This window comes from Micromonospora sp. NPDC005220, from assembly GCF_040607895.1.
GTDB lineage: Bacteria > Actinomycetota > Actinomycetes > Mycobacteriales > Micromonosporaceae > Micromonospora.
This window is the reverse complement of sequence record NZ_JBEXHP010000004.1, coordinates 1-55,213: the sequence shown is the minus strand read 5'-3', so window position 1 is coordinate 55,213 and position 55,213 is coordinate 1. Positions and strand designations below refer to the sequence as shown.

At 72.1% G+C, this 55,213-nt stretch carries 54 protein-coding genes and 2 tRNA genes (1 of these 56 cut by a window edge); 36 read left to right on the top strand and 20 right to left on the bottom strand.

The features are described from left to right. Positions 1 to 967, bottom strand: partial view of a helix-turn-helix transcriptional regulator gene (locus tag ABZU52_RS03085; protein WP_354969423.1) — the 5' portion only. It extends 14 nt beyond the left edge of the window; only the first 967 of its 981 coding nucleotides appear in the window; its start codon is at positions 965 to 967; its stop codon lies off the left edge, out of view. Between the two features lie 70 nt (positions 968 to 1,037). Between ABZU52_RS03085 and ABZU52_RS03080 the strand changes: the two genes are divergently transcribed. Then, positions 1,038 to 2,546, top strand: a complete 1,509-nt coding sequence (locus tag ABZU52_RS03080; RefSeq protein ID WP_354969422.1) for an MFS transporter — start codon at positions 1,038 to 1,040, stop codon at positions 2,544 to 2,546. On the opposite strand, the gene ABZU52_RS03075 is transcribed toward ABZU52_RS03080, so the two are convergent. Continuing rightward, entirely contained in the window at positions 2,536 to 2,778 is a 243-nt protein-coding gene (locus tag ABZU52_RS03075; protein WP_354969421.1) for a mycoredoxin, read from the bottom strand. The genes ABZU52_RS03080 and ABZU52_RS03075 overlap by 11 nt on opposite strands. Positions 2,779 to 2,870: 92 nt before the next feature. Between ABZU52_RS03075 and ABZU52_RS03070 the strand changes: the two genes are divergently transcribed. The 3 genes from ABZU52_RS03070 (at position 2,871) to ABZU52_RS03060 (ending at position 5,902) form a co-directional block, all read left to right on the top strand. Continuing rightward, the gene (locus tag ABZU52_RS03070; RefSeq protein ID WP_354969420.1) at positions 2,871 to 5,036 is read left to right on the top strand and encodes an ATP-dependent DNA helicase UvrD2; all 2,166 of its coding nucleotides are present in this window, start codon (positions 2,871 to 2,873) and stop codon (positions 5,034 to 5,036) included. 121 nt (positions 5,037 to 5,157) lie between these two features. After that, positions 5,158 to 5,406 carry a hypothetical protein gene (locus tag ABZU52_RS03065; RefSeq protein WP_354969419.1) on the top strand — a complete coding sequence of 83 codons (249 nt, stop codon included), beginning with the start codon at positions 5,158 to 5,160 and terminating at the stop codon, positions 5,404 to 5,406. A 130-nt stretch (positions 5,407 to 5,536) separates the two neighbouring features. Next, complete coding sequence (locus ABZU52_RS03060; RefSeq protein ID WP_030490434.1) at positions 5,537 to 5,902, top strand: WhiB family transcriptional regulator; 366 nt, start codon at positions 5,537 to 5,539, stop codon at positions 5,900 to 5,902. A gap of 334 nt (positions 5,903 to 6,236) precedes the next feature. Here ABZU52_RS03060 and ABZU52_RS03055 read toward each other — a convergent pair whose 3' ends face one another. From ABZU52_RS03055 to ABZU52_RS03045, 3 genes are all read right to left on the bottom strand, one after another. Further along, positions 6,237 to 7,583 carry an AarF/ABC1/UbiB kinase family protein gene (locus tag ABZU52_RS03055; protein WP_354969418.1) on the bottom strand — a complete coding sequence of 449 codons (1,347 nt, stop codon included), beginning with the start codon at positions 7,581 to 7,583 and terminating at the stop codon, positions 6,237 to 6,239. Then, positions 7,580 to 8,692, bottom strand: a complete 1,113-nt coding sequence (locus ABZU52_RS03050) for a hypothetical protein (protein ID WP_354969417.1) — start codon at positions 8,690 to 8,692, stop codon at positions 7,580 to 7,582. The genes ABZU52_RS03055 and ABZU52_RS03050 overlap by 4 nt, the downstream gene beginning before the upstream one ends. 224 nt (positions 8,693 to 8,916) lie before the next feature. Next, entirely contained in the window at positions 8,917 to 9,087 is a 171-nt protein-coding gene (locus tag ABZU52_RS03045) for a DUF5679 domain-containing protein (RefSeq protein ID WP_208869694.1), read from the bottom strand. A gap of 513 nt (positions 9,088 to 9,600) precedes the next feature. On the opposite strand from ABZU52_RS03045, the gene ABZU52_RS03040 reads away from it, so the two are divergent. After that, entirely contained in the window at positions 9,601 to 10,131 is a 531-nt protein-coding gene (locus ABZU52_RS03040; RefSeq protein ID WP_354969416.1) for a M48 family metallopeptidase, read from the top strand. A gap of 359 nt (positions 10,132 to 10,490) precedes the next feature. Beyond that, positions 10,491 to 11,099 (top strand): hypothetical protein, encoded by a 609-nt coding sequence (locus tag ABZU52_RS03035; RefSeq protein WP_354969415.1) that lies wholly within the window; start codon positions 10,491 to 10,493, stop codon positions 11,097 to 11,099. Between the two features lie 207 nt (positions 11,100 to 11,306). On the opposite strand, the gene ABZU52_RS03030 is transcribed toward ABZU52_RS03035, so the two are convergent. After that, positions 11,307 to 12,617, bottom strand: coding sequence for a zinc-dependent metalloprotease (locus ABZU52_RS03030; protein ID WP_354969414.1), 1,311 nt, complete (start codon positions 12,615 to 12,617; stop codon positions 11,307 to 11,309). Positions 12,618 to 12,732: 115 nt separating this feature from the next. Here ABZU52_RS03030 and ABZU52_RS03025 point away from each other — a divergent pair, with 115 nt between their 5' ends. The 7 genes from ABZU52_RS03025 to ABZU52_RS02995 all read left to right on the top strand — a co-directional run bounded on the left by ABZU52_RS03025 (position 12,733) and on the right by ABZU52_RS02995 (position 19,500). Beyond that, positions 12,733 to 13,746 carry a PDZ domain-containing protein gene (locus tag ABZU52_RS03025; protein WP_354969413.1) on the top strand — a complete coding sequence of 338 codons (1,014 nt, stop codon included), beginning with the start codon at positions 12,733 to 12,735 and terminating at the stop codon, positions 13,744 to 13,746. 96 nt (positions 13,747 to 13,842) lie between these two features. Further along, positions 13,843 to 16,821: a UPF0182 family protein gene (locus ABZU52_RS03020; protein ID WP_354969412.1), complete on the top strand. Its 2,979-nt coding sequence runs from the start codon at positions 13,843 to 13,845 to the stop codon at positions 16,819 to 16,821. A 186-nt stretch (positions 16,822 to 17,007) separates the two neighbouring features. Next, positions 17,008 to 17,517 carry a SigE family RNA polymerase sigma factor gene (locus ABZU52_RS03015; RefSeq protein ID WP_354969411.1) on the top strand — a complete coding sequence of 170 codons (510 nt, stop codon included), beginning with the start codon at positions 17,008 to 17,010 and terminating at the stop codon, positions 17,515 to 17,517. Continuing rightward, positions 17,507 to 18,436 carry a hypothetical protein gene (locus ABZU52_RS03010; protein ID WP_354969410.1) on the top strand — a complete coding sequence of 310 codons (930 nt, stop codon included), beginning with the start codon at positions 17,507 to 17,509 and terminating at the stop codon, positions 18,434 to 18,436. Before ABZU52_RS03015 ends, ABZU52_RS03010 begins: the two co-directional genes overlap by 11 nt. Before the next feature lie 105 nt (positions 18,437 to 18,541). Continuing rightward, positions 18,542 to 18,615: transfer RNA gene (locus tag ABZU52_RS03005), tRNA-Met, on the top strand. 124 nt (positions 18,616 to 18,739) lie between these two features. Next, positions 18,740 to 18,816: transfer RNA gene (locus tag ABZU52_RS03000), tRNA-Met, on the top strand. 435 nt (positions 18,817 to 19,251) lie between these two features. Next, entirely contained in the window at positions 19,252 to 19,500 is a 249-nt protein-coding gene (locus ABZU52_RS02995) for a hypothetical protein (RefSeq protein ID WP_354969409.1), read from the top strand. A 57-nt stretch (positions 19,501 to 19,557) separates the two neighbouring features. Here the strand turns inward: ABZU52_RS02995 and ABZU52_RS02990 are convergent, their stop codons facing one another. Then, the gene (locus tag ABZU52_RS02990; RefSeq protein WP_354969408.1) at positions 19,558 to 20,877 is read right to left on the bottom strand and encodes an extracellular solute-binding protein; all 1,320 of its coding nucleotides are present in this window, start codon (positions 20,875 to 20,877) and stop codon (positions 19,558 to 19,560) included. A gap of 137 nt (positions 20,878 to 21,014) precedes the next feature. On the opposite strand from ABZU52_RS02990, the gene ABZU52_RS02985 reads away from it, so the two are divergent. The 3 genes from ABZU52_RS02985 to ABZU52_RS02975 all read left to right on the top strand — a co-directional run bounded on the left by ABZU52_RS02985 (position 21,015) and on the right by ABZU52_RS02975 (position 22,916). Continuing rightward, the gene (locus ABZU52_RS02985; RefSeq protein ID WP_354969407.1) at positions 21,015 to 21,848 is read left to right on the top strand and encodes a phosphoribosylaminoimidazolesuccinocarboxamide synthase; all 834 of its coding nucleotides are present in this window, start codon (positions 21,015 to 21,017) and stop codon (positions 21,846 to 21,848) included. A gap of 94 nt (positions 21,849 to 21,942) precedes the next feature. Beyond that, the gene (locus ABZU52_RS02980; RefSeq protein WP_354969406.1) at positions 21,943 to 22,725 is read left to right on the top strand and encodes a helix-turn-helix transcriptional regulator; all 783 of its coding nucleotides are present in this window, start codon (positions 21,943 to 21,945) and stop codon (positions 22,723 to 22,725) included. A 26-nt stretch (positions 22,726 to 22,751) separates the two neighbouring features. Then, the gene (locus tag ABZU52_RS02975) at positions 22,752 to 22,916 is read left to right on the top strand and encodes a DUF397 domain-containing protein (RefSeq protein WP_347663237.1); all 165 of its coding nucleotides are present in this window, start codon (positions 22,752 to 22,754) and stop codon (positions 22,914 to 22,916) included. Between the two features lie 2 nt (positions 22,917 to 22,918). On the opposite strand, the gene glpK is transcribed toward ABZU52_RS02975, so the two are convergent. Continuing rightward, entirely contained in the window at positions 22,919 to 24,403 is a 1,485-nt protein-coding gene (glpK, locus tag ABZU52_RS02970; protein ID WP_354969405.1) for a glycerol kinase GlpK, read from the bottom strand. A 102-nt stretch (positions 24,404 to 24,505) separates the two neighbouring features. Between glpK and ABZU52_RS02965 the strand changes: the two genes are divergently transcribed. Then, positions 24,506 to 25,444, top strand: coding sequence for a ribose-phosphate pyrophosphokinase (locus ABZU52_RS02965; protein ID WP_354969404.1), 939 nt, complete (start codon positions 24,506 to 24,508; stop codon positions 25,442 to 25,444). Between the two features lie 418 nt (positions 25,445 to 25,862). Here ABZU52_RS02965 and ABZU52_RS02960 read toward each other — a convergent pair whose 3' ends face one another. Further along, positions 25,863 to 26,321 carry an ATP-binding protein gene (locus ABZU52_RS02960; RefSeq protein ID WP_354969403.1) on the bottom strand — a complete coding sequence of 153 codons (459 nt, stop codon included), beginning with the start codon at positions 26,319 to 26,321 and terminating at the stop codon, positions 25,863 to 25,865. A 120-nt stretch (positions 26,322 to 26,441) separates the two neighbouring features. Here ABZU52_RS02960 and ABZU52_RS02955 point away from each other — a divergent pair, with 120 nt between their 5' ends. Beyond that, positions 26,442 to 27,575: a DUF5931 domain-containing protein gene (locus tag ABZU52_RS02955; protein WP_354969402.1), complete on the top strand. Its 1,134-nt coding sequence runs from the start codon at positions 26,442 to 26,444 to the stop codon at positions 27,573 to 27,575. A 14-nt stretch (positions 27,576 to 27,589) separates the two neighbouring features. Next, the gene (locus ABZU52_RS02950) at positions 27,590 to 28,243 is read left to right on the top strand and encodes a response regulator transcription factor (protein ID WP_354969500.1); all 654 of its coding nucleotides are present in this window, start codon (positions 27,590 to 27,592) and stop codon (positions 28,241 to 28,243) included. Between the two features lie 55 nt (positions 28,244 to 28,298). On the opposite strand, the gene ABZU52_RS02945 is transcribed toward ABZU52_RS02950, so the two are convergent. The 3 genes from ABZU52_RS02945 to ABZU52_RS02935 form a co-directional block, all read right to left on the bottom strand. Further along, positions 28,299 to 28,871, bottom strand: a complete 573-nt coding sequence (locus tag ABZU52_RS02945; protein WP_354969401.1) for a DUF5709 domain-containing protein — start codon at positions 28,869 to 28,871, stop codon at positions 28,299 to 28,301. Positions 28,872 to 28,959: 88 nt separating this feature from the next. Continuing rightward, positions 28,960 to 29,751 (bottom strand): ATP-binding protein, encoded by a 792-nt coding sequence (locus tag ABZU52_RS02940; RefSeq protein WP_354969400.1) that lies wholly within the window; start codon positions 29,749 to 29,751, stop codon positions 28,960 to 28,962. Further along, positions 29,751 to 30,749: an SDR family oxidoreductase gene (locus ABZU52_RS02935; RefSeq protein WP_354969399.1), complete on the bottom strand. Its 999-nt coding sequence runs from the start codon at positions 30,747 to 30,749 to the stop codon at positions 29,751 to 29,753. The genes ABZU52_RS02940 and ABZU52_RS02935 overlap by 1 nt, the downstream gene beginning before the upstream one ends. A gap of 224 nt (positions 30,750 to 30,973) precedes the next feature. Between ABZU52_RS02935 and ABZU52_RS02930 the strand changes: the two genes are divergently transcribed. Further along, positions 30,974 to 32,173, top strand: coding sequence for a glycosyltransferase (locus ABZU52_RS02930; protein ID WP_354969398.1), 1,200 nt, complete (start codon positions 30,974 to 30,976; stop codon positions 32,171 to 32,173). A gap of 28 nt (positions 32,174 to 32,201) precedes the next feature. Here ABZU52_RS02930 and ABZU52_RS02925 read toward each other — a convergent pair whose 3' ends face one another. The 4 genes from ABZU52_RS02925 to aroA form a co-directional block, all read right to left on the bottom strand. Then, positions 32,202 to 33,056, bottom strand: coding sequence for a hypothetical protein (locus tag ABZU52_RS02925; protein WP_354969499.1), 855 nt, complete (start codon positions 33,054 to 33,056; stop codon positions 32,202 to 32,204). A gap of 59 nt (positions 33,057 to 33,115) precedes the next feature. Beyond that, positions 33,116 to 33,934, bottom strand: coding sequence for a histidinol-phosphatase (gene hisN, locus ABZU52_RS02920; RefSeq protein WP_354969397.1), 819 nt, complete (start codon positions 33,932 to 33,934; stop codon positions 33,116 to 33,118). A gap of 28 nt (positions 33,935 to 33,962) precedes the next feature. After that, entirely contained in the window at positions 33,963 to 34,958 is a 996-nt protein-coding gene (rsgA, locus tag ABZU52_RS02915; protein ID WP_238661996.1) for a ribosome small subunit-dependent GTPase A, read from the bottom strand. Positions 34,959 to 35,120: 162 nt separating this feature from the next. Next, the gene (gene aroA / locus ABZU52_RS02910; protein ID WP_354969396.1) at positions 35,121 to 36,419 is read right to left on the bottom strand and encodes a 3-phosphoshikimate 1-carboxyvinyltransferase; all 1,299 of its coding nucleotides are present in this window, start codon (positions 36,417 to 36,419) and stop codon (positions 35,121 to 35,123) included. 102 nt (positions 36,420 to 36,521) lie between these two features. On the opposite strand from aroA, the gene ABZU52_RS02905 reads away from it, so the two are divergent. The 8 genes from ABZU52_RS02905 (at position 36,522) to ABZU52_RS02870 (ending at position 41,000) form a co-directional block, all read left to right on the top strand. Next, a complete protein-coding gene (locus tag ABZU52_RS02905; protein WP_354969395.1) occupies positions 36,522 to 37,232 on the top strand; it encodes an SOS response-associated peptidase in 711 nt (236 codons plus the stop codon). A 196-nt stretch (positions 37,233 to 37,428) separates the two neighbouring features. Beyond that, the gene (locus ABZU52_RS02900) at positions 37,429 to 37,821 is read left to right on the top strand and encodes a WhiB family transcriptional regulator (protein WP_354969394.1); all 393 of its coding nucleotides are present in this window, start codon (positions 37,429 to 37,431) and stop codon (positions 37,819 to 37,821) included. Positions 37,822 to 37,872: 51 nt separating this feature from the next. Beyond that, on the top strand, positions 37,873 to 38,490 hold the full coding sequence (locus tag ABZU52_RS02895; protein ID WP_354969393.1) for an alpha/beta family hydrolase: 618 nt from the start codon (positions 37,873 to 37,875) through the stop codon (positions 38,488 to 38,490). A 236-nt stretch (positions 38,491 to 38,726) separates the two neighbouring features. Continuing rightward, the gene (locus ABZU52_RS02890; protein ID WP_354969392.1) at positions 38,727 to 39,554 is read left to right on the top strand and encodes a sigma-70 family RNA polymerase sigma factor; all 828 of its coding nucleotides are present in this window, start codon (positions 38,727 to 38,729) and stop codon (positions 39,552 to 39,554) included. A 1-nt stretch (position 39,555) separates the two neighbouring features. Continuing rightward, on the top strand, positions 39,556 to 39,843 hold the full coding sequence (gene rsrA / locus ABZU52_RS02885) for a mycothiol system anti-sigma-R factor (RefSeq protein ID WP_252419069.1): 288 nt from the start codon (positions 39,556 to 39,558) through the stop codon (positions 39,841 to 39,843). Positions 39,844 to 39,902: 59 nt separating this feature from the next. Continuing rightward, positions 39,903 to 40,067: a hypothetical protein gene (locus tag ABZU52_RS02880; protein ID WP_167493918.1), complete on the top strand. Its 165-nt coding sequence runs from the start codon at positions 39,903 to 39,905 to the stop codon at positions 40,065 to 40,067. A 205-nt stretch (positions 40,068 to 40,272) separates the two neighbouring features. After that, positions 40,273 to 40,494, top strand: a complete 222-nt coding sequence (locus ABZU52_RS02875) for a biotin/lipoyl-binding carrier protein (protein ID WP_030490397.1) — start codon at positions 40,273 to 40,275, stop codon at positions 40,492 to 40,494. Then, the gene (locus tag ABZU52_RS02870; protein ID WP_354969391.1) at positions 40,491 to 41,000 is read left to right on the top strand and encodes a GNAT family N-acetyltransferase; all 510 of its coding nucleotides are present in this window, start codon (positions 40,491 to 40,493) and stop codon (positions 40,998 to 41,000) included. Before ABZU52_RS02875 ends, ABZU52_RS02870 begins: the two co-directional genes overlap by 4 nt. A gap of 33 nt (positions 41,001 to 41,033) precedes the next feature. Here the strand turns inward: ABZU52_RS02870 and ABZU52_RS02865 are convergent, their stop codons facing one another. Further along, positions 41,034 to 41,609, bottom strand: a complete 576-nt coding sequence (locus ABZU52_RS02865; protein ID WP_354969390.1) for a helix-turn-helix domain-containing protein — start codon at positions 41,607 to 41,609, stop codon at positions 41,034 to 41,036. A gap of 112 nt (positions 41,610 to 41,721) precedes the next feature. On the opposite strand from ABZU52_RS02865, the gene ABZU52_RS02860 reads away from it, so the two are divergent. Then, positions 41,722 to 43,308, top strand: coding sequence for an MDR family MFS transporter (locus tag ABZU52_RS02860; RefSeq protein ID WP_354969389.1), 1,587 nt, complete (start codon positions 41,722 to 41,724; stop codon positions 43,306 to 43,308). A gap of 33 nt (positions 43,309 to 43,341) precedes the next feature. On the opposite strand, the gene ABZU52_RS02855 is transcribed toward ABZU52_RS02860, so the two are convergent. Further along, positions 43,342 to 45,183 (bottom strand): tetratricopeptide repeat protein, encoded by a 1,842-nt coding sequence (locus tag ABZU52_RS02855; RefSeq protein ID WP_354969388.1) that lies wholly within the window; start codon positions 45,181 to 45,183, stop codon positions 43,342 to 43,344. Positions 45,184 to 45,372: 189 nt separating this feature from the next. Here ABZU52_RS02855 and ABZU52_RS02850 point away from each other — a divergent pair, with 189 nt between their 5' ends. Both ABZU52_RS02850 and ABZU52_RS02845 read left to right on the top strand, forming a co-directional pair. Next, entirely contained in the window at positions 45,373 to 46,404 is a 1,032-nt protein-coding gene (locus ABZU52_RS02850; protein WP_354969498.1) for an SIS domain-containing protein, read from the top strand. A gap of 25 nt (positions 46,405 to 46,429) precedes the next feature. Then, on the top strand, positions 46,430 to 48,022 hold the full coding sequence (locus tag ABZU52_RS02845) for a histidine kinase N-terminal domain-containing protein (protein WP_354969387.1): 1,593 nt from the start codon (positions 46,430 to 46,432) through the stop codon (positions 48,020 to 48,022). Between the two features lie 155 nt (positions 48,023 to 48,177). Here ABZU52_RS02845 and ABZU52_RS02840 read toward each other — a convergent pair whose 3' ends face one another. After that, the gene (locus tag ABZU52_RS02840; RefSeq protein WP_354969386.1) at positions 48,178 to 49,677 is read right to left on the bottom strand and encodes a glycosyltransferase family 39 protein; all 1,500 of its coding nucleotides are present in this window, start codon (positions 49,675 to 49,677) and stop codon (positions 48,178 to 48,180) included. 45 nt (positions 49,678 to 49,722) lie between these two features. Then, positions 49,723 to 50,748, bottom strand: coding sequence for an aldo/keto reductase family protein (locus ABZU52_RS02835; protein ID WP_354969385.1), 1,026 nt, complete (start codon positions 50,746 to 50,748; stop codon positions 49,723 to 49,725). 62 nt (positions 50,749 to 50,810) lie between these two features. On the opposite strand from ABZU52_RS02835, the gene ABZU52_RS02830 reads away from it, so the two are divergent. From ABZU52_RS02830 to ABZU52_RS02810, 5 genes are all read left to right on the top strand, one after another. Next, positions 50,811 to 51,722: an ArsR family transcriptional regulator gene (locus tag ABZU52_RS02830; RefSeq protein WP_354969384.1), complete on the top strand. Its 912-nt coding sequence runs from the start codon at positions 50,811 to 50,813 to the stop codon at positions 51,720 to 51,722. 292 nt (positions 51,723 to 52,014) lie between these two features. Further along, complete coding sequence (locus tag ABZU52_RS02825; protein ID WP_354969383.1) at positions 52,015 to 53,727, top strand: nitrite/sulfite reductase; 1,713 nt, start codon at positions 52,015 to 52,017, stop codon at positions 53,725 to 53,727. Continuing rightward, positions 53,724 to 53,885, top strand: coding sequence for a hypothetical protein (locus ABZU52_RS02820; RefSeq protein WP_165435836.1), 162 nt, complete (start codon positions 53,724 to 53,726; stop codon positions 53,883 to 53,885). The genes ABZU52_RS02825 and ABZU52_RS02820 overlap by 4 nt, the downstream gene beginning before the upstream one ends. Continuing rightward, positions 53,882 to 54,643 (top strand): phosphoadenylyl-sulfate reductase, encoded by a 762-nt coding sequence (locus ABZU52_RS02815; protein WP_354969382.1) that lies wholly within the window; start codon positions 53,882 to 53,884, stop codon positions 54,641 to 54,643. The genes ABZU52_RS02820 and ABZU52_RS02815 overlap by 4 nt, the downstream gene beginning before the upstream one ends. Positions 54,644 to 54,660: 17 nt before the next feature. Continuing rightward, positions 54,661 to 55,213: CbiX/SirB N-terminal domain-containing protein (locus tag ABZU52_RS02810; RefSeq protein ID WP_354969497.1), on the top strand; the 553-nt coding region annotated here is incomplete at its 3' end.

Sequence of the window (55,213 nt, the reverse complement as noted above, 5' to 3'; positions counted from 1 at the left end):
GTCGCCCCGAATCCCGGCGGCGTTGGGTCGGCGCCGTTGCCGGCCCGAACGCCACTGTGGATGGGGGCGTCGCCTCGGTCAGCCGTCCCGTCGACTCGATCAGCCAGGAGAGGGTGTCCGAGGCGTCAAGTGCCGCCGTGCATAGCCACTCGAACACCACTTTATAGCGATTTAGCGTGATTGACTCGGTCGACATGACGTCGGTGAAGCCACCTTCGATGGCCAATGTCTCCGGATCGAGGGGATCGGCGAACCGATAGACCGAGAAAGCGGTCGGCGGAAGGTACCAATCGCCGATCTGGGTGTCCCGGAGAAGCACGTGCAGGGTCACGTTGGGCAGCAGGGCCAGCTCACAGAGTTGGAGCAGCTGCTCGTGCAGCACCTCCGGCGGCCCGGCACGGCGGCCGAGAGCCGCCTCCTCCAACACGGCGGTGTAGCGGGGCGCGTGCGGCTCCCGGGTGAGCAGCGACTGGCGGGCCAGCCGCGCCTGCACCTCGGTCTCCGGCTCGTCGCCGGGCTCCGGCTCACCCGCGCCCGCGTTCACCTGGCGGGCTGACACGATCCGGAGCTGGGCGTACCCGGGGGTCTGCAACAGACCCGGCACCAGCACCGGGTTGTACTCGGAGATCTCCGCGCAGCCCGCCTCCAACTCGGCCCAGCCGCGCTGTTGCTGCGTCATCACCGGGAAGTTCTTCAACCAGCCGCGCATGTCGCCGGCCTCGTTGGTGATGCCCAGCAGTTCGTCGTGCAGCGCCTGGTCGGCGCCGTAGAGGTCGAGCAGGTCGCTGACGTCCTGCGGGTCCGGTCGGCTGCGGCCATTCTCCAGGCGGGACAATTTGGACGCGGAGGCCCAACCGATACGCTCGATGACCTGATCGCCGGTGAGGCCCGCGGCCTCACGCAGGCGGCGCAGCTCGATGCCCAACCGGCGACGACGCAGGATCGGGCTGGGTGCGGCAGGAGGCACAGTGTCCTCTTTCCCGTCGACCGCCGCAGACGCGACGGTAACTGTATGAAATTCGCCCCCCACGGTCAGTATGGACGGCGCGACCGGTGTCGGAGGTTCCGGCGAGGGCGTGTCTTGCGAAAATCGGACCACGGAATGCCGGACGACGACGGACCCGCGGTCGCGGCCCGTCGACCTCGCCCACCTGGGCACGCCATCCCGCCGGAGGGACCCCATGCGCACGATCCTGCGCCGACCCGACTTCCGCCTGCTCTTCGGCGGTCTGCTGGCCAGCATGACCGCCGAGTCGATCCTGCTGCTCGCACTCGCCATCTGGGTCAAGGATCTGACTGGCTCGAACGGGTTGGCCGGTGCCACGATCTTCGCGGTCATCGCGCCGATGACGCTGGCACCGCTGGTCGGCTGGGTCGTCGACCGCTACCCGCGCCGGCCGTTCTTCGTGGCCGCGAACGTGATGACCGCGGCCCTGCTCACCCCGCTGTTCACCGTCCGCGACGCGGGTGACGTCTGGATCGTCTACCTGGTGGCCGCCCTGTACGGACTCTCGTCCATCACGCTCGGCGCGGCGCTCAGTGGGCTGATCCGCGAGATGGTGCCGGTCGAACTGCTGGCCGAGGCGAACGGCGTGCTGCAGACCGTACGTCAGGGGATCCGACTGGTCGGCCCGCTGGTGGGCGCGGCGCTCTACGCGGCGCTCGGCGGGTGGGCGCTGGCCGGGATCGGCATGGTCGGATTTCTGACCGCGGCGGCGGTGGTCACCGCGCTGCCCACTCCGCAGCAGGTGCCGCCGGCCGTGCGGCTGCGGTGGCCGGCCGAACTGGGCGCCGGCCTGCGGCACCTGGCCGGCGAGCCGGCCCTGCGACGGGCCCTGCTCGGCTACGGGCTCGGGTCACTGGTGATGGGCTTCAGCGAGTCGCTCATCTTCGCCTACGTCGACCAGGGGCTGAACCGGGACGCCGCGTTCGTGGGCGTGCTGGTCACCGTGCAGGGCGTCGGTGGGTTGCTCGGTGGGCTCTGCTCACCGATGCTGGTCCGCCGGCTCGGTGAGGTCGGCACGCTGGCCGCCGGGGTCGCCTTCTTCTCTCCGGCCGCGCTCGCGCTCGCGTACCCCGATCTGCGGCTCGGGTTCGCGGCGGTGCTGCTGGCCGGGGTCTCGCTCCCGCTGACGATGGTGGGGCTGCACACGCTGATCCAGCGGCGCACCCCGCCGTCGCTGGTCGGCCGGGTCGCCGCGGCCACCCAGGCGGTGGTCAGCGGACCGCAGGCGTTCTCCATCGGGGCGGGTGCCCTGCTGGTCGGGTTCCTGGACTACCGGTTGCTGTTCGCGCTGGTCGGGGTGGCCACCCTGGCCGCCGGCAGCTACCTGTGGCGGGGCCGGCACCTGAGCGCGCCGAGCGGCGCCCGCCCGCCGACGCCGCCCACCCGCCCGACGCTCCCGGCGCCCCGCCGGCCGGCCGAGGACACCGAACTCCCGGCACCACCGACCATCGCCACCGTGACCCGTTCTCCGAACACGACGAGCGGCCGCCCCGGGTGGGACGGCCGCTCGTCGGGATTAAACCGGCAGATCAGGCGTTGAGCGTCTCCAGGTGCTGCTTGACCTGGGTGATCGAGGGATTCGTCAGGGCACTGCCGTCGGCGAAGCGCAGCGTCGGCACCGTCTGGTTGCCGCCGTTGACGCTCATCACGAACTCCGCGGCCGTCGGGTCCTGCTCGATGTCGACCACCTCGTACCCGATGCCCTCCCGGTCGAGCTGCGACTTCAGCCGGTGGCAGTAGCCGCACCAGGGGGTGGAATACATCGTCAGCATCCTCAGATCCTCCAACTCCTCCGGCCGCGGCTTGCGGATCAAGCCGAGGCTGTTCGCTGCAACGCTGGGAGGAGCTGAGATGATTCCTGGTTGTGGTGGTTCACTCAGCGTCGGAACAGGTGCTCGCCGGGCTGGACCCTGAGCAACGCTCCGCGGTGACCGCACCCGCCGGCCCGGTCTGCATCCTGGCCGGTGCCGGCACCGGCAAGACCCGGGCGATCACCTCCCGAATCGCCCACCGGGCGCTCTCCGGGGAGATCTCCCCCCGGCACGTGCTCGCGGTCACCTTCACGGCCCGCGCGGCCGCCGAGATGCGGAGCCGGCTCACCCTCCTCGGGGTGGGAGGTGTCCAGGCGCGCACGTTTCACGCCGCCGCGCTGCGACAGGTGCGGTACTTCGCGCCCCGGCTGCTGGCCGGCCGGGCCATGCCCGAACTGCTGGACAGCAAGGTGCGACTGGTCACCCTCGCCGCCGCCCGGGTCGGCCTGCGCACCGACCGGGCCGCCGCCCGCGACCTGGCCGGCGAGATCGAGTGGGCGAAGTCGTCGCTGGTCGAGCCGACCGAGTACGTGGTGGCCGCGGCGCGGGCGCTGCGCGACACGCCGCACGAGCCGGCGAAGGTGGCCGACGTGTTCACCGCGTACGAGCAGCTCAAGCGCTCGAACGGTGTGATCGACTTCGAGGACATGCTGCGGGCCGCGGTGTGGGGCATTGAGGAGCACCCGGACGTCGGCGAGCAGGTCCGTGGCCAGTACCGGCACTTCGTGGTCGACGAGTACCAGGACGTCAACCCCCTCCAGCAGCGGCTGCTGGACGCCTGGCTGGGCGGCCGGGACGACCTGACAGTGGTCGGCGACGCGAGCCAGACGATCTACTCGTTCACCGGGGCTACCTCCGCGTACCTGGTCGACTTCCCCCGCCGACACCGCCGCGCCACGGTGATCCGGCTGGTCCGTGACTACCGCTCCACCCCGCAGGTGGTCGGGCTGGCCAACGCGGTGATCTCCCAGGCCCGGGGCACCGAGGCGCGCCTGCGGCTGGAGTTGAGCGGGCAGCGCCCGCCCGGCCCCGAGCCGGACCTGCGGATCTTCACCGACGAGCCGGCGGAGGCGAACGCGGTCGCCGCGCGCTGCCGGTCGCTGATCGACGCGGGCACACCGGCGAAGGAGATCGCCGTGCTGTTCCGCGTCAACGCGCAGTCCGAGGCGTACGAGAAGGCGCTCACCGAGGCCGCGGTGCCGTACGTCGTGCAGGGCGCGGAGCGGTTCTTCGAACGGGCCGAGGTGCGCCAGGCGATGGTCGCGCTGCGTGCCGCCACCCGCTCCATCCCCGGCGAGACACCGTTGCCGGCCGCCGTCGTCGAGGCGCTCACCGCCGTCGGCTGGGCCCCGGACGCGCCCCCGGCCGGTGGTGCGGCCCGCGAGCGGTGGGAGGCGCTGTCCGCGCTGGTCCAGCTCGCCGAGGAGTACGCGGCCACCCCCGAGGTCGTGCCGATCGGCGAGGCCGCCTCGGTGGAGCGCCCGGTCACCCTCACCGACTTCACCGAGGAGTTGGCACGCCGGGCCGCCCAGCAGCACGTACCGACGGTGGATGGGGTGACGCTGGCGTCCCTGCACTCGGCCAAGGGGTTGGAGTGGGACGCGGTCTTCCTGGTCGGCCTCGCCGAGGGCACCCTGCCCACCACGTACGCCAAGACCGTCGAGCAGGTCGAGGAGGAGCGCCGGCTGCTCTACGTCGGGATCACCCGCGCCCGGGAGTGGCTCTGGCTGTCGTACGCCGCCGCGCGCTCGCCGGGCGGACGGGCCCGGCGGCCGTCGCGGTTCCTGCCTCAACTGGACCGTTCCGGCGGCACCGAACGGGCGACCGGCGACACCGGCTCGACCCGGCGTCCCGAGCGGCGGCGAACCCAGATCGTCTCCTGCCGGATCTGCGGCGCCACCCTGCTCGCCGGCCCGGACCGCAAGCTCGGCCGCTGCCCCACCTGCCCGTCCGATATCGACGATGAGCTGCACGAACGGCTGCGCGAGTGGCGGCAGCGGGTGGCCGGTGCGCAGAAGGTCCCGGCGTACGTGGTCTTCACCGACGCGACGCTGATCGCGTTGGCCGAGCGGCGACCCGGTCGGCCGGAGGAGCTGATCGCCATCGCCGGTATCGGCCCACGCAAGCTGGGCCTCTACGGCGAGTCGGTGCTGGCCCTCGTGGCCGGTGCCGGGGTGGACGATGTCTGCCCAGAGAAAACTTTCGAAATCTCGTCGTAAATTCGTTTGCCCTCGCCCCGGCGCGAGGAATAGCCTCAGGACACACCACGCGAGCGGCGCCATTCTGGCTGCTCACGGGGTCGGTCCAGTCGATTCGAGGAACGTGAGGGAGGTGGCACCCGTGGAGATCTTCACCTATGAGCGTCTGGCGGCGATGCCGTCTGTCCACGCTCCGCTGTCGGCTGTCCGGGTGGCCCTTACGGCTGCACGACCGTCGGTTCCGCAGGTGCACCAGGTTCAGGCCGAGCTGATCCTGACCGTCGCGCCCGCTGGAGTCGAGGGGACCAGTGGCTTCACGGGCAATGGCATCCGGGTCGCCAAGAAGCGCATGGATGTCCGCGGCGTTCCACCTCGAGGTAAACCGGTCTGACCATCAGACTCCGGCTCACCTCGAGGCCGCGGAACCCGCATACCGGGATCCGCGGCCTCAGTTTTTTGCCCGCCGTAAGTACGTCGGAATGCGATCCACGAGATCGAAGTGAGAGAGAGGTGACCGGGAGATGAGTCTGGCGTTGGCCCCCCTCGACATGAGCGTCGAGATGGAGGCGAACCTGCCCTGCCGGAAGTTCGACCCCGACCTGTGGTTCTCCGACTCGCCCACCGAGCTCGAGCTGGCCAAGTCGCTCTGCGGGGACTGCCCGCTGCGCGTCGAGTGCCTGGCCGGAGCCGTTGAGCGAGCGGAGCCGTGGGGCGTCTGGGGCGGCGAGATCTTCGAGCGTGGCGCGGTTGTCCCGCGTAAGCGGCCCCGTGGCCGTCCGCGTAAGGAGGACGTCGCCCGTGACGCCGAGCTTCGGGTCGAGGCCGAGGCGCGCCTGGCGGCCAGTGGGCTGTCCGAGGTGCGTGGTGCGGTCCGGCTGGCAGCCTGACATGTTCCCGACCCGTTCCAACTACGCCGGTGCCACACCGGCAGTGAGTGAGAAAACGATGTTGAACGTTCCGAGTGGAGCCTTCGAGATGCAACTACTCCACGAAGCGTTGACCAGGGCTCGAATGCGCCGGCCTCAGGCCGGTCGTACCACCACGAGCACTGAGGCAACCCGATCCGCCCGTACCGTCGCCATGACCGGCCGCAACCAGGCGGCTCGCGACCTGGGCGTTCTCTAGTACCACTCCACACAGAAGGGCGGGTGCCGACCGGCACCCGCCCTTCGCCATGTCGTCAGGCGACCGGGCCTCGTCGTCAGGCGACCGGTTTCGTCATCAGGCGACCGGGGCGAAGCCGGGCAGCCAGCGCTCCAGGATGCTCCGGTACGGGGCCTTCGCCTCCAACTGGCAGAGCACCCCGATCGACCCGAGCGTCACCCGGTGGATCAGCAGGTACGACGGTGGCAGGTTGAGCTTCCTGCTCAGCTGGTACGTGGGGGAGCGAGGGCTGGCCAGTCGACCCGCCTCGGCCCGTAGCCAGGCCCGGGTGAACCGGAAGCCGTCCGCCGCGATGGGCTCCAGCATGGGGCGGATGAAGTCGAGCACCCCCTCGGCGTCGATCTCCTCGGCCGAGCTGATGAACCCTTCCGACCGCAGCCCCGCCACGACCCCGTCGGCATCGCCGCGCAGGGCCATCGCGGCGATCCGACCGATCGGCTCCGGGGTGCCCTCCGGCATCCGGGCCACCGCACCGAAGTCGATCACCCCGAGCCGGCCGTCGGGCAGCAGCCGGAAGTTTCCCGGGTGCGGGTCGGCGTGCAGCAGCCCAGCCCGCTGCGGCGCGGAGAGGTGCAGGGTGGCCATCAACCGGCCCGCCTCGTCCCGATCCTCCTCGGTGCCCTCACGAATGATGTCGGCCAGTGGGGTGCCGGTCACCCACTCGGTGACGAGCACCCGGGGCGAGGCGTTGATCACCTGCGGGATGTAGATCTCCGGGTCGTCGGCGTACGCGGCGGCGAAGGCGCGCTGCGACTCGGCCTCCAACTCGTAGTCCAACTCCTCGGTGATCCGTTCGCGCAGCTCGGCCAGGAGCGGCTTGACGTCGAGGCCGGGCTGGATGGCCCGGAACATCCCGCCCAGTCGGGAGAGCTGCTTGAGGTCGGCGAGCAGGGCGTCGCCGGCTCCCGGATACTGGATCTTGACTGCTACGTCGCAGCTGTTCGGAGCCCCCGACTCGTCGAACCCCGGCTCGCGCCAGCGCGCCCGGTGCACCTGACCGATGCTCGCGGCGGCGGCCGGGACGTCGTTGAACTCGACGAACAGCTCCCGCCAGTCGGGGCCGAGCTGCTCGGCCAGCACCTTGTGCACGCTGGCGGCCGGCAGCGGCGGCGCCGCCTCCTGCAACTTCGTCAGCGCCTGCCGGTAGGGTGCGGCGATCTCCTCCGGTAGAGCCGCCTCGAAGACCGACAGCGCCTGGCCGAATTTCATCGCCCCGCCCTTGAGCTGGCCCAGCACGCTGAACAACTGCTCGGCGGTGCGCTGCTGAATCTCCGCGGAGATCACGTCGGAGGCGAGCCCGGTGACGCGCTTTCCCATCCCGAGCACGGTCCGGCCGGCGAAGCCGAGCGGCAGGGCGGCGAGCTTGGCGGTGCGGGACACGGCGCGGCGTGGGATGTCGGTCACCCGGTCATTGTTACCGACCGGAGGGCCCCGCTGCTGCTCTGCGGCCGGGCTGGTGCGGACACTCGGCCCTGCGAGCACCCACACGCCGGGTGCGGCGGCCAACCTCGACGACGAAAACAGCCGGCGCCGGTGATCTCCATGGCGCCACCCAGCGTCTCCGGCTGACCTCCGTCCAGCTGCGTCAGCGCCTCGGCCAGCGCGTACCCGCAGGCCACGAGGAGCGTGCCGGTCGTTCCGGCGGCCACCGGGTCGGCGGCGGCGAGTTGAGCGGCGAGCCGCGGCCAGTCCGGGTCGCGGTCGGCCCGGTGCAGCTCGACGCAGTGCAGGCAGGGCCCGGCCGGTGGGCGGACCAGCGGCCCGATCACCGGTACGCCCTCGCGCAGCGTGACCAGCAGGTGCGGCTGCCGGCGCTGGGCGAGACCGGCGGCGAGCAGCGCGGGGGGCCGGTCCGTGCCGAGCTGAATCACCAGGTCGATCCGGCTGGCGCGATTGGAGTGGGTGCCGGTGCCCGGTGCGACGCGGTTGACCGCAGCCCGCACCGCCGGTGCCAGCGGGCGACCGAGGTCGGTGGCGGGGATGCCCGTGCCGATCAGGTCGACGGGGCGTACCGGGCCGGTGAGCTGGGGAATCACCTGCCCCACGCCGGACTGGGCCAGCGCCACCGTCAGCGGTCCGCCGAACGCTCCGGGGCCGGTGAGCAGGACCCGAGCCGCCCGCCGGCGACGCAGGACCTGCGCGGGCGTGCCGGGCAGTCGGGCGGCGGCCAGGGCCAGTGCGCCGGCCTCCGCCGCGAGCCGGGCACGGACCGGGCCGGTCAGGTCGCGGGGGAGCAGGCTGTGCGCCGGCACCAACAGGCCGGCGGCCCGCAGGGTGTCGAGCAGGGTACGCGCGTCGTCGGCGCTGACCTGGGCGGTCGCTGCGTGGGCGAGCACGGTGCGTTCGCTACGGGTGCCGTCGAGCAGGTCGAGCAGGTGGGCGGCGCGGGGGTTGGCCAGCTCCAGTAGGACGGCCGGCCCGGGGCCGACGCCGAGCTGGAGGGTGTGCCGGTCCCGCCAGAGCCGGTTGAGGCCGGGTAGCAGGGTGGGCCGGGGCAGTACGGTGCGGCTCATGGTCACGAATCGTGACCGCTACTTCGCATTCAGTCGATCGTTGTCCACAGGTGGCCAGGCCCCTGTCCAGCGCTATCCACAGGATTTGGCGAGTTTTCCACAGCCCGCCGTCCCTGCTGTCGCTCACCCGACAGGCCGCCGACGCCAAGAGCGCCGAATTCCCGATCGGCAACGGGGGGCGGGGTGGCCGCCCGGCCACCCCGCCCCCCGTTCAACCGTTCGGGTCAGACCTTGGCCTTGCCCAGGATGCGGTTCACTGTTGTTCCGCATACCGGACACTTGCCCTTGGCCATGTTCATTCCGGTCTTCGAGACCTCAATGTGCCCCTCGAAATCCCGCTTCTCCTTGCACTTCACGCAGTAACCGTTGTAGGTCGTCTGGGCCTGGTCGGCCACGGTGCCCTCCTCGTCTCGTCCGCCGGTCAATGCCGTCCCGGCGGGGTGCCCGGCGGCGGGCCACACGGGGCGCCGGCGCTGGGTCTCACTCCGCGGCCACCTTCGTGACCGCTGGTTCGCGGACCCTACCCAGGTCTGGGCAGTTCCATGTCAGCTGTGCATCGACACTGTGAGCAAGTCGACGTCGAGAGTGTGCATGGCGAAATAGGTCGGATAAGTCAGTTTGGCGGGGACACGCCGACCAAACCCTGACAGCCACCCGTGCGAGTGCCCCCGCAGCGGCATCCGAGACGGTGATCACCTACGGTGGGGACGTACCGCGTACCGGTGTGATCGGCGTTCACCAAGGGTGACGAGATGGCGCGATGACGCCGCGGTCAAGAAATTTTCGGGACGCCTGGCGACCAATCACCATTTTCTGGGCGCGTGTCGTGCGATTGACTCTTGCGGACCCCTGGTCAGTGGGCATTAGCTTTCCTTCGTGACACGTAGCCGAGGCTGCGCGGGCCAGTGATGGCGGGGACGCGCAAGCCGGTCGTCGAGGTACGGCGCAGCCAGCGTCGACGACGCACGGTGTCCGCGTACCGTGACGGTGAGCGAGTGGTCGTCCTCATCCCCGAGCAGTTCTCCCGGGCCGAGGAGAGCGAGTGGGTCGACCGGATGCTCGCCCGACTCGCCGCCCGGGAGGGGCGACTCGCCCGCTCCGACGCCGAGCTGCTGACCCGCGCCAACCGGCTCATCGACCTCTACCTCGCCGGGTACGCCAGCAAGGCGGTGCCGGCCAGCGTGCGATGGGTTACCAACCAGAACGGCCGATGGGGCTCCTGTACGCCGGCAGACCGCAGCATCCGAATCTCGCACCGCGTCCAGGACATGCCCGAATGGGTGATCGACTACGTGTTGCTCCACGAGCTGGCCCACCTCATCGTGCCCAGCCACAACGCCCGGTTCTGGGCGTTGGTCGGTCGCTACCCCAAGGCGGAACGCGCCCGCGGCTACCTCGAAGGGGTCGCCGCCGCCTCCTGCGCACCGATCCCCACCTGATCCCCACTGCCGACCCTCGCCGGGGTGAGTCGGGCCGGGTGGGGTGGCCGCTCGGGGTGGGACGCTAGAGGATCTATTCCAAGGGACCTGACCGCCGCGCCCGTCGGTCGGGGACGTGTCGCGGCGAGTCGACCTCCGGCCGCGACAGGGGCCAGACGTTCCCATGCGGCACGACCTCGGGCCGCTTCACCCGCCATCGCTGGCAATCTTGGACACTTTCCGTTAGCTGCTAACGGAAACTGTCCAAGATCTACCCTGTCAACCGCCTCGGACGGCGTCGCCGGCACGGTCTTCGACCATCAGACGCACCAACACCTCCGCTCACCGAACCCTTGGCATAGATCGTCTAGGGTCGGGGAATGGCGCGACGGGTGGTGGTGGCGATGCTCGGGCCGGTGCACTGGTCGCCGCCCGGCGTCGACCTGGCGGAGTGGCGGGCGGCTCTCGCGGAAGACGTCATCGACCTGCTCGCCACGCTCAATGAGGTGGAGGTCGCGGTCGCGGTGACTCCGGCCGACCGGGCTCTGGCCGATGCGCTGGTGTGGCCCGGCACCGCGGTGTACGAGGTGACCGAGCCGACGCCGAACGCCGTGTTCGCCGCGCTGGACGGGTACGACCAGGCGGCCGTGCTGGTCAGTGACGTTCCTGACCTGCCCGCACTGACCGTCGGCAAGCTGCTCCGCCCACTCACCACCCGGCCGGTCGCGGTGGCTCCGGTCGAGGGCGGCGGCCCCGGTCTGCTCGGGGTCGCGGTACGACTGCCCGCGCCGGACTGGTTGCCGACGCTGGAACTGGACACGGCGACGCCGGCTCAGGCGCGGGCCAATGCCCCCCGCCAGGGTGACGTGGCGGTCACCGCCGGCTGGCGACGACTGCGCGGCCCGGCTGACCTGGCCACGCTGGACCCAGCCTTCGAGGGGTGGGAAGCGACCCGCGCCCTTCTCTCCGGGTCGGGCCGACCCGGCTGAACCGTCAGCCTGCCCGCCGGTAAGGCCGACCGGCAACTGCCCGGCCAGCCCCGTGATGCCCCGGCCGGAGCAGCCAGCCCCCGGTGCCCGGCCAGCCCCCGGTGCCCGGCCAGCCCGAGCTCAGTTACCAACCCCGCCGGCCGCCGCGCCCGGTTGCCCGCTGTCGATCATGCGGGCGACCGGGCGCAGGCAGTCGTTGTGCGGACGTCAGGACTTGGCGTCGCCGTCGGTCTCGTCCGACTGACCGGGCTGGCCCGGCTGATCCGACTGGCCGGGGGCCTTCTCCTCCATCCCGCCGGGCGCGGTGAAGTCGAAGCTGTCCAGCTCGCTGAGGTCCGTGTCGTTCATGGCGAAGGCGACCGGGTCGGCGAAGTCGTCGTCCGACGGGAGCAGGTCCGGGTGGCCCCAGACGGCGTCGCGGCCCTCGATGCCACGGTGCTCGGTGAGCGCGGCCCAGAGCGCTGCTGCCTCGCGTAGCCGGCGGGGCCGCAGCTCCAGACCGACCAGCGCGGCGAAGGTCTGCTCGGCGGGACCACCGGCGGCCCGGCGACGGCGGAACGCCTCGCCCAACCGGACGACGTTGGGCAGCCGGTCGCTGGCGGCGCTGTCCACGACGTGGCACACCCAGCCTTCGACCAGGGCGAGCGCGGTCTCCAAGCGGGCCAGTGAGGCCTTCTGCGCCGGAGTGTCCTCCGGGGTGAAGATGCCCTCCAGGGCGATCGCCTGCATCGACTCGGGGTCGGTCGGGTCGACCCGGCCCATCGCCTCCTCGATCGCCTCCCGGTTGACCCGGATGCCCGAGGCGTACATCTCGACCGCGCTGAGCACATGCCCGCGCAGCCACGGGACGTGCTGGAACAGCCGCTGGTGGGCGGCCTCGCGCAGCGCCACGTAGAGGCGGACCTCGTCCTCGGGCAGCTCCAGGCCCTCGCCGTACGCCCGAATGTTGGCCGGGATCAGCGCGGCCGTGCCGGCCGGGCCGAGCGGCAGCCCGATGTCACCGGCGGAGAGCACCTCCGCGGCGAGCGAACCGAGGGCCTGGCCCAGCTGACCGCCGAAGAGCGCGCCACCGAGGGAGGCCACCATCGACTGCATCGGGCCGAGCTGGGCGCGCGCCTCCGGTGGCACCAGGTCGCCCATCGCGCCGACCATCCGGCTGGCGACCGGGTCGCACAGCTTGCGCCACACGTCCAGCGTCTTGAAGATCCACTCGTTGCGGTTCCAGGCAACCGGGTTCTGGATGCCGGAGGGCCACGCCGAGGCGGGCTCCAACCACAGGTCGGCCAGGCGCAGAGCCTCCTCGACCGCGTTGCGTTCGTACATCGACACCGCCGGGTCACCGGCGGCCGCGAGCTGGCTGGCGGCTACCTGCCGGGCCAGGTCCCAGTTGACCGGCCCACTGCCCGGCGCGGAGAGCAGGTGCTGCAACTGCGACATGAACTGCTGCATCTGCGCGGGATCGTTGGGGTCTGGTGGCTGCCCACCCGGGAGCGCGAAACCGAACGGAATATCAGGCACGACATCTACGGTACGCGGACCGCGCCCCAGGTAGTCGCCGCTGGCGTTGCGCTGAGGGCGAAGTCGCGCGGCGCATCCGGCGGATGACCCGTGGCCGGTCGGTACGCTCTGCGGCATGAGACGTCGTGGCCTGACGGTCCTGCTCGGTGCCCTGTTCACCGCCCTGCTGAGCATCGGGGTGCTCCGGGTGCCGATTCCGTACGTGGTGCTGGGCCCGGGTCCGACTGTCAACACCCTCGGCACGTCCGACGGTAAGGAGGTCATCCAGGTCTCCGGTCGGGAGACCTCGACCTCGGCCGGCCAGTTGCGGTTGACCACGGTGGGGGTGCAACCCACGGTGCGGTTGCGGGGGGCGATCGCGGGCTGGTTCTCCGACGACGAGGCGGTGGTGCCGCGCGAGCTGGTCTACCCGCCGGGGGAGTCGACGGAGCAGGTCGAGCAGCGCAACGCCGAGGATTTCAAGGCGTCGCAGACCAGCGCGGAGACCGCCGCGCTGCGGGAGTTGGGCTTTCCGGTGCAGGTGGTGGTCAAGACGGTGGCCGGGGACGGCCCGGCGGCCGGGGCGCTGAAGGCCGGCGATGTGATCACCTCGGTCGACGGCCAGCCGGTGCCGGTGGCCGCGAAGGTCACCGAGCTGGTCCGGGCCAAGCCGGCGGGCACGGCGTTGACCATCGGCTACACCCGGGACGGCGTGCCGGCCACTGTGGCGGTGACCAGCAAGGAGCAGGACGGCCGGCCGCGGATCGGCGTCGAGATCGATCAGCAGCAGCCGCACCCGTTCACGCTCGGCATCGACCTGGGCGACATCGGTGGGCCGAGCGCCGGTCTGATGTTCGCCCTGGGGATCGTGGACAAGTTGACACCGGCCGACCTCACCGGCGGCCAGATCATCGCCGGCACCGGCACCATCGACGACGAGGGCGTCGTCGGCCCGATCGGCGGGATCGCCCAGAAGCTGGTCGGCGCCAAGCGTGCCGGGGCGAAGGTCTTCCTGGTGCCGGCGGACAACTGCGCCGAGGCGGTCCGCAATCCGCAGCCCGATCTGCCGCTGCTGCGGGTGGGCTCGTTGGACGAGGCGATGACAGCTCTGGAGACGTTGCGCGAGGGCGGTCAGCCGACGCGTTGCTGAGCGGTGTGACCGTGCCCCGACACGCTCAGGAACACCCCGTACTCTGGGTGCCTGGTCGGAGCCGATCATATCGAGCGTGCGGAGCCAACAGTGGTCATGCGTAGCAGCAGCCCCCTTCCGAGGATGAGCCGGCGCGGGCGCGTCACCATCGCTGTCCTGGTCGGGGTGTTCGTGCTCTTCACCCTGCTCGGCTGGGGTGTCCAGGCGTGGACCGACTGGCTCTGGTTCGACGAGGTCCGCTACACCGAGGTCTTCACCGGCGTCCTGCTGACCCGGCTGTTGCTCTTCCTCGCCATCGGCCTCGGCATGGCGGTGATCGTCGGTGGCAACCTCTGGCTGGCCTACCGGTTGCGCCCGCGGCTGCGTCCGCACTCGGTGGAGCAGGCGACGCTGGAGCGCTACCGGATGGCGCTCAGCCCACGTCTCGGCACCTGGATCTCGCTGACCGCCGCGGTGGTCGGGCTGTTCGCCGGTCTCTCCGCGCAGAACCGGTGGAACCAGTGGCTGCTGTTCCGCAACGGCGGTGACTTCGGCATCAAGGACCCGGAGTTCGGGGTCGACATCGGCTTCTACGTCTTCCAACTGCCGTTCTGGCGTTACCTGCTCGGGGTCGCCTTCACCGCTGTGGTGCTGGCCGTGATCGGCGCGCTGGCGGTGCACTACCTCTTCGGTGGGGTCCGCCTGCAGGGCGTCGGTGACCGGATGAGCAACGCGGCCCGCGCCCACCTGAGCACCCTGGTCGCGGTCTTCGTGCTGCTGAAGGCCATCGCGTACGTGTTGGACCGGCGGGCGATGCTGCTGGAGTACAACGAGGGCGCCAAGTTGTACGGCGCCGGCTACGCCGACGTCAACGCGTTGCTGCCGGCGAAGGAGATCCTCGCCTACATCTCGATCGTGGTGGCGATCGCGATCCTGGTGTTCTCCAACGCCTGGATGCGGAACCTGGTCTGGCCGGGGATCTCGCTGGCGCTGCTCGGCGTGTCCGCGGTGGCCATCGGCGGCATCTACCCGTGGGCGGTGCAGACCTTCGAGGTCAAGCCGAGCGCCAAGGACAAGGAAGCGCCGTACATCCAGCGCAGCATCGACGCGACGCGGGCGGCGTTCGGGTTGGCGGTCACCGAGACGACCCCGTACGCGGCGAACAACCTCACCCCACCGGGGAACCTGGCCACCGACACCTCGGTGGTGTCGAACGTGCGGCTGCTCGACCCGCAGTTGGTCAGCGAGACGTACACCCAGCTCCAGCAGGTGCGTGGCTTCTACGACTTCGGTCCGAAGCTGGACATCGACCGGTACGGGGTGAACGGGAAGGTCTCCGACTACGTGGTCGGCGTCCGGGAGATCAACTACGGCGAGCTGACCGACCAGCAGAACACCTGGATCAACCGGCACACCGTCTACACCCACGGGTACGGGCTGGTGGCCGCCCCGGCCAACCAGGTGGTCTGCGGTGGGCAGCCGTTCTTCGTCTCCGGCTTCCTCGGCGAGAAGACCCAGGAGGCGTGCTCCTCGCAGACCGAGCAGATCCCGGCCACGCAGCCGCGTATCTACTACGGCGAGCGGATGGCGGCCGACGACTACGCCATCGTCGGGCAGGCCGACCCGAACAAGAAGGCCGAGTTCGACCGGCCGGTCGGTGAGGGCGGCGGCGAGTCCTACACCTACACCGGTGAGGGCGGTGTGGAGATCGGCTCCTTCACCCGGCGACTGCTGTACGCCATCAAGGAGCAGGAGTCGAACTTCCTGCTCTCCGAGGCGGTCAACAAGGACTCCAAGCTGCTCTACGTGCGCAACCCGCGGGACCGGGTGGAGAAGGTCGCGCCGTTCCTCACCCTGGACGGCGACCCGTACCCGGCGGTGGTCGACGGTCGGGTGCAGTGGATCGTGGACGGCTACACCACTGCGGCCTCCTACCCGTACGCGGAGAAGGTCAACCTGCAGACCGAGACAACCGACGAGTTGACCAACCGGGGCACCTTCCAGCTGGCCCGGGAGGACGTCAACTACATGCGCAACTCGGTGAAGGCCACCGTCGACGCGTACGACGGCACGGTGAAGCTCTACGAGTACGACGACACCGACCCGGTGCTGAAGGCGTGGAACAAGGCGTTCGGCGGTGACCTGGTGCTGCCCAAGGCGGAGATTCCGGTCGAGCTGAGCGAGCACCTGCGCTACCCGGCGGACATGTTCAAGGTGCAGCGCAACCTGCTCACCAAGTTCCACGTGACCAACCCGGGTGACTTCTACTCCGCGCAGGACTTCTGGCAGGTGCCCAACGTGCCGGACGCTCCGGACAGCGGTCAGAAGCAGCCTCCGTACTACCTGTTCACCCAGTTCCCGGGGCAGGAGAGCCCCCGGTTCCAGCTCACCTCGGCGGTCACCCCGAACGGCCGGCAGAACCTCGCCGCGCTGATCTCCGGGTCGTACGTCGATGGGAAGCCCCGGTTGGAGGTGCTGGAGTTGCCGGATCAGACCCGGATCTCCGGCCCGGTGCAGGTGCACCAGCAGATGACCAACAACGCGAACATCCGTCAGCAGCTCAACCTGCTCTCCAGCAACCAGGCGCAGGTGCAGTACGGCAACCTGCTCTCGCTGCCCTTCGCCGACGGGATGCTCTACGTCGAGCCGGTCTACGTGAAGAGCAACCAGCAGGACGCGTACCCGCTGTTGCAGAAGGTGCTGCTCTCGTACGGTGACGGCGGCTCCTTCGTGGCGCTCGCCGACAACATCAACGACGGCATCAAGCAACTGGTCGAGCAGGGTAAGAAGGCCGGGCAGGGCACGTCGCCGCCGCCGACGACCGGGGGCAACCCGACGACGCCGACGCCGACGCCGTCGGGGACGGCGGCGCCAACGCCGACCCCGAGCGCCGGCACCCCACCGCCGACCGGTGACCTGGCTGCCGCCGCGGACCGGGTGCAGACCGCGATCACCGAGGTCCGGGCCGCGCAGACGTCGGGCGACTTCGAGCGGTACGGGCGTGCGCTGAAGGCCCTCGACGAGGCGCTCACCGCGTTCCAGCAGGCGCAGCAGGCCGCTGGTACGCCAGGTGCCAGCCCGAGCGCCGGCGGCTGACCCGGCACGCCCGGGAGTACGTCTCGGAGCCCCCGTCAGCGGACCGCACCGGTCCGCATGGCGGGGGCTCCGTCGTGTCCGGAGCTGTGCCCCGCTGTCACTTCGCCGACAGGCGCGGACGGCCGCAACCTGCGGCACGGGTCCGCCGTCCTCATGTGTGACGGGGCAACTGAGGGGGAGCAAGTTGTGAGAGATGCGCAAAGCTTCGATGACTTCTACCGCAGCACGGCGAGGCGGATGTTGCGGTACGGCTATGCGGTCGCTGGCGACCACAGCGAGGCGCAGGACCTGGTGCAGGAGGCGTACACCAGGGCTTGGCGGCAGTGGGGGCGGCTCTCGTCGCATCCGGCGCCGGAGGCGTGGCTGCGGCTGGTGGTGGCCCGGCTGGCGACCGACCGCTGGCGGCGGCTGCGCAGTCTGCGGGGCGCGTTGCGGTTGGCCGGGCCGCCGCCGTCGGTGTCGCCGCCCAACGAGGACAGCGTGTTGCTGATCCAGGCTCTGCGTCAGGTGCCGGCCACCCACCGGCGTGCGTTGGCGCTGCACTACCTGTTCGACATGCCGGTCGAGGAGATCGCCCACGAGATCGACGTGCCGGTCGGCACGGTGAAGTCGTGGCTGTCCCGCGGCCGGGCCCGACTCGCTGCGTTGTTGCCCGATCTGGCTGTCGTGGAACTGGAGGCCACCGATGTCGCGTGAATTGTCCGAGCTGTACAGGTCCCTCGCGGCCGACGCTGACGCTGCCGATCTGAGCGTTCCCGACGTGCTGCGCCACCAGGCGGACCGTCGGGCCCGCCTCCGTGCGGCCGGGGGCACCCTTGCCGTGGCGCTGGTGGTGGTGGGCGCGGTGATCGGTGCCCAGGTGGTCACCCCGCCGCCGACGTCCGTACCCATGCCGGCCGGCACGCCGACGCCGTTGGCGTCGCCGTCTCCGAGCGTGACCGGCGCTCCGTCATCGCCGCCCGTCTCGCCGACGACGCCCGGCCGCTCCCCGGGTACGACGACGACGCCTCCGGGTGGCACCGGCACGCAGCCCGGGACGCCGACCAGCATCCCGGATCGGGCGTTCTTCGCGCTCGCGTCGAACAACCAGATCGGCATCGCGCCGAAGTTCCGGGACGTGGCAGTGCTGCCGAGTCTGTGTGGGGCAGACATCGGGGCTGAGCCGGGCGTGCAGCGCCGAACCCGGCTCCTGGTCTACAAGCTGCCGCAGAGCCCCGGCGGCGAGGGGTACGTCCCGGACGGTAGCTACACGCACTCCATCACCATTTATCAGGCCGGGCGCGCGGATGACGTGCTGGAGGAGCTGCGGCGGGCGGTGCGGGACTGCCCCGAGCAGAAGCCGCCGGGTGACACTCCGGGGCGGAGCCGGCAGCGGCTGCTCCCCGACAGTGGGTTCGGCGACGAGTCGGTGCTGTTCGAGATGCGCAACGCGGGTCAGGACGTCAACGGCGACCCGACCGGTACGGACATCGTTCGGCTGGTGCGGGCGATCCGGATCGGCGACGTGGTGACCATCCTCTGGGAGCAGGGCTGGGAGGGCACCTCCAGCCAGCGGGCGCAGGTCGACGCGGACGCTCGGCGCGCGGTCTCCGCCATCCGGAGGTGGCTTGGCTGACCGGGGTTTGCCGGCCGGCACACCAGGGTGTGCCGGCCGGCAGCCGGCGGATTCGGATGTCGTTTTGCGGGGCCCGGGGGTGGTGCGCTACGGTTAGCGAGCCGACGCGGGGTGGAGCAGCTCGGTAGCTCGCTGGGCTCATAACCCAGAGGTCGCAGGTTCAAATCCTGTCCCCGCTACAAGTTCGAAGCCCGTCTCCGGGTCACCGGAGGCGGGCTTTCGATTTTCGGCGTGGCGGGCCGCAACGGTTGGTGACCCCCGCTGATCATCACCGGGACGGATGAGTTAGTCTTAACCAGTCGACGCGGGGTGGAGCAGCTCGGTAGCTCGCTGGGCTCATAACCCAGAGGTCGCAGGTTCAAATCCTGTCCCCGCTACCACTGAAAGTGATATGAGACCGGCCCCCACAGTGTGGGGGCCGGTCTTTTTTGCTGCCGCTGCGCAATGAGCCCCCAAAGGGGCCGGCACCTCGTCGGCGCCGACCCCCGGCGGGGTGTTACCGCAGGCCGAAGGCCCGGGTGACGGCGGTGTGGGCGGTGGGGCACCGTGCGCCGCCGTGGGGTGAGGAGAGCGGCGACGACTGTGACGCCGACGGCTGCCGCCGCAGACCTTCGGGTACGAGAGATCCGCGCACTGTCTGCAGAGTTGGCCATGAGGCGAATCCGATCACCTCGGGAGATTCATGTAAAGATCATCATCTTTGCCGGGACGTTGCGGGTACGTTGCGCGCTGGCCGGCGGGTTCCGGACGATCCGGTCCCGTGATTCGGCGTGGACCGACGTGCCGAGGTTGCACCCTTCGGCGAGGATGGGCACATGTCTTCATTCGGTAAGTGGTGGGGCCGCCTGAGCGCGGTCTTCGGTGCGGTCGTACTGGCGGTCTTCGTGCCCGTCGCGGCCTGGGCGTCCACGGGCACCGGCGAGATCGTGGTGGAGGCGGCCCGGCGGCGAGGCCGCAGCGGCTTCGGGGTGCTCCCGCTGCTCTGCTGCCTGGTGGTGGTCGCGATCGTGGTGTTCCTGGTGCTGCGTCTGATGCGTAGCCGCCGGGGTGGCCCGCCGCGCTGACCGGGCCGCAGGCGCCGACGGGTCACCAGCGACCGACTTCGGGCCGGCTGCCGGTGCTCACACCGCCAGCGCCGCGATGGCCTGGGACAGGAAGCGCGCGGTCGCCTCGCGGGTGCCGTCACGCCTGACCCGGATGCGCTCGGCGGCGGTGACCAGCAGGGTGCGCACCTTGGCGTGCCCCTTCGGCGGCGGCGCCGGCGCCGGCCCGAGCAGGTCGGCGATGCTGGCGCCGAACGCGGCCGCCAGTCGCTGCGCCGGGTCGGTGATGCTGCCCTCGGCGTAGCGGCGGACCGCGGCACTGGCGTTCAGCCCACGCTCGTGGCCGAGGACGGCGCCAACCTCACCGTTGGTGGTCAGAAAGTTGATCACGTCGGCGACCGTGTCCGGGTGGCGGGTGCCCCGGAACGCCGCCCAGTACATCGACGCCCGCGCCCACTGCGCCCCCGGGGGGCCGGGGAAGCCGACGATGCCCAACTCGGACTCAGTGAGTCGTTGCAGCTCCGGTAGCTGGTGCGACCAGGCGAAGGACGCCGCGGTCACCCCGTTCACCACCAGTTGCCGGGCCGGCTCGCCGCTGTCGGCCTGCTCGACCAGCGCCGCGCTCGGCGTGGCCCGGTCCTTGCGGGCCCGCAGCCACAACTCGAACCACGCGATCAGCTCGTCCGCGCCGAAGCCGAGCTGGTTGCCCCGGTAGAACTCGCCGCCCTGCGACCGCAGCCAGAGCCAGAGCGCCCGGTAGTCGCCCGACCCGTCCATGGTGCCCGCCACCCGGCCGTCGCTGGCCTCGGTGACCTGGGTGGCCCAGGAGAGGTAGTCGGCCCAGGTCATCCCGGCGCGCGGCTCCGGCATCTCCAGCTCGCCCAGCAGGTCCCGGTTGAACACCACGACGGCGTGGGTCTGCCCGGCGGCGACCGCCATCGTCCGCCCCTCCACCGTGCCGTAGCGGATCAGACCCTCCGGCAGGCCCCGAAGGTCCAGGTGGTGATCGGTGAGGTCGAGGATGACCTGGCGTTGGGTGTACTCGGTCAGCATTGCGTCGTCGATCTGGATCAGATCCGGTACGTTCCCGCCGCCCGCCTGGGTGGCCAGCCGGTCGTAGTAGCCGTCGGCGCCCTGCCAGGTGACCCGGAAGGTGACCCGGGGGTTGCGATCCGAGTAGAGCCGTAGCGCCTTCTCGGTGAGCTCGGCCCGTTTGGTGCCACCCCACCAGAAGACCGACAGCTCGACGGGCCCGTCCTGGGCCGAGGTGGCGGCGCCGTCGCTGCACCCCACCAACCCGCCGGACGCGAGCAGAGGCGCGCCGAGCAGTGCGCCGAGCAGTCGGCGTCGGCCCGGGTCGGCGCCGAGGCGGTCGAGCGGGGGTCGAACAACGGGCACGGCGCTCTCCTGGACCTACGAGGGTGGCGGTCGGACCATTCACGCAGGCAGCGCACGAAGGTGTCAACGTCCGTCCGGTCACCCTCGGCCGGGTGGTCGAATCAGGCCCGCCAATCTCGCGTGGTGTACTAGGGCGCGTGGAACTTCTGCACTCGGGCAAGGTCCGGGACGTCTACGCCGACGGCGACGACCTGATCCTGGTGGCCTCGGATCGCATCTCGATCTACGACGTGGCGCTGCCGACGCCGATCCCGGACAAGGGTCGCCTGCTCACCGCCCTCTCGCTCTGGTGGTTCGAGCAGCTCGCCGACCTGGTGCCGAACCATGTCATCTCGGCCACCGACGTGCCCGCCGAGTTCGCCGGGCGGGCGATCCGCTGCCAGCGGCTGGACATGGTCCCGGTCGAGTGCGTCGCTCGCGGTTACCTGACCGGCGGCGGCCTCCGGGAGTACGAGCAGACCGGCGCGGTCTCCGGCGTGCCACTGCCGCGAGGGCTCGGCGAGGCGTCGATCCTGCCTGAGCCGATCTTCACGCCGTCGAGCAAGGCGCCGATGGGCGAGCACGACGAGCCCATCACGTACGACGACGTGGTGGACAAGGTGGGTCAGGCCACCGCCGAGCGGCTCCGGCAGATCACCCTCGACATCTACCGGCGCGGCGCCGAGCTGGCCGCCGACCGGGGCATCCTGATCGCCGACACCAAGATCGAGCTGGGTTGGGCGCCGGACGGCACCCTGGTCCTCGCCGACGAGCTGCTCACCTCCGACTCGTCACGGTTCTGGCCGGCCGAGTCGTACCAGCCGGGCCGGGTGCAGTTCTCCTACGACAAGCAGTACGTGCGGGACTGGGCCACCGGTAGCGGCTGGAACAAGCAGCCCCCGGCACCGGACCTGCCGGCCGAGGTGGTCGAGGCAACGCGCGCTCGCTACGTCGAGGTGTACGAGAAGCTCACCGGCAACCGCTGGGACTGACCGGGACACCGCGCTTTCACCGCTCCTGCTGGACCTGACCGTCGTCACCGCCGAGGATGGACCCGTCACCCTTCGTAGAGTCTGGGGCGGTCGGATGAACGGCGACATGTGGATCAGGGCGCTCAAGGCGGCCCGGGCCGGTGCGGGCATTTCGCAGGAGGCCCTCGCGGAGCTGATCAGGTGGAGTCCGTCCACCATCGCGGCGATCGAGACCGGGCGGCGCCGGCCCACCCCGCAGTTTGCCGAGGCGGCGGATGCGGCGCTGGACACCGGCGGGCTGCTGGCCGAGTTGCTGGCGGTGGCGGCCCGGCAGGAGTCGCCGGCCTGGTTCGCGCCGTGGCGGGCGATCGAGGCCGAGGCGGTCGCCCTCCGCACCGTTCAGCCGTCGCTGGTGCCGGGCCTGCTCCAGACCGAGGCGTACGCGCACGCGGTGCTCAGCGCCCAGGGCACCCACACCCCGGAGCAGGTCGACCAGCTGGTCGCCGGCCGGATGGCCCGCCAGGAGCTGCTGACCGGCCCGGCCCCGAAGCGGTTCACCGCGGTCGTCGACGAGACCGCGCTGCGCCGCGTGGTCGGCGATCGGGACGTCCAGCTCGCCCAGTTGGAACGGCTGGTCGAGCTGGCCACCCTGCCCCACGTCCGGCTCTACGTGATCCCCGCCAGCGCGGGCGCGCACCCCGGGCTCGCCGGCGGCTTCGTGCTGGCCAACCTGCCCGACGGCGACGAGGTGGCCTACATCGACGGGGTCTTCGGCCAGATCGTCGACCGGCCCGACACCGTGGATACCATCAGGACGATGTGGGACACCCTGCTGGGCGAGGCCCTGCCGGCGAGCGTGTCCGTCGAGCTGATCGGAAAGCTGGTGAACGAGCTGTGAACTCCGCCCCCACCCCTCGGTGGCGCGTGTCGACCCGGAGCGGCAACGGCGGCGACACCTGCGTCGAGGTGGCCGACAATCTCCCGGACCAGGTGCTGGTCCGGGACTCCACCGACCGCGCCGGCGCCGTCCTGACCTTCGCGCCGGCGGCCTGGCGCGCGTTCGTGGCGCGGGTCCGCACCGGCCGCTGAGGTCACTCCACCCAGTCGAGGGTGCGCTGCACGGCCTTGCGCCAGTTGTGCAGCTCCCGGTCGCGCAGGTCCGGGGCCATGCTCGGCTCCCACTGCGCGTCGGAGCGCCACTGCGCCCGCAGGGTGGCCAGGTCCGGCCAGAAGCCGACCGCCAGACCGGCCGCGTACGCGGCGCCCAGGCAGGTGGTCTCGGTGATCCGGGAACGGACCACCGGCACGTCGAGCACATCGGCGAGGAACTGCATGAGCAGGCCGTTGGCGGTCATCCCGCCGTCCACCCGCAGTCGGCGCAGCGCCACGTCGGAGTCGGCGTTCATCGCGTCGACCACCTCGCGGGTCTGCCACGCCGACGCCTCCAGCACCGCCCGCGCCAGGTGTCCCTTGGTGATGTAGCCGGTCAGGCCGGCGATCACACCGCGAGCGTCGCTGCGCCAGTGCGGGGCGAACAGCCCCGAGAACGCCGGCACCACGTAGCAGCCGCCGTTGTCGTCAACGGTGCGGGCCAGGTCCTCCACCTCGGCGGCCGTGGAGATCAGCCCGAGGTTGTCCCGCAGCCACTGCACCAGCGAGCCGGTGACCGCGATGGCGCCTTCGAGGGCGTACGCCGGTGGTTGGTCCTTGATCCGGTAGGCGACCGTGGTGAGCAGGCCGTGCGTCGACGGGACCGGGCTGGCGCCGGTGTTGAGCAGCAGGAAGCTGCCGGTGCCGTAGGTGCACTTCGCCTCGCCCGGCTGGAAGCAAGTCTGCCCGAACAGGGCCGCCTGCTGATCACCGAGGGCACTGGCCACCGGCACCCCGGCGAGCACCCCGCCGGCCGTGCCGTACACCTCGGCGGAGCAGCGGATCTCCGGCAGCATCGCGGCCGGCACGCCCATCGCGTCCAGCAGCTCCGGCGCCCAGTCCAGGGTGGTGAGGTCCATCAGCATGGTCCGGCTGGCATTGGTGACGTCGGTGACGTGCTCGCCGGTCAGCTTCCAGATCAGCCAGCTGTCCATGGTGCCGAAGAGCACCTCGCCGCGCTCGGCGCGTTCGCGCAGGCCGTCGACCTCGTCGAGCAGCCAGCGCAGCTTCGGCCCGGCGAAGTAGGTGGCCAGCGGCAGGCCCGTGCGGGCCCGGAACCGCTCCTCGCCGTACGCCGAAGCCAGCTCGCGCAGCAGCGGCCCGGTGCGGGTGTCCTGCCAGACGATGGCGTTGGCCACCGGGCGGCCGGTGGCCCGGTCCCAGACGACTGTGGTCTCCCGCTGGTTGGTGATGCCGACGGCGGCCAACCCGGGCGCGTCGGTGCCGGCGGCCCGCAGCGCCTCGGCGACCACCTGCTGGACGTTGTCCCAGATCTCCTCGGCGTCGTGCTCCACCCAACCCGGTCGGGGGAAGATCTGCCGGTGCTCGCGCTGGGCCACGGCGACGATGTCCCCGGCCCGGTCGAAGACGATGCACCGCGAGGAGGTGGTGCCCTGGTCGATGGCGGCGACGTACTGGGGGGTCACCGCAGCACCGTACCCGGACCGGCGGCGCGGTGCGTCAGGCGTCACGGTGGGTTTCGGCCCGCCCCCGTCGGCGGCCAGCCGCTTCGCCTACGATGTGCGAACGTGCGCGACATCGCAGTTTTCAGTGGAACCGCCCATCCCGACCTGGCTGCCGAGATCTGCGCCCACCTGGGGGTGCCGCTGCACCCGGTGCGGGTCTCCCGGTTCGCGAACGACTGCCTGGAAGTCCAGTTGCAGGCCAACTGCCGGGAGCGGGACGTCTTCCTGATCCAGCCGCTGGTGCCGCCGGTGCAGGAGAACCTGGTCGAGCTGCTGCTGATGATCGACGCCGCCCGGGGTGCCTCCGCCGGTCGGATCACTGTGGTGCTGCCGCACTACGCGTACGCCCGGTCGGACAAGAAGGACGCGCCGCGGATCTCGATCGGCGCCCGCCTCGTCGCTGACCTGCTCACCTCGGCCGGGGCGGACCGGGTGCTCGCGATGACCCTGCACTCGCCGCAGGTGCACGGCTTCTTCAGCGTGCCGGTGGATCACCTGCACGCGCTGCGGGAGCTGGCCACCCACTTCCGGCGCTACGACCTCAGCAACACCGTGGTGGTCTCGCCCGACCTGGGTAACGCCAAGGAGGCCGCAGCCTTCGCGCGGCTGCTCGGCACGCCGGTCGCGGCCGGCGCGAAGCAGCGGTTCAGCGACGACCTGGTCAAGATCAGCGCGGTGATCGGCGACGTGACCGACCGGGACGTCATCGTGTTGGACGACGAGATCGCCAAGGGCAGCACGGTGGTCGAGCTGATGGAGCATCTCCGTGGCCTGAAGGTCCGGTCGATCCGGCTCGCCTGCACGCACGGACTCTTCTCCGGCGACGCCTTGCAGCGGCTCAGCGACCAGGACGGCGTCCTGGAGATCGTCTGCACCAACACGGTGCCCATCCCGGCCGCCAAGCGGGTCCCCAAGTTGCAGGTCCTGTCGGTGGCCCCCGCCCTGGCCGAGGCGACGCGCCGAATCCACAACGGCGAAAGCGTCTCCGCCCTCTTCGCCTAACCCGCCCGCGCCTACTTCCGCCCCGCGCCGCCCCGGGCCCTGCTATCGCCCCGCGCCGCCCCGCGCCCTGCTCCCGCGCCGCGCCGACGCCCGCGCCCGCGCCCGCGCCCGCGCCCGTCGATCTTGCAGTTCCGGTCGTCGAAAAGCGTGGAATGCGCCTTACGTCGGGACAGTAAGTGCAAGATCGAGGCCAGGCCTGGTCGATCATGCAGTTGTGGTGCCTGTTTTGGTACTACTTGTTGACTTTGTCCCCCACCACAACTGCATGATCGGCGAGGCGAGGCGAGGCGAGGCGAGGCGGGGCGAGGCGAGGCGAGGCGAGGCGAGGCGAGGGGCGGGGGGCGAGGCGGGGCGGGGCGGGGGGCGGGGCGGGGCGGAGCGGGGCGAGCTGAGGCGAGGCGAGGCGAGGCGGGGCGGGTTAGCGCGGAGTGGGGTGGTGGTGGTTCGTTAGGGCGGTGGTGATGCGGACGGTGGTGCCGGCGGTGCCGGTGACGACATCCATCGCGTCGGTCAGCTCCCGGGCCAGCCAGAGCCCCCAGCCGCCAGCGGTGTCCGGGGCCGGCCGACTGCGGTCGCCCAGCCGCTGCGGGCTGATCCCGTGCCCGTAGTCGGCGACCTCGCAGACCAGGGCGCCCGACTCGCGCCAGAGCCGCAGCCAGCCGCGCCCGCCACCGTGCCGCACCGCGTTGGTGATCAATTCGTTGATCGCGAGCACGAAGTCGTCCAGCCGTTGACCGATGAGACCCGAGGCGTGCGCGCAGGAGGTGACCGAGTGTCGAATCTCGGTCACCTGGGCCTGGTCAAAGGCCTCGGCGATCAGGAGGGAGGGTTCGATGGGCACAACCGTACGCGGTGCGTGCGGATCTGCGTTCGTCATGGGCCCGTCCCGGCGGCGCATCTCGGAGTAATTCGCGGCTTTTCCACCGTACGTCAGGGTTTCCCGAACCGCACTCGCTGCTCGCCGTGCGGCCGACCCGGTTATGGCATCCTGACCGCCATGCCGTCGCCGCCGGGTGGGTTCGAGGTGCCGCTGTGGCGTGCGCTCACCGTGTTCAGGCTGGCCTCCCTGGCGTACGTCTGCGCGCTCGCGGTGCGCGACGCCGACCGGTACGCCCACCCGTACGCCGTCGGCGCCCTGATTTTGCTGATGATCGCCTGGACCGGGGCGACCGCGATCGGGTACGCCCGACCGGCCTGGCGGCGCTGGCCGCTGCTGCTGGCCGACCTCGGCGTGGTGGTGGCCATCGTGCTGGCCACCCCGTGGGTGGTCGGCCGGACGGCGCTCACCCACGGCGTACCCACCCTGGGGGTGGCCTGGATGGCCGGCCCGGTGCTGGCCTGGGCCGTCTCCGGCGGCCGGCGGCGGGGCACTGTCGCCGCGCTGATCGTCGCCGGCGCGGACCTGGCCACCCGGGAGCGGATCGGCCAGTCCTCGTTCACCGGGGTGATCCTGATGCTGCTCGCCGGCGTGGTGGTCGGGCACGTGGCCCGGCTGGCGGCGAGCGCCGAGGAGCGGCTGCAACAGGCGGTGGAGCTGGAGGCCGCCACCCGAGAGCGGGAGCGGCTGGCCCGGGACATCCACGACTCGGTTCTCCAGGTGTTGGCGCTGGTGCAGCGGCGCGGCGCGGACCTGCCCGGGGAGGCCGGCGAGCTGGCCCGGCTGGCCGGCGAGCAGGAGGCCGCCCTGCGGGCGCTGATCGCCGGCGCCGGCCCGGCCGCCGGCAGCCTCCCGGACGGCGGTGAGGCGGTGGACCTGCGCACCCTGCTCGGCCGGTACGCCTCGGCGGCGGTGGCGCTCTCCGCCCCGGCCACCCCGGTGCCGCTGCCCCGACGGGTGGCCGGCGAGTTGGCCGCCGCGACCGGCGCGGCCCTGGACAACGTGGGGCGGCACGCCGGTGGGCGGGCCTGGGTGTTGATCGAGGACGAGGGGGCGACGGTGACCGTGTCGATCCGCGACGAGGGGCCGGGCATCCCGGACGGCCGGCTGGCCGAGGCGGCCGCCCAGGGCCGGCTCGGCGTCACCCAGTCGATCCGGGGCCGGGTGGCCGACGTGGGCGGGACGGTCCGGATCGTGTCCGCCCCCGACGCGGGCACCGAGATCGAGCTGAGCGTGCCGAGGTCAGCGCGGTGAACCCGATCCGGGTGATGGTGGTGGACGACCATCCGATGTGGCGGGAGGGGGTGGCCCGCGACCTGACCGAGGCCGGGTTTCTGGTGGTGGCGACCAGCGGTGAGGGGCGACAGGCCATCCGGGTGGCCGCCGCCGCCCGGCCCGACGTGGTCGTTCTCGACCTGCAACTACCGGACATCTCCGGCGTCGAGGTGATCCTGGGGTTGCGCGCGGCGCTGCCCGCCGTACGGGTGCTGATGCTCAGCGCCAGCGGCGAACAGCAGAGCGTGCTGGACGCGGTCAAGGCCGGCGCCACCGGCTACCTGGTGAAGTCGACCGCGCCCGCCGAGTTCCTGGAGGCGGTCCACCGCACCGCGGCTGGCGATGCGGTCTTCACCCCCGGCCTGGCCGGGCTGGTTCTCGGCGAGTACCGCCGGCTGGCCGCCGGACCGGGTCTGGGGACCGGCCCGGCCGGCGCTGCCGAACCGGCGACGCCCCAGCTGACCGAACGGGAGACGGAGGTGCTGCGGCTGGTGGCGAAGGGGATGTCGTACAAGCAGATCGCCCAGCGGCTCGGCCTGTCGCACCGCACGGTGCAGAACCACGTGCAGAACACCCTGGGCAAGCTGCAACTGCACAACCGGGTCGAGCTGACCCGGTACGCCATCGAGCGCGGCCTGGACGACTGAGCGGACGTCAGACTGAGCGGACGTCAGGCTGAGCGGACGTCAGGCTGAGCGGACGTCAGACCGAGCGCGGCGGCTCCGTCTCGTGGATGGCCAACTCCTCGGCGGTCGCGCCGCCTCCGGCCGATCCGGCGTCGTACGCCACCGAGTCGGTCTCCTGGTCGGTGTGCGCCCCCTCGTCCGGTTCCACCAGCCGGCCCACCGTGGCGTCGGCGGCCGTGCCGAGCTGACCGTGGTCGTAGAGGGAGACCGGCGAGTTCGGGTCCGAGGTCGGCCCGGGATCCATCACGTCGGCGTCCAACTGAGCCTCCGCCGCGGCTTCCAGATTGTCCGCCTCGAAGGCGATCTGCGGGTCGATCGTCCCGGCCAGCGGGTCGTCCGCCGGGCGTTCGTAGACCTCACGGTCGAGCTTGTAGTCCAACGACTCACCGTCGAGCTGCTCCTCGGCGGTCGTGCCGAACCGGTCCACCGCCACCGGCGTCCGGTCGCCGGGCAGTTGGGCCGGGTCCGGACCGTCCGCCTCACGCCCGGTCAGGACGTCGTCGTTGGCGCTCGAGTCGTCATCGGCGGTGTCGGGAAACCCCTGCGCCTCGGTGTCGGACACGGGGGTCGGGTACTCGTTGTCGCGCATGTCTGATCACTACCCACTGCCCTCCCGCCATAACCGGGCGACCGTCGCCGGTACGACGCGGAACCGGGCGCGGACGGCGAAAGCCCCGTCAGGTGGCCTCGTCCTCCGGGTCCAGCACACACCAGACGACCTTGCCGTCCGGTACCGCACTGCTGCCCCAACGACGGGTCACCGTGTCGATCAGCAGCAGGCCCCGGCCGCCGGCCCGGGTCGGTGGAGATATCCCGGCGAACGTCGGCTGACGCGGCGAGTGGTCGCGGACCGCCAGGTGCAGGGTGGTCTCCCCGGGCGCCAGTCGGACCGTCATCGGGGTCCGGGCGTGCGCCACCACGTTGTTGACCATCTCGGTGATCGCGATGCACGCCGGGTCGATGAGCGTCGGCATGCCCCACCGCTCGCAACCGGTGGCGACCAGCTCGCGCGCCTGCCGGGCGGCTCCCACCACCGGGGCCAGGTCGGCGCTGAGCACTGCCGCCAGTGGTGTCGCCGCGACCGCGGCCAGCGCGCCGTCGAGCGTCGGCCAGGCCGGCACACCGGCCAGCGCCGCGTCCGGCTGGGCGGGCCCGTCGACCGCCGGGTCACACAGCAGCAGATCCGCTGCGGGCCAGTCGGCGACCTCCCGGCGTACGTCGGCGAAGACGCCCCGCCCGGTCGGGTCGACGACCCGCAGGCCGGTCACGTCGGCCACCAGCGGACCGGGCCGGGCCGCGAGACGGGCCAGCAGCGCGCCGCGTACCGCCTCGGTTGCGGCGGCATCGAGGACACCGGTCAGCCGGACCACCGCTGACGACTCGTCGATTTCCACGAGACAGCTCGACATGATCGCCCCATTGTGCGCGCCGGTGACGGTCAGCGCATTCGGGCGCTCGACATCGGCCATCAGTGGTCCGACCCGGAGCGGCGGCTGATGGCCGCCACGGTGCCGACAGCGGTGCCGGCGGCGGCCAGACCGAACACGGCCGTCATCCGCACCAACTGTCGCCGTCGACCGTGCCAACCCCCGTCCGCGCGCGCCTGGGCATCGGCGTGGAACACGTTGCCGCTGCTGTCCATCCGGGCACCCGGACCGAACTGGGTGCGGTGCGCGTACCAGCCGAGGGTGCGCTCCACCAGCGCGGGCGCCAGCCGCCACTGGAGGCCGATCAGCCGGCCCGCGCCACCGGCGTACGCCTCGCGGCGGGGCCGGCGCAGCAGCCGGACGATGGTCTCGGCGACCACCTCCGGCGGGTAGATCGGCGGTGGCGGCACCAACTCCCGGCCGCTGTGGTTGCCGGCGTGCCGAAAGAACGGGGTGTCGATCGTGGCTGGCAGCACGGTGCAGACGGAGATCTGACCGCGGCCGGTGACCCGCAGCTCCTGTCGGACGGTGTCGGCCAGCCCGCGGATGCCGTGCTTGGTGGCGTTGTACGCCGACTGGTACGGCATGGCCACCTCGGCCAGCACCGAGGCGTTGTTGATCAGCACACCGCCACCGGCGGCGTCCAGGTAGGGCAGGGCCGCCTTGATGCCGTGCACCGCCCCGAGCAGGTTGACCTCCAGCACCCGGCGGAACTCGGCGACCGGGATCTCGTCGAACAGGCCCACCGCGCTCACCGCGGCGTTGTTCACCCAGGCGTCGATCCGGTCGAACTCGGCCGCCGCCTGATCGGCCAGCCGCCGCACCGACTCCAGGTCGGTCACATCGGTCGGTACGACAAGCGCCCGACCGCCCAGCTGCCGGCAGTGCTGGGCGACCTGTCGCAGGGCGGGCTCACTGCGGGCGGCCAGCACGACGGCGGCGCCCCGGCGGGCCAACGCGTACGCGGTCGCCGTGCCGATCCCGCTGGACGCGCCGGTGATCACCACGGTCGAATCGTCAAGACTGCGGGTCAGCGGCATTCCACAGCGGTACCCCCGGCCGTACCTGGTCACACCGGCAACGGCTTGTCGATCATCGTCGCACCGGGTGGTCGCGTGTCGCATGTGCTTGCCGTGGCGCAAGTGTCGGTGGCACTCGCGGGGACTCTTCCTGATCTGCCAGGTTTCGGCTCAGCGTCGCGGGGTTAATGGGACGCTCTGACCGGGAGGACCACCGCCGAGGAAAGATCGCAGGGAGGTGACCCATGCGCGTCGGCCTCGTCTGCGCGCACGCCAGTTCCCACCGCCACGCCGATGGGCCGCCAGTTGGCACCCGACAGCACATCGCGCGGGTCGCCGCCGAGCTGGCCGAGCGAGGCCATGATGTCCGGCTCTACCAACGCCGGGACGACCCGGCACTGCCGGCGACGACGAACGTCGACGGCTACCAGGTGCACCAGGTGCCCGCCGGGCCGCCCACCCCACTACCCACCGCCGAGCTGATCCCGTACGTGACGGAGGTCGGCCGCTGGCTGGCCGACGAATGGTCGGGTGCCTGGGCGCCCGAGGTGGTGCACGGGCACTACTGGGTCGGTGGCCTGGCCGCCGCGCACGCCGTGCGGGAGACCGACATTCCGGTGGTGCAGACGTTCCACTCGCTCGGCATCGAGCAGCTGCGTCACCTGGGCGGGCACTACGACGGGCCGGGTCAGCGGATCACGCTGGAGCGGGCGTTGACCCGGGCGGTCGACATCGCCGTGGCCCAGTCCAACGACGAGGTCGACGAGCTGACCCGGATGGGCCTGCAACGCACCTCGGTCGCGTTGGTGCCGGCCGGCGTCGACATCGACCTGTTCCACCCCGACGGCGAGGCCGCACCGCGCGAACAGCGGCCCCGCATCCTCTCGGTGGGTTCGCTCGCCGCCGGGCACGGCCAGGAGGACCTGGTCCGGGCGATGCGGCTGGTCGGTGACGCCGAGCTGGTGATCGCCGGCGGGCCGCCGGCCGACCAGTTGGCCAACCACGCCGAGGCGCGACGGCTGCGCGAGCTGGCCGAGCAGATCGGCGTGGTCGACCAGGTACGGCTCGTCGGGGCGGTGCCGCACGACCAGATGGCCACCTGGTACCGGTCGGCGGACGTGGTCGCCTGCACGCCGCACTACTCCTCGGCCGGGCGGGTGTCACTGGAGGCGATGGCCTGCGGGGTGCCGGTGATCGGCTACGCCATGGGCGGGCTGGCGGACGCCGTTGTCGACGAGGTCACCGGCCGTCTGGTGCCCCCCGGTGACGTACGTGCCCTCGGAGTGTCGTTGCGCCGGCTGCTCGCCGACAACGCCGGCCGGTTCGCGTACGGGCACGCCGCGGTGGACCGGGTGCGCAGCAGCTACACCTGGGAGCGGACCGCCGGTGCGTTGGAGCGTCTCTACGAGCGGGTGGTGAGCCGCCGCAAGCCGGTCGAAGCCTAGGACCTGAAGCGCCTCGGGTGCCGGTCGGTCAGCCTGGCCGGCCGGCACCGACCATGGCGGGGTCCCGACGGCGGGTCACCGAGCGGTGCTGCTGCGGTTCGGCGTACCGGGTCAGGCCGATCACCGCGGCCAGGGTGACCAGGAAGCCGACCGCGGCCAGCCACTCCCGCCCCGGCCAGATCTTGTCGTTGAGCAGCAGCAGGCCGACGATCGCGGCCGGCACCGCGCCGGCCGCGTCCATCGCGGCGACCGCGGCGGTCGTCGAGCCGCGCTGCATGGCCAGACCGAGCAGCAGCTGACCGACGATCGAGTGGGCGATCAGCAGGTAGAACAGCGGGTTGGTGAGGAACGCCTCGGCGGACGGCGCGGAGGCCAGTGGTCGGGCGGCGACCGCGGCCGAGCTGAACGCCAGCCCGGCCAGTGAGCCGAGGGCCACCGAACCCGGTGCCCCGTGCAGCCGGACGGCGAAGATACCGAGCACCGCGATCACGCCGAGCGCCACCAGCAGGGCGATCGAGCCGGCGGTGCCGAGCTGCTTCGACGGCGCCGGCCGGGCGGACAGCACCAGCGCGGTGATCCCGGCGAAGAGCAGCGCCAGCAGCACCACCTCCGCCGCCGGAAGCCGCCACTTCAGCACCAGCACCCCGAGGATGGCGGTCACCCCAAGCCCGGCGGCCACGCTGGCCTGCACGAGGAACAGCGGCAGGTCCCGCCGGGCCAGGAAGGCGAGCACGAAGCCGCCGATCTGGCAGCCGAGGCCGACCAGGTACGTCCGGTGCCCGGCGAGGCGCAGCAGCAGGCCCGGATCGAAGGTGTGGTGGACCGTGGTGCGGGCCGCCGCCACCGACTGGAGCAGGTTGGCGAAGCCGTACGCGACGATCATCGCCGCGAGAAAGCACCAGCCGGAGGAGACCACCTGGCGAGGATAGAGGGTGTCGAGGGTCAGCGCTCGGCTGGTCGAACCAGGCGGGCGAGGATGTCGGCGTGCAGCACACCGTTGGTGGCCACCGCGCTGCTGTCGGTGCCCGGTGGGCCGGCGGGCGCCTGTCGACCAGCCAGATCCGTGACCGTGCCACCCGCCTCCGTGACGATCGGCACCAGCGCCGCCACATCCCACAGGGACAGCTCCGGCTCGGCCATCACGTCGAGCGCCCCCTCGGCCAACAGCATGTAGCCGTAGAAGTCGCCGTAGGCCCGGCTGCGCCAGCTGTCCCGCATCAGGTCGAGCACCGCGTCCAGCCGTCCGGCGCTCTCCCACCCGTTCAGTGACGAGTAGCAGAAGCTGGCGTCCGCGATGCCCCGCACCGCGGAGACGCCGATCCGCTCGCCGGCCGCGGGGCCCGGCCCGGCGTACGCGCCCGCGCCCGCGCTGGCCCACCAGCGTCGGCCGAGCGCCGGCGCGGACACCACGCCGACCGCCGGCCGGTCACCGTCGTAGAGCGCGATCAGGGTGGCCCAGATCGGCACGCCACGGACGAAGTTCTTGGTGCCGTCGATCGGGTCGATGATCCACCGGCGGCCGTTCGGGTCGGCGGACAACTGCGCGCCGTACTCCTCACCGAGCAGCCCGTCGGCCGGCCGGTGCTCGGCCAGCAGGGCGCGGATCTCCCGCTCCACGGCGGTGTCCGCGTCGGAGACCGGGGTCAGGTCGGGCTTCGCCTCGACGCGCAGGTCGAGCGCGCGGAACCGGGCCATGGCGATGGCGTCGGCCCGGTCGGCGAGCAGGTGAGCGAGGGCGAGGTCGTCGGCGTACCCGGTCATGCCGGCAACCTAGCCCACGCCCGTCGGGTCACTCGTCGGGCCCGCGCCGGTCGCCCTCGCCGGGCCCGCGCTGGTCGCTGTCGCCGCGCGAGTCACCCTCGCCGGCGCGAGAGGCGAGCAATCGACGGTACGAGGCCAGCCGGCGCGGGTCGGCCTTACCGGCGGCCACCCACGCGTCCAGCCCACAGTCCGCCTCGTCGGCGGTGTGTGGACAGTTCGGTGGGCAGTCGACGGTGCCCTCGACCAGGTCCGGAAAGCCGTGCAGCAGGCTGTCGGCCGAGACGTGCGCCAACCCGAAGCTGCGGATGCCGGGGGTGTCGATGATCCAGCCCGGGTCGGTGTCGACCCCGGGCACCGGTGGCAGCCGCAGCGCCACCGCGCTGGTCGAGGTGTGCCGGCCCCGGCCGATCGCGCTGACCACGCCTACCGCGCGCAGCGCGTCCGGAACGAGGCGGTTGACAAGCGTCGACTTGCCCACCCCGGAGTGCCCGACCAGTACCGACACCTTGCCGCTCAGCAGCGCACGGAGCGCGTCGAGGTCGGAGTCGGGGCGGTTGAGCACGTACGGCAGCTCCAGCTCGGTGTAGTACCCGAGCACCTCCTCCGGCCCGGCCAGGTCGGCCTTGGTGAGGCAGAGCAGCGGCTCGACGTCCGCGTCGTACGCGGCCACCAGGCAGCGGTCGATGAACCCGGTACGCGGCGGCGGGTCGGCCAACGCGCTGACGATCACCAACTGGTCGGCGTTCGCCACCACCACCCGTTCCAGCCGACCCTCGGCGGTGGTCTCGTCGTCGTCGGCGGTGCGGCGCAGCACCGAGCGTCGCTCGGCGATCCGGACGATGCGGGCCAGAGCGCCCTCCGCGCCGGAGGTGTCGCCGACCAGGCTGACCCGGTCACCGACCACCACCGACTTACGGCCCAGCTCGCGGGCCCGCATCGCGGTGACGGTGGGCAGCTCCGCGCCGACCACGCCGCGCTCGGCGCCGGACAGCACGCAGGTGTAACGGCCCCGGTCGACGGCGATGACGAACCCGTCGACCGCGTCGGCGTGCTGCGGGCGGGTGCGCGTACGCGGGCGCGACGACTTTCCGGGCCGAACCCGTACGTCGTCCTCGTCGTACTCCCGCCGTCTGGTCGCCAGGACCTGTCCTCTTCTCGCGTCAGCTCTAAGTGAGCGTCCGGACGCTCACTTGCCGGTCACCATCGCTGACCATAGTGCCGGGAACTCGGGCATGGTCTTGGAGGTACACCCCACGTCGTCCACCTCGATGCCGGGAACGGCGAGCCCGGCCACCGCGGCGGCGTGCGCCATCCGGTGGTCGTGGTAGGTGCGGAAGACCCCGCCGCGCAGCGGACGGGGCCGGATCTCCAACCCGTCCGGCGTTTCGGTGATGTCCGCTCCGAGCCCGCCGAACTCGCGCGCGAGCGCGGCGAGCCGGTCGGTCTCGTGGCCCCGGATGTGCCCGACGCCGGTGAAGACCGACGGCGAGTCGGCCAGCATGGCCAGCGCGGTCAGCACGAGGGTCAGCTCGCCGACGTCGGACAGGTCGGCGGTCAGACCGTGCACCACGCCGGTGCCGCGGACGGTCAGCCCGTCGGTGGAGAGGGTGACCTCGCCGCCCATCCGCTGGAGCAGCGAGCGGAGTTGCTCGACCGGCTGCGCGCTGCTGTGTGGCCAACCCTGCAGGGTCACCTCGCCCCCGGTGACCAGGGCGGCGGCGAAGAACGGCACGGCGCCGGACAGGTCCGGTTCGATGTCCCAGCCGCGCCCGGTGAGCGGGCCGGGCTCGACGGCCCAGACGTCGGGGGTGCTGTCGTCGACCGCCGCGCCGGCGGCCCGCAGCATCTGCACCGTCATCCGAAGGTGCGGCGCGGAGGGCACCGGCGGCCCGACGTGGCGGACCACGACGCCCCGGTCGAAGCGCGGGGCGGCCAGCAACAACCCGGAGACGAGCTGGCTGGAGGCGGACGCGTCGATCACCACTTCGCCGCCGGCGACCCGGCCGGTGCCGAGGACGGTCAGCGGCAGGCTGCCGGTGCCGGTGACGTCGATCCGGACGCCCAGCGAGCGCAGCGCGTCGACCAGCGGGCCGAGCGGTCGGGTGCGGACGTACGGGTCGCCGTCGAAGGTGACCTGCCCGTCAGCCAGGCCGGCCACCGGCGGCACGAACCGCATCACGGTGCCGGCCAGCCCCACGTCGACGTGCGCGGGGCCGACCAGCGGGTGCGGTCGGACCAGCCAGCGCTCGTCGTCGCTGATCGAGACGTGCGCGCCCATCGCCCGCAGGCCGGCGGCCATCAGCTCGGTGTCGCGGGCGCGCAGTGGCCGGGCCAGCGTCGACGGGCCGGCGGCCAGCGCGCTGAGCACCAGGGCGCGGGCGGTCATCGATTTGGAACCGGGCAGGCGCAGCGTCGCCGCCACCGGGTCGGATGCGGTCGGTGCGGTCCACGGCTGCGGCGGCCGGGTCGCGGTCAGGTTCCCCACGGTTACATTCTGCCGCGTCGGCGGGTGGCGGTGGTGCCCGGCGTTCGTACTCCCGGTTGGCGGGACAGCCGGAGGGGCCCCCGACGCGTTAACGTGTGCCCCATGTGCGGCAGGTACGCGACGACCCGGAGTTCCGGTGAGCTGAGCGCGCTGTTCGAGTCGTCCGACGACTCCGACGGCCTGGTCCGTGCGGATCACAACGTCGCGCCGACCGACCCGGTGCCGCTGGTCCGGGTCAGCCCGGAGGGGCACCGCAGCCTCTGCGTCGGTCGCTGGGGGCTGCTGCCGCACTGGTCCCGGTCCGCCTCGGGCGCCGCCCGCATGATCAACGCGCGGGCGGAGACGGTGGCCACCAGCCGGGCGTACGCCGGCTCCTTCGCCCGTCGGCGCTGCCTGGTCCCGGCCGACGGCTGGTACGAGTGGGTCCGCCTGCCCGGCGGCGGACGACAGGCGTACTTCATGACCCCCCGGGACGGCTCGGTGCTCGCGCTGGCCGGCATCTGGTCGGTCTGGGGGTCCGACGCCGACACCCGGCTCACCTTCAGCGTGCTGACCACCGCGGCGCTCGGCGACCTGGCCGAGGTGCACGACCGGATGCCGGTGCTGCTGCCACCCGAGCGTTGGTCGTCGTGGCTGGCGCCGACCGACGAGCCGGGGCGGCTGCTCACTCCGGCGTCGGCGGCGCAGTTGGCGGGGTTGGAGATCCGCCCGGTGGGTGCGGCGGTGGGAGACGTCCGCAACGACGGGCCGCAGCTGACCGCCCGGGTGGCGGTGGCGCCCACTGTGACACCGCAGGAGTTGACCCTGTTCTGACGCCGCCGTGCATCGTCGGCCGCCGATTTGCCAGGGTTCCGCGCGATTCGTCTCCTGGTTGTTCAGTCATGTTCCCGGCAGACCCTTGTCCCGGTGTTGTGAAGTGCGATAGAACACAGCGCCGGTAGTGGCTGTCGATCCGCACGGGGCGGACGACGTCCACAGCTTTTGCCGGTCCCACGGGGGAGGTGGGTGGATGACACGGGCACGTATGCCGCGCCCGCACGAGGTGGCAGCGGCGCGGCGAGATCCGCGACTGCTGCGGGCCGTGCGAGAGCGGCAACAGGACGAAGCGTGGCGCACCAGGGGAACCTGCCAGAGCGTCGATCCGGAGACATTCTTTCCGGCACCGAACGAGCCGGCGGACGCCGCCGTCGCGCTGTGCCGCAGTTGTGACGTGCAGGGGTCCTGCCTGGCCTGGGCCCTCGACGTCGGTGACTGCCATGGCGTGTGGGGCGGCACCACACCGCGGGAACGACGGGCGATGCTTGTCGCCTGGCGTGGCGAGGTCGACCCCGACCCGGACGCCATCGACGACCCCGGCCCGCCGGTGCGCGATCGCCTGCTCGCCCTGGTCCCGCTGAGCTGATCGGCGGCCCGGTTCGCACCCGTCGCCCGGCTGGCGGCGCAGAATAGGCCGGTGCCACGCAGCAACGAGATCGACACCCCGCGCGGTCCGGCGCGGATCGACACCGACCTGCCGGTCCGTCCGGCCAGCGCCCTGCTCGTCCTCGGGCACGGCGCGGGCGGCAGCGTCGACGCGCCCGACCTGCTCGCGGTCCGGGACGCGTCGGTCGCGGCCGGCCTGGCGGTGGTCCGGGTGACCCAGCCGTACCGGGTCGCCGGTCGTCGTGCGCCGGCACCGGCAGGTCACCTCGACGAAGCCTGGGCAGTGGTGCTCGCCGTGCTGCGTGACCGGCACGCCGACGTGCCGACGGTGCTCGTCGGTGGGCGTTCCAGCGGCGCACGGGTGGCCTGCCGGACGGCCCGTGCGGTGGGCGCGGCGGGCGTGCTCGCGTTGGCCTTCCCGCTGCACCCGCCCGGTCGGCCGGAACGTTCGCGGGCCGCCGAGCTGGCCACCGGCCTGCCCACGCTTGTCGTCAACGGCGTCCGGGACCCGTTCGGGACGCCGGAGCCGGGGCCGGCCGTGCAGGTGGTGAGCCGCCCCGGTGAGACGCACGATCTGCGCCGGGATCCGGCCGGCACCGCCGCTGCCGTGCGCGACTGGCTGTACGCCCAGGGCTGGGCGGCCGACTGACCCCGTCGCGGCCGGCTCGCCGGAGCGACCGTTTCCGGCGCCGGGCACGGGTCGTTGCATCCGATGGTGCCGCCGGCCCGATCAGGGCCGGCGACACCAGTCCTCCCAGGCCCTTCCTGGTCCCAGCGCCGGCCGCCGTCGGGGCCGGGACCAGGAACGGGAGGGCCGGCCGGAATGCCCCAGTGGTCATCTCGCGTTACTACCCCCGGACGACTTTTCTGTGAGGGGGGTGACCGGTGCCAACCGAGACACGAAGCCTGGAACGGGACGATCGGGATGCCCGGCAGCTGAAGCGGCTGCTGGAAGGCCCGGAGTGGCCCGCGACGGCGGGACCGGGCGGGGTGGGCGCGGTGAGCACGGGCACACCATCCGGAAGTGAATCTGCGGGCAGGCCGCTGCGCGTATCCTCGGCGGGAAAGCATCCGACGCGAGGGGATGTGCGGTTGACCACCGAGAAGACGGACGAGCGCAGGGCCCGATTCGAGCGGGACGCGATGCCATTCGTCGATCAGCTCTACGCTGCTGGGCTGCGGATGACACGCAACCCGGCGGATGCCGAGGACCTGGTCCAGGAGACCTACCTGAAGGCGTACGCGGCCTTCCACCAGTTCGAGCAGGGCACGAACCTGAAGGCCTGGCTCTACCGGATCCTGACCAACACCTACATCAACTCCTACCGTAAGCGGCAGCGCCAGCCGATCCAGGCGCCCACCGAGGAGATCACCGACTGGCAGCTCGCCGAGGCCGAGTCGCACACCTCCAGCGGGTTGCGCTCCGCCGAGACGGAGGCACTGGACCGGCTGCCGGACAGTGACGTCAAGGAGGCCCTCCAGCAGTTGCCGGAGGAGTTCCGGCTGGCCGTCTACCTCACCGATGTCGAGGGCTTCTCCTACAAGGAGGTCGCGGACATCATGGGCACGCCGATCGGCACGGTGATGTCGCGTCTGCACCGGGGCCGTCGTAATCTGCGCAAGCTGCTCGAGCAATACGCGGGGGAGCGGGGCTTCAGCGCTGCCCGCTCAGCGAAGGGCTCGACCGCCGCCGCTGCCGGCCGGGAGGTGTGACGTGAGCTGTGGGGAGCCGCACGAGACGGACTGCCGCGAGGTGCTCGCGGAGGTGTACCTCTACCTGGATCTGGAGTGCGCCGACGAGCGACGCTCGCTGATCCGGCACCACCTGGACGAGTGCGGGCCCTGCCTGCGCGAGTACGGGCTGGAGCAGGAGGTGCGAGCGTTGGTGGCTCGTTGCTGTGGCAACGAGACCGCGCCGGACGAGCTGCGCGAGCGGCTGCGGGTCAAGCTCACCGAGCTGGTGGTCTTCGAGACCAGCGATTCCCGTGAGCTGACCGACTGAGCGTCTGAGCTGGCCGACTGAGCGTCGGCACAGGCTGGCAAGACCGGTGGCCCGGGTCGATGTCGACCCGGGCCACCGGTGTACCCGGCCTCGGCCGGCTGAGCGGCGACGGGCAGCCGGCCCGCCGACCCGTTCAGGAGTTGGGACGCTTGCCGTGGTTCGCGGCGCTCTTCTTACGAGCCTTCTTCTTCCGGGACTTCTTCGCCATGCTGACCTCCTCGTGATGGGTCGGATCCGTCCTGCGCGCGACCTTGGCGCTGATGCAGCCACCGGCCATCCGGCGGCGGGTCCGACCCGCTGATGGTAGTGCGGTCGGCACCCGCCGCCTTCCCCAGGGCGGGCCGGCCATCCCGGCCGTGCCGCTGCGCGCCCACCGGCGGTCGACGCATGATTGGATACATCGGCAGGCACGTCGCGAAGAGGGAGGGCCTGGACATGGCCGAGGAGATCCGCGCCGAGATGGTGGCCAACGTCTGGAAGGTCGTCGCTACCGCGGGTGACACGGTGGCCGAGGGTGACACCCTGGTGATCCTCGAGTCGATGAAGATGGAGATCCCGGTCATCGCCGAGTCCGACGGTGTGCTCCAGCAGCTCGCCGTGCACGAGGGCGACGTGGTGCAGGACGGTGACCTGATCGCGGTGATCGCTTGACCGGGTTGCGGGTCCGTTCGGCCGAGCCGGCCGACTTCCCGGCGGTGGCCCGGCTGACCGTGGCCGCGTACGAGGCGGACGGCCAGCTCAAGGGCGAACACGGGTACGGCGAGGTGCTGGCCGACGTGTCGACCCGGGCCACCAGCGGCGAGGTGCTGGTCGCGGTGGACGAGGTGACCGGGGCGGTGCTCGGCTCGGTCACGTTCGTGCTGCCGGGCACCCCGTTCGCCGCGCTGTCCGGGCCGGGCGAGGCGGAGTTCCGGATGCTCGCGGTCGACCCGGGCGCTCAGGGCCGCGGGGTGGGTGCGGCGCTGGTCGAGGCGTGTGTCGACCGGGCGACCGAGTTGAACTGCACGGCGGTGGTGATCTGCGTCCGGGCCGGGATGGCCGATCCGGCGCACCGGCTCTACTCACGGCGCGGGTTCGTCCGCTCACCGGAGAAGGACTGGTCGCCGGCGCCGGGCGTGGACCTGCTCGGCCTGCGACTGGAGCTGACCCGCAGCTGAGCGCCGGGTAGACCCAGCTCGGCACCGCTCGGGTCAGGCGTCGGGTTGCGTGCCGATGGCGGCCAGCAGCTCGTCGGCCACCTCCAGGGCGAGCTTGCGGCGTTCGTCGTCGGTGATGTTCGGGGCGCGGACCGCGAACCAGCTGGTGTGCACCGCGAACAGCGACAGCGCGGCGCGCAGTTGGGCGGCGGGGGAGTCGTCGCCCCGGCAGAGCGCGTTGGCCAGCTCCATCATCCGGCCGCGCATCTTCTGACCGGCGGCCAGGCTCTTGAGCGCGGTCTGGTTCTGCTCGAAGAAGCGCATCACCGACGGCTGCTCGCCGCTGAACATCGTGTCGGCGTACCGGGAGATCAGCTCGCGGCGGGTGGCCAGGGTCGCGGGCTGGGTGGCGGCCCAGGCGGTCAGCGCGTCCATCCGCTCCAGCCGGTCCTCCACGAAGCTGGCGACGATGTCGTCCTTGCTCTTGAAGTGGTAGTAGAGGGCGGCCTTGGTGACATTGAGGCGCTCGGCGATCTCCCGGAGCGAGGTCTTCTCGTACCCCTGCTCGGTGAAGAGCTCGAGCGCGACGGCCTTGATCCGTTCCCGGGTCCCGCCTGTGCTCTCTCTCACCCACGCCCCCCAATTGGCTTGACCGTCGTTCGCTATCCAACTTACCGTGCGGCTAGTAAGGTGACTAGCCGGGCGGCAAGTAAGAACGGCAATCCTCGGGGGGAGCTTACCCATGACTCAGGCAACCCAGGTCGGCACGCGACCCACCAACATTCGGGTCGTGCTGTTCGGGCTGATGATCGCGATGATGCTCGCGATGCTCGACAATATGATCGTCAGCACCGCGTTACCGCGGATCGTCGGCGAGTTCGGCGGGCTCAACCACTTCACCTGGGTGGTTACCGCGTACGTCCTGGGCACCACCGTCTCCACCCCGATCTGGGGCAAGCTCGGTGACCTCTACGGCCGCAAGTCGGTCTTCCTGACCTCGGTCGTCGTCTTCCTGGTCGGCTCCGCCCTCTGCGGCATGGCCGGCTCCGACATGTTCGGCGGCCCGCAGGACGGCATGGTCCAGCTCATCGCCTTCCGGGCGGTGCAGGGCCTCGGTGCCGGCGGCCTCATGGTCGGCGTGATGGCGATCATCGGTGACCTGGTCCCGCCCCGCGAGCGCGGGCGCTACCAGGGCATGATCGCCGGCATCATGGCCATCGCCATGGTGGCCGGCCCGCTGGCCGGTGGCTTCATCACCGACCACCTCTCCTGGCGCTGGGCGTTCTACGTGAACCTGCCGCTGGGCGGTGTGGCGCTGCTCGTGCTGATCACCACCATGCACCTGCCGAAGTACCGCACCGAGCACCGGATCGACTGGATCGGAGCCGGGCTGCTCTCGGTCGGCATCACCGCGATCGTGCTCATCACCACCTGGGGCGGCAACGAGTACGCCTGGATCTCGCCGCAGATCCTCGGCCTGGCCGTGCTGGCGCTGGTGACCCTGGTCGTGTTCGCCGTGGTCGAATGGTTCGTCCCCGAACCGATCCTGCCGCTGGCGCTCTTCGCCAACCGTAACTTCGCGCTGATCTCGGTGATCGGCTTCCTGCTCGGCTTCGCGATGTTCGGCGCGATGAACTTCCTGCCGCTCTACCAGCAGACCGTGCAGGGGGCGTCGGCCACCAACAGCGGCCTGCTGCTGCTGCCGCTGATGTTCGGCATGCTCGTCGTCTCGCTTCTCGTCGGTCGGGCGATCACCCGCAACGGCAGGTATCGGGCGTACCCGATCATCGGTGGTGTGGTGATGACGGGGGGCATGGCGCTGCTGTCCATGCTCGACACCGACACCAGCAAGCTGATGTCCTCGCTGTACATGATCGTGCTCGGCGTCGGCATGGGCTTCCTGATGCAGACGTCGATGCTGATCGCGCAGAACAGCGTGGAGCAGAAGGACCTCGGCGCGGCCAGCGGTGCGGCCACCTTCTTCCGGTCGATCGGTGGTTCGTTCGGCATCTCGCTGTTCGGGGCGATCTTCGCCAACCGGCTGGCCAGCTCCGAGGGCGGTCGGGCCTTCGGCGGCGGCGAGGCCGGTGCCGGGATGGACCTGGAGAAGCTCAAGGACCTGCCCGCCCAGGCGCGCGAGGCGGTGCTCGGCGGTCTCGCCGACGCCATCTCGCACGTCTTCCTCTGGGCGGTGCTGTTCACCATCGTGATCCCGGTGCTCGCCTGGTTCATCAAGGAGATCCCGCTGCGCACCGCGAACGAGGCGCCGCCGCAGGCCACCCCGGAGGAGGAGGCCGAGGTCGCCCTCGGCAACGCCCCGGTCGCCTGACCCAACCCGCTCTTCCACGCGCCGCGTCGACCGTCACGGTCGGCGCGGCGCTCCCTTGCTCAGGCGTTGCCAGAGGCGGCGCAGCGGGTTGCGGGGGCGGGGGAGCCGGGGGGAGTGGGTGCGCAGCAGCTCGGTGGCCAGGGCCGCGGTCGCCGGGTCGAGCTGCGGGGCGGCGAGCGCCAGGTGGGCCAGCGAGGCGGCGATCGGGACCGGCCGGCTGCGCGCCACGTCGGCGGCGTCGGCCAGTCGCTCCGCCACCACCCGGGCCACGTCCGGCCGCACCGAAGGGTCCACCCAGGCGGCGGTGACCAGGGCGAACAGCGCCGCCTCGGTGACCCAGTCCTCGACGCCCCAGATCAGATCGAGCAGCACCCGGCGTCGGGTCGAGCCCTCCCACGGCTCGTCGGTGCGGTGGTGCAGCAGCCCCAGGCAGGCCCACACCTGCACGCCACGGACCCAGACCGACGGGTCGTGGGCGGCCAGCAGCCGACCCACCCCGTTGGCCGGCGCCGCCGGTGGGTGCACCAGCAGGCCGAGCAGGTCGGCCAGGTCGAGGCCGGCCAGACCCACCGCGGCGTCGTACGCCGCCGGTGGGTGCGCCCACGCCGGATGGGCGATCTGCCCGATCCGTTCGACCGCCGTCGCCGAGGGCGCCGCCAGCGCGGGCGTGGGGACGGCGTCCGCGTAGTGCCACAACCGTTGAGCGGACGCCCGCCGGGGCTCGCGCGGGTCGGGCTCCGGCGTGCCGACGACCTCGATCCGCAGGCCGGGGGCGGTGGAGATCGCCGTCCCGACCGCGCTCGGTGGGGCGGCGGCGGGTAGCCGTACGGCGCCGCCGAGACCGATGTCGTCGTCGGCCACCGCCTGGCGCATCGCGTCGACCAGCGGCCCGCCGGCCGGGGTGAGTTGGCCGAGCCAGGGCCGCCCTCGGCAGCACTGCGCCAGGTCGCCGTGCTCGTGGCTGTCGTCCGGGTGGTCCCGTACGAAGTCGGCGAGCGCGACCAGGTGGGCGAGGTCGCCGTCGCGCAGGTGCCGCAGGCGGTGGGCGGTGTGCACCGCGCAGTCGAACGACGGATCCCGCGCCAGCGCCCGCTCGGTCCAATCCAGCGCCTCGTCCAGCCGGCCGATCTCGGCCAGGGTGCCGGCGATGTCCGCGTAGATCGCCAGGTCGTCGGGGTCCAGCTCGACGGCCCGACCGAGGGCGGCGAGGCCGTCGCGGGTCCGGCCCGAGCTGCGGTACGCGTACCCGAGCCACACCTCGCCCATCTTCGAGGGCTGCGCGCGTACCCCTCGGGTGGCCCAGCGGACCGCCAGCTGGACCTCGCCGAGGCGCCGGGCCAGCGCGGACGCCGCGCCCAGCAGCAGGCCGTGTTCGGGGTGCACGGTGGCCGCGTTGCGGGCCAGCGTGAGGTACGGGGCCAGCGGGGCCCGGCCGATCCGCGGCACCGGGTCGGGCAGCGCGGCGCAGACCTGCATGAGGACTCGGGCGATGTGCTCCGGGTCCAGTCGTTCGGCCAGCTCGGGCGCGGTGACCCAGGGCACGCCGGCCCACTCGGTGCCGGGTGCGTACGCCGTCGCCGCGGCCAGCAGCTCCAGCCCTTCGGCGGGGCGGCCGGCGGTGGCGAGGAGGTGGGCGCGGGCGACGACCGCACCGACGAAGGTGTGGTGGTTGATCGGGAAGAGGTCGAGGCCGCCGCCGCTTCTCGCGGCGAGCCGGGCCAGCGTCTCGTGCACCTCCGGGAGGGTGGGAGCCCGGGCCAGCGCGCCGGCGAGGTGGCCGGCGGCGTGGTGCAGGTCGCCCTCGTCGAGTGCCAGCCGGGCCAGCGCCAGCTCCTCCGTGGCGGAGAGCGCGGGGTCGTCCGTTCCCTCGGGCACGTCGTCCTCTCGTCGCGGGCTAGACCGGGTACATCGGGGAAAGCGTAGTTGATATTGGGGTCAGTAGCTGATCATCTGCGCACTCGTGCTCGTTAGATTGCTTGGACACGCCCAAAAGTGCAAGACTGAGCAGGAACCGCGCGGTAACCGCGCAAGAGAGGAGTGTCCGTGACTCGTGCAGGGGCTGGAATGGCCGCCGACATCGACGAGCAGCCAGCTGGGTACGCGCGTCTGCTCTCCGCCGCCAACGCCGCCGAGATCGCCCGGGTGGCGGCGGTCATCGCCGAACGCCGGCCGCGGCACGTGGTCTTCACCGCGCGGGGCACCTCCGACCACGCGGCGCTCTACGGGGCCTACCTGACCGAGATCCGGCTCGGCCTGCCCGCCGGGCTCGCCTCGCCCAGTGTCGTCACCCTGTTCGGGGCCCGCCCCGACCTGTCCGACGCGCTGGTCGTCGGGGTCAGCCAGAGCGGCGGCTCGCCCGACCTGACCGAGGTGCTGCGCGCCGCCCGCGCCTCCGGGGCGCTGACCCTCGCGGTGACCAACGTCCCCGACTCGCCGCTGGCCGACGTGGCCGAGCTGAGCATCGACATCGCCGCCGGGCACGAGCGGGCGGTGGCCGCCACCAAGACCTACACCGCCGAGCTGCTCGCCCTGCTGATGCTGGTGGAGGGGATCCGGGCCGGCGACGGCGTGCTCCCAAAGGCCGAACGGGAGGCGCTCGACGCGCTGCCCGAGCTGGCCACCCGCACCCTGGCCGACGACACCCCGGCCCAGCTCGCCCCGCGCTACCGGTTCGCCCGGCAACTGGTCACCACCGGCCGGGGGTACGCCTACCCGACCGCCCGGGAGGCCGCGCTCAAGCTGATGGAGACCTCGTACCTGCCGGCGCTCGCCTTCTCCGGCGCCGACCTGCTGCACGGCCCGCTCGCGATGACCGACCCGGAGGTCCCGGTGCTCGCCGTGGTCGGCTCCGGCCCCGGCGGCCGGTCGATGGGCGAGGTGCTGCCCCGCCTCGGCGAACGCCGCGCCGACGTCGTGGTGGTCGGCTCCGCCGACGTGCCGGGCGCCACCCGGCTCGCCGTTCCCGAGGTCGACGAGCGGTACGCCCCACTGCTGGACATCCTGCCGATGCAGCGGTTGGCGCTGGCACTGGCGCTCACCCGAGGCGAGGATCCGGACGCGCCGCGCGGGTTGAAGAAGGTCACCGCGACGATGTGACGCACGGCGTGGCACCCTGGTCACCGTGTCCACGCTGCGCGACCTCGCCGAGGAGCACACCCATCTCCGTCCGGCCGACATCGACCACCTGCACCGGATCGCCGGCGACTGGCAACTGCTCTCCGATCTGTCCTTCGCTGACCTGCTGCTCTGGGTGCCGGTCGACGCCGACGGCACGTTCCTCTGCGTCGCCCAGGTCCGTCCGACCACCGCACCGACCGCCTACCAGGACGACCAGGTGGGTCGGATCGTCGGCGGGCCGGAGGTGGCCCACCTGGGGGTGGCGTACTCCCAGGGCCGGATCTGGCGCGAGGGCGACCCGGTCTGGTACGGCGACGTGCCGGCCCGACACGAGGCGATCCCGGTCCGGCTGCGTACCGCCGAGGGTGAGGCCGGCGAGGTGATCGCGGTGGTGGGGCGGGACACCAACCTCTCCACCGCGCGTACGCCCAGCCAGTTGGAACTCAACTACCTCACCACCGCCGACGACCTGGCGCAGATGATCGCGGACGGCACCTTCCCGCCGCCGCGGCATCCGGGTGAGACCACCTCGGCGCCCCGGGTCGGCGACGGCCTGGTCCGGCTCGATGCCGGCGGCAAGGTCACCTACGCCAGCCCGAACGCGCAGTCCGCGTACCGCCGGCTGGGCTACGCCTCGCACCTGGTGGGGGAGGACCTGGCCGCGCTGCACCGCCGGCTGGCCGGTGACCCGCTGGACGGCACCGAGGCCTCGAACGGCATCCTGGCCGCGCTGCGCGGTGAGGCGCCACCCCGTCGGGAGATCGACGCGCGAGGTGCCACGATGCTCACCCGGGCGCTGCCGCTGATGCCGGCCGGGGTGCCGATCGGCGCGCTGGTGCTGGTCCGGGACATCACCGAGGTCCGTCGCCGGGACCGGGCGCTGATCACCAAGGACGCCACCATCCGGGAGATCCACCACCGGGTGAAGAACAATCTCCAGACGGTGGCCGCGCTGCTGCGGTTGCAGGCCCGCCGGGTGGCGATGCCGGAGGCCCGGGTCGCGCTGGAGGAATCGGTCCGTCGAGTCGCCTCGATCGCCCTGGTGCACGAGACGCTTTCGATGTCCAGCGACGAGGCGGTGGAGTTCGACGGCATCGTCGACCGGGTGGCCAGCGCGGCGACCGAGGTCGCGGCGACCGAGGTGAGCGTCGGCATGCGGCGGCGGGGCAGCTTCGGCGTACTGCCGGCGGAGATCGCCACCTCGCTGGTGATGGTCCTCAACGAGTTGCTGCTCAACGCCGTCGAGCACGGCTTCCCGCCGGCCGACGAGGCGGACGAGGTCCCCGTACCCGTCGCCTCCGGCATGGTGCCGGTCGCCGCTCCCGAGGTCGACCCGTCGCTGCGACCCGAGGTGGTGGTCTCGGCACACCGGTTCCGCAAGATGCTGCACGTCTCGGTGACCGACAACGGACGCGGCCTCCCCCCGGACTTCGACAGCGAACGCGGCAGCCGGCTCGGCCTCCAGATCGTCCGAGCCCTGATCACCGGGGAGCTGCGCGGCACCATCGAACTGCGGGCCGGCGCCAACGGTGGCACCGAGGCCGTGCTGGTCGTCCCGCTGGCCCGCAACGCCCACGACGGCCGCTCGCAGGGCTGAGCCGCCCTGCCGCCTCCGGTGGGGCGGGGGCTGCGGCGGGAGCGGATATCAGAATGAGCGTGATGCCTCCGAGTCATCAGGATGACTCACCGTCATCACGCGCATCGAGATGGGCGGGCCCGGCCGTTGGGCCGGCCTGCCCGTGGGCGGTCCGGTCAGCGATCGGGGCGGCTGGTCAGCAGCGCGACGGTCAGGCCGGGCCGCTGCCAGACCTGCGTGACGGTGAAGTCGGTGCGTAGCGCGTCGCCCTTGGCGCCGGGCACGGCGGCCAGCGGCTCGGGGTGCCGACCGGAGACGACGAGCCACACCCGTGTCGTACCGGCCAGGCACTGTGCCGGCTGCTGGCACTCGGCGGCCCACAGGTCACCGCGGCGCACCTCGTCCTCGGTGACCAGCACGTCGCGTGGTGGGTCGTCGAGGTGGTACTCGATGCCGAGGTCGAGGAAGAGCCAGCTGTGCCGGGGCGAGTAGACCACCGCGTCCCCCGGGCGTTGGCCGTCGGCGATCACCCGCGCCACCCCCGCGTAGTCCACCGGCGCGCTGCGTGGCCACTCGTGGGTCCGGCGCAGCGCGGCCTGGTCGGGTAGGCCGAGCAGCCCGGCCAGGAGTACCACGACGAGCGCGGCCGGTGCGGCCACGGCGGCCAGCGCCGCGCCGGCCAGCAGACACGCGAAGGGCACCACGAAGACCAGGTACCGGGGCACCCACAGCGGTACGACCGTGCCGGCGGCGAAGAGCAGCAGTACGGGCAGCAGCACCGCGCTGACCGGCAGCACGGCGCGCCGCCCGAGCCGGGCCGCGCCCAACGCGGCGACCCCGACCAGCAGACCGCCGACCACGCTGCTCTGGGCCACGCCACCGGGCAGCGCGGTCAAATCGTCGAGCCGGGCCAGGTGGACCCAGTTGAACTGCCGGGACTGCTGGGTCCGGGCCTTGACCAGCAGCGGGCCGGCCAGCAGTGCGACCGGCAGTACGGCGACCAGCCACCGCCACACCCGCCGGTCCCGCTCGGCGTCGAGGTGCTCCGGGGCGGCGATGCCGGCGCGGGCCGGGCCGCGCCACCAGGCGATGAGGACGACCAGCGCGTGGGCGGCGAGCACTGTGAGCGCGATCAGATGGATGAGCCCGAGTGCGGCGACGGCGGCGGCGTAACCGGCCCAACGGGCCCAGCTCGGTCGGCGCAGCGCGGTCACCAGCAGCAGGGTGGCGAGCACGGCGAGCATGGTGGCCAGCGCGTACGGGCGGGCCTCCTGCCCGTAACGGGAGGTGCCGGGGAGCACCGCGAACAGCAGCCCGGCGAAGAGGCCGCCGCGCCGGTCGACGAGCCGCGCGCCGAGCACGGCGAGCAGCCCGGCGGCCACTGTCATCGCCAGCACGGCCGGTAGGCGCAGGGCGATCGTGGAGTCGCCGACAACAGCGGTCCAGCCGTGCATGAGCAGGTAGTACGGCCCGGTGGCGGCATCGATGGTGTCGGCCAGCCGGGCCAGGTCAGTGGGTGACCGGGTCGCCGCGCTCCACGTCGCCAACTCGTCGCGCCACAACTGGGCGGAGCCCAGCCCAGTCACTGTCACCGCCAGGGTCAGCAGCGCCGGGGGCAGCCAGACCGGCAGGCGGCGCAGGTGCTCCCACGCCCTCCCGGCCGACCTCTCGGACATTTGCCCCACGGCCCGAGCCTGCCACGACCACCCCCTCCGTGAACGTCAGCCGGCGGCAGGCGATGGGCGCCAGGCTGGCATCACGTCGTTCGGACGGGCGGTCTTCGCCGGATCACGCTCCACCAGCTCGTCGAGTACGGCGTCGATCCGGGCCATCAGCTCGTCGTCGAGCCGTACCGTGGCGGCCCGTGCCGTCTCGGCGAGCTGCTCGGGCCGGGACGCGCCGACGATCGCGCCCGCCACCGTCGGACGGCGCAGCACCCACGCCACCGCCAACTGGGCCATCGTGCAGCCGGCGGCCTCGGCGATCGGCCGGAGCTGGCGTACCCGGGAGAGCAGCAGATCCGAGGAGTAGCGGGCGATGAACGAGCCACCGAAGCCGTCGGTGGCCCGGGAGCCGGCGGGCGGACGGCCACCCGGTTCGTAACGGCCGGTCAGCACGCCCATCGCCAGTGGCGCCCAGGCGAGCTGCCCCAGGCCGAGGTCAGCGCAGGCCGGCGACACCTCGGCCTCCACCACCCGCCACAGCATCGAGTACTGCGGCTGGTTGGCGATGAACGGGATGTGCAGCTCGGCGGCGAGCCGCATTCCCGCGCGCAGCTGCGGGCCGGTCCACTCGGACGCGCCGACGTAGAGCACCTTGCCCTGACGGACCAGGTCGGCGAAGGCCAGCATCGTCTCCTCCAGCGGCACACTGTCGTCGTACCGGTGCGCCTGATAGAGGTCGACGTAGTCGGTGCCCAGCCGGCGTAGCGAGGCGTGACAGCCCTCGATGACGTGCTTGCGGGACAGCCCGGCGTCGTTGGCGCCCGGCCCGACCGGCAGGCACACCTTCGTGCACAGCTCGATCGAGCTGCGCCGGACGCCGCTCAGCGCCCTGCCCAACGCCTCCTCGGCCCGCCCCTGGGCGTACCGGTCGGCGGTGTCGAACGTGGTGATGCCCGCGTCCAGGGCGGCGGCCACGCACGCGGCGGCCGCGTCATCGTCGAGCTGGTTGCCGTGGGTGACCCAGTTGCCGTACGCGACCGCGCTGACGCGCAGGCCCGACCGGCCCAGTTGCCTGTACTCCATACCAGGATCCTCGGGCCGCTCCGCGCTGTCGCCGAACCGTTCGAACGTGGTCGAATCCGTAGGTGATCGAGGTTCGGTTCTCGCCCGACGACCTGAGCCGGGTCCGGTTCGTGCACTCGCCGCTGGCCGAGCTGGTGGCCAGCTCCTGCGCGTTGCGCAAGCCCGCGAAGTACTGGATGCACCGCCCGTGGCGGGAGCGCGCGGAGCGGCTGCTGCCGGATGCCGGTCTGGAACCGCTGTTGGCGGTGCTCAAATCGTCCAACGGCTACGTGCCGGATTTCCTCACCCCGGTCGGGGTGGCGCCGAACCTGGCCGCCGAGTTGCGGGCGGTCGCCGGCACCGACCCGTCCCGGGTGCGGCGGCAACTGGAGCGGGCCGGCGCACCCCGGCTGGCCCCGGACGAGCTGGTCGCGCAGCTCCACAGGTACTTCACCCTGCTGATCGCACCGGACTGGCCCCGGCTGCGGGCGCTCGCGCTGGCCGACATCCGGCGGCGGACGCTACTCGCCGCCGAGCAGGGTGGGCGCACCCTGCTCCGCGAGCTGCACCCGTTGATCCGGTGGGACGGCGCGGCGCTGCGAGTCGCCGTCGGTACGACCCGCCCGGTCGGCCTGGACGGACGCCCGTGGACGCTGCTGCCCACCGCGTTCTCCGGGCCGACGGTGCACGCGATCATGGAGGGCGACGCCGGGCCCGCCCTCTGCTATCCGCCCGCCGGGCTGGGCGGGCTGTGGGATTCGCCGCCGCCCAGCGCGGCGCTGAGCGCTCTCCTCGGCGGTACGCGGGCGGCGGCGCTCGCCCTGCTCGACGCGCCGCTGAGCACCGGCGAGCTGGCCGCGCTGCTGGGCCTCGCGCCGGCGACCGCGTCGCACCACCTCACCACTCTGCGGGACAACGGCCTGGTCGCCGGCGTACGGCAGGGTCGGGTGGTGCGTTATGCCCGAACTGTCCTGGGTGACCAGCTGGTTGGCTGACCTCCGGCCCGTGATGTGGGATCCAGCACGCGGACATTGGCCGGCCCCCTTGGGGTGTGGCAGCATGGGCTCCATGACCGCCGCAGTCGTCCGCCGTTTCGTGGCACGTCGCCACGTTGATTACGGCCGCGTGCGCAGCGCGATCTGTCCGGCCTACTGACGACGCCCGACCAATCCGTCTCGGGCGCGCTCCGCGCCGGCTGTCTGAAGACACCGTTGTCCCGCCCGCTTCGCGGGCCGGCCGCCGCGCCCCGCGTACCCCGAGGCACAGCAGACAACGGAGGACGCCGCGATGGCGGTCAGCAGCATCCCGGCCCGTTCCGAGGACCCGACGGCTCGCCCGGCCCGAGCGCCGCGCCGGCCACGGGGTGAGGGTCAGTGGGCGCTCGGCCACCGCGAGCCGCTCAACCCCAACGAGCGGATCAAGAAGGACGACGACCCGCTCAACGTCCGGGCCCGCATCGAGACCATCTACGCGCACCGCGGCTTCGCCTCCATCGATCCGCAGGATCTGCGGGGCCGGTTCCGCTGGTGGGGCCTCTACACCCAGCGCAAGGCGGGCATCGACGGCGGGCGCACCGCCGTGCTGGAGCCGCACGAGCTGGAGGACGAGTTCTTCATGCTCCGGGTCCGCATCGACGGCGGCCAGCTCAGCCTGGCCCAGCTGCGGGTGATCGCGGACATCTCCCGGGAGTTCGCGCGGGACACCGCCGACATCACCGACCGGCAGAACATCCAGTACCACTGGATCCGGGTCGAGGACATGCCGGAGATCTGGCGTCGGTTGGAGTCGGTCGGCCTGCAGACCACTGAGGCGTGCGGCGACTGCCCGCGGATCGTGCTGGGCAGCCCGGTCGCCGGTGTGGCCCGTGACGAGGTGCTCGACCCGACCCCGGCGATCGACGAGATCGTCTCCCGGTACGTCGGGGACAAGCAGTTCTCCAACCTGCCCCGCAAGTTCAAGACGTCGATCTCGTGGCTGGTGGACACCCCCTACGAGTCGAACGACATCGCTTTCCTCGGTGTCGACCACCCCGAGCACGGGCCCGGCTTCGACGTCTGGGTCGGCGGCGGCCTCTCCACCAACCCGATGCTCGCAAAGCGGCTCGGCGTCTGGGTGCCGCTGGCCGAGGTGCCCGACGTGTGGGCCGGGGTGGTCGGGATCTTCCGTGACTACGGCTACCGCCGGCTGCGCCACCGGGCCCGGCTCAAGTTCCTGGTGGCCGACTGGGGCGTGGAGCGCTTCCGGGAGGTCCTGGAGAAGGACTACCTCGGTCGTACGCTGCTCGACGGCCCGGCGCCGATCCTGCCGTCGAAGCCGGTCGACCACGTGGGCGTGCACGAGCAGGCCGACGGGCGGCACTACGTGGGCGCGGCCCCGGTCGTCGGTCGGGTCTCCGGCGCGCAGCTCAGCCAGCTGGCCGACGTGGTCGAGGCGCACGGCAGCGACCGGGTGCGGCTCACCCCGTACCAGAAGCTGCTGGTGCTCGACGTGCCGGCGGAGCGGACGGAGTCGCTTGTCGACGCGCTGCGCGGGATCGGTCTGGAGGCCCGGCCGTCGGCCTGGCGGCGCGGCACGATGGCGTGCACCGGCATCGAGTACTGCAAGCTCGCCATCGTCGAGACGAAGGCCCGCGGCGAGGAGTTGGTGGCCCGGCTGGAGCAGCGGCTGCGCGACTTCGACGCGGACATCTCGATCCACATCAACGGCTGCCCGAACGCGTGCGCGCGTACCCAGGTGGCCGACATCGGGCTGAAGGGTCAACTGGTGGTCGGCCCGGACGGCCGGCAGGTCGAGGGTTTCCAGGTGCACCTGGGCGGTGGGCTGGGCATGGCCCAGGGGCAGACCGCCGGTTTCGGCCGTAAGTTGCGCGGCCTGAAGACCACCGCCGAGGAGCTTCCGGAGTACGTGGAACGGCTGGCCCGTCGCTACCTGGCCAGTCGGAGCGAGGGCGAGACGTTCGCCAACTGGGTGATCAGAGTCGACGAGGAGGAACTGCGGTGAGCAGCGAGAACCGAGCGGCACCTCTGTACTGCCCGTACTGCGGCGAGGAGGACCTGCGGCCGCACGAGGCGGGGCACGGCGCCTGGGAGTGCCACGCCTGCACCCGGGTCTTCTCGGTGAAGTTCACCGGGCTGCTCTCGCGGGCGGTGACCTCATGAGCCTCGTCTCCGCCGCCGGCCTGGGCCTGGTCGGCCCGGGCGGTCCGAAGCCCGCCGACCCGTCCCTGCGCAGCCCGGACGAGCTGCGCGCGCTGGCCGAGGACGCCGGCCGGGAGCTGGAGGGTGCCCCCGCGCTGGAGATCGCCCGCTGGGCGGCGCAGACCTTCGGCGACCGGTTCTGCGTCACCAGCTCGATGGCCGACGCCGTCCTGGCCCATCTGGTGTCCCGGGTCGCCCCGGGCGTGGACGTGGTTTTCCTCGACACCGGCCTGCACTTCCCCGAGACGCTGCGGGTTCGCGACGAGGTCGCCCGGACGCTGCCGGTGAACGTCCGGTCGATCCGGCCCCGACTCACCGTCGGCCAGCAGGACGGCCAGTACGGTCCACGGCTGTTCAACAAGTCGCCTGACGACTGCTGCCAGCTGCGCAAGGTGGAGCCGCTGGAGCGGGCGCTGACCGGGTACGACGCCTGGGCCGCCGGTCTGCGTCGGGACGAGTCGCCGACCCGGGCCAACACCCCGGTGGTGACCTTCGACGCGCGGCGCGGCAAGGTCAAGGTCAACCCGATCGCGGCCTGGTCGCAGCAGGATGTGGACGCCTACATCGCCCGGTTCAACGTGCCGGTCAACGAGCTTTTCAAGCAGGGGTACGGGTCGATCGGCTGCTGGCCGTGCACCCGCCGTACCAAGGCCGGCGAGGACGCGCGGGCCGGCCGGTGGGCCATGTTCGAGAAGACCGAGTGCGGGCTGCACGTCTGACCTCCCCGGCGACGCCCCTGACCGGCCCCGCTGTGGCCGGCGGGGCCGATCCGGTGGTGCTGGTCGCGCACGGCAGCCGTGATCCACGGGCGGCCGCTGCCACCCGGGCACTGGCTCGGGCGGTGGCGGCGGCTCGGCCGGGCACCCAGGTGTGGGCGAGCTGGCTGGACCACACCGAGCCGGGGCCGACCGAGGTGCTGCGTGACCTGGCCGTGGCCGGGCACCGCCGCGCGGTGCTGGTGCCGCTGCTACTGACCGCCGCGTACCACCATCGGGTGGACATTCCGGCGGCGGTCGCCGCGGCGGCGCGGTCCGGGCCACCGCTGGCGGTACGGGTGACCGATGTGCTCGGCCCGGCGGACGACACGCCCGATCCGGCGCTGCTGGCCGGGTTGTGCCGTCGGCTGGGCGAAACGCGTCCGGGCGGCTTCGACGCGCTGCGTCCGGGCCGGTTCGACGCGTCGCGTCCGGGCGGCTTCGACGCGCTGCGTCCGGGCCGGTTCGACGCGTCGCGTCCGGGCGGCTTCGACGCGCTGCGTCCGGGCGGGTTCGACGCGTTGGTGCTGGCCG

Bases quoted from the DNA above. Each gene is read 5' to 3' on its own strand.
- ABZU52_RS03080 (WP_354969422.1), top strand. From the start codon at position 1,038: ATGGACGGCGCGACCGGTGTCGGAGGTTCCGGCGAGGGCGTGTCTTGC.
- ABZU52_RS03075 (WP_354969421.1), bottom strand. From the start codon at position 2,778: ATGCTGACGATGTATTCCACCCCCTGGTGCGGCTACTGCCACCGGCTG.
- ABZU52_RS03060 (WP_030490434.1), top strand. From the start codon at position 5,537: ATGAGTCTGGCGTTGGCCCCCCTCGACATGAGCGTCGAGATGGAGGCG.
- ABZU52_RS03050 (WP_354969417.1), bottom strand. From the start codon at position 8,692: ATGAGCCGCACCGTACTGCCCCGGCCCACCCTGCTACCCGGCCTCAAC.
- ABZU52_RS03040 (WP_354969416.1), top strand. From the start codon at position 9,601: ATGGCGGGGACGCGCAAGCCGGTCGTCGAGGTACGGCGCAGCCAGCGT.
- ABZU52_RS03035 (WP_354969415.1), top strand. From the start codon at position 10,491: ATGGCGCGACGGGTGGTGGTGGCGATGCTCGGGCCGGTGCACTGGTCG.
- ABZU52_RS03025 (WP_354969413.1), top strand. From the start codon at position 12,733: ATGAGACGTCGTGGCCTGACGGTCCTGCTCGGTGCCCTGTTCACCGCC.
- ABZU52_RS03020 (WP_354969412.1), top strand. From the start codon at position 13,843: ATGCGTAGCAGCAGCCCCCTTCCGAGGATGAGCCGGCGCGGGCGCGTC.
- ABZU52_RS03010 (WP_354969410.1), top strand. From the start codon at position 17,507: ATGTCGCGTGAATTGTCCGAGCTGTACAGGTCCCTCGCGGCCGACGCT.
- ABZU52_RS02995 (WP_354969409.1), top strand. From the start codon at position 19,252: ATGTCTTCATTCGGTAAGTGGTGGGGCCGCCTGAGCGCGGTCTTCGGT.
- ABZU52_RS02980 (WP_354969406.1), top strand. From the start codon at position 21,943: ATGAACGGCGACATGTGGATCAGGGCGCTCAAGGCGGCCCGGGCCGGT.
- ABZU52_RS02960 (WP_354969403.1), bottom strand. From the start codon at position 26,321: ATGACGAACGCAGATCCGCACGCACCGCGTACGGTTGTGCCCATCGAA.
- ABZU52_RS02955 (WP_354969402.1), top strand. From the start codon at position 26,442: ATGCCGTCGCCGCCGGGTGGGTTCGAGGTGCCGCTGTGGCGTGCGCTC.
- ABZU52_RS02950 (WP_354969500.1), top strand. From the start codon at position 27,590: ATGGTGGTGGACGACCATCCGATGTGGCGGGAGGGGGTGGCCCGCGAC.
- ABZU52_RS02945 (WP_354969401.1), bottom strand. From the start codon at position 28,871: ATGCGCGACAACGAGTACCCGACCCCCGTGTCCGACACCGAGGCGCAG.
- ABZU52_RS02940 (WP_354969400.1), bottom strand. From the start codon at position 29,751: ATGGCCGATGTCGAGCGCCCGAATGCGCTGACCGTCACCGGCGCGCAC.
- ABZU52_RS02935 (WP_354969399.1), bottom strand. From the start codon at position 30,749: ATGCCGCTGACCCGCAGTCTTGACGATTCGACCGTGGTGATCACCGGC.
- ABZU52_RS02930 (WP_354969398.1), top strand. From the start codon at position 30,974: ATGCGCGTCGGCCTCGTCTGCGCGCACGCCAGTTCCCACCGCCACGCC.
- ABZU52_RS02925 (WP_354969499.1), bottom strand. From the start codon at position 33,056: ATGATCGTCGCGTACGGCTTCGCCAACCTGCTCCAGTCGGTGGCGGCG.
- hisN (WP_354969397.1), bottom strand. From the start codon at position 33,934: ATGACCGGGTACGCCGACGACCTCGCCCTCGCTCACCTGCTCGCCGAC.
- ABZU52_RS02905 (WP_354969395.1), top strand. From the start codon at position 36,522: ATGTGCGGCAGGTACGCGACGACCCGGAGTTCCGGTGAGCTGAGCGCG.
- ABZU52_RS02900 (WP_354969394.1), top strand. From the start codon at position 37,429: ATGACACGGGCACGTATGCCGCGCCCGCACGAGGTGGCAGCGGCGCGG.
- ABZU52_RS02880 (WP_167493918.1), top strand. From the start codon at position 39,903: ATGTCGACCCGGGCCACCGGTGTACCCGGCCTCGGCCGGCTGAGCGGC.
- ABZU52_RS02860 (WP_354969389.1), top strand. From the start codon at position 41,722: ATGACTCAGGCAACCCAGGTCGGCACGCGACCCACCAACATTCGGGTC.
- ABZU52_RS02850 (WP_354969498.1), top strand. From the start codon at position 45,373: ATGGCCGCCGACATCGACGAGCAGCCAGCTGGGTACGCGCGTCTGCTC.
- ABZU52_RS02840 (WP_354969386.1), bottom strand. From the start codon at position 49,677: ATGTCCGAGAGGTCGGCCGGGAGGGCGTGGGAGCACCTGCGCCGCCTG.
- ABZU52_RS02835 (WP_354969385.1), bottom strand. From the start codon at position 50,748: ATGGAGTACAGGCAACTGGGCCGGTCGGGCCTGCGCGTCAGCGCGGTC.
- ABZU52_RS02825 (WP_354969383.1), top strand. From the start codon at position 52,015: ATGGCGGTCAGCAGCATCCCGGCCCGTTCCGAGGACCCGACGGCTCGC.
- ABZU52_RS02815 (WP_354969382.1), top strand. From the start codon at position 53,882: ATGAGCCTCGTCTCCGCCGCCGGCCTGGGCCTGGTCGGCCCGGGCGGT.